Source organism: Serratia sp. 506_PEND (assembly GCF_001076875.1).
GTDB classification, from domain to species: domain Bacteria; phylum Pseudomonadota; class Gammaproteobacteria; order Enterobacterales; family Enterobacteriaceae; genus Serratia; species Serratia marcescens.
Genome location: NZ_JVEL01000456.1, coordinates 1 through 52,694, shown reverse-complemented (window position 1 = coordinate 52,694; position 52,694 = coordinate 1). Strand labels below are relative to the sequence as shown.

Below are 52,694 nucleotides of genomic sequence, written 5' to 3'. Positions count from 1 at the left end.
GACGAGCTACCAGGCTGCTCCACCCCGCGTCCGAAAACGTGGCAAATACTACGCCGATAATCGCAAAATTGCAAGTTATCTCTGGGATTTGGTACCGAGGATGGGACTCGAACCCACAAGCCCGTTAGGGCACTACCACCTCAAGGTAGCGTGTCTACCAATTCCACCACCTCGGTACTGATTCTTACTGCTAACGGCCGTTGTTCTTTCGAGTTCACAACCACCGTTTACAAACTTTTACGGCTTACTGCGGGATGTCGCTGCTCGGCTTGGCAGGTGCTGCCGGCGCGGTTGTCTGCTCAGTTTTCACCGGCTGACCCAGATTTTCCCACTCGCTGCCTTTCTTGCTTTGGTTGCTGCTGAGGTTGCCCAAAATCAGGCTGATGACGAAGAACAGCGTCGCCAATACAGCAGTCATGCGGGTCATAAAGTTACCGGAACCACTCGAACCGAACAACGTGCCTGATGCACCTGCTCCGAAAGAGGCTCCCATATCAGCGCCTTTACCTTGCTGCAACATAATCAGAGCAACCAGCCCGATTGAAATCAGCAGGAAAATTACCAGAAGAGCTTCGTACATAGTAGTACCCGTATCCTTGCGGCCTCACCGCATGCCAAATGCTTCACACTCATCAAGCAGGCGTGTTTATAAACTGCCTACTGAAGCGGGTGTGAATACTAACCAAAGCCGCCAACCCGCGCAAGGGCAATTTGCAGCCGCCGGCGCGTTTGCGGAAAAAAACGCCAACAATCGTCTATTCGGGCTCAGCGATGCCAAGCCCGGTGGCTAACTGTCTGTTTTAACCTGCGGATTTCACCGCGTCGGCGATGCGATGCGCCAGCGCGGTCACCTGCTGCTCGTCCTCGCCCTCCACCATCACGCGGATCAGCGGCTCGGTGCCCGATTTACGCAGCAGCACCCGGCCGCGGCCGGCCAGCTCGGCTTCCACCTGTTCGGTGACCTTGCGCACCGCTTCAGATTCCAGCGGATTGTGATCGCCGGCGAAACGCACGTTGACCAGGATCTGCGGCAACAGCTTCATGCCGCTGCACAGGTCATGCAGGCTCATGTGGTTGCGCACCATGGCGGTCAGCACCTGCAACCCGGCCACGATGCCATCGCCGGTGGTGGTTTTGTCCAGCAGGATCACATGGCCGGAGTTTTCCGCACCGATGCGCCAGCCCAACTCCTGCAGCTTCTCCAGCACGTAACGGTCGCCCACTTTGGCGCGAGCGAACGGAATGCCCAGCTGTTTCAGCGCCAGTTCCAGCCCCATATTGCTCATCAGGGTGCCGACCGCGCCGCCGCGCAGCTGACCCTGACGCAGGCCTTCGCGGGCGATGATGTACAGGATCTGATCGCCGTCCACCTTGTTGCCCAGGTGATCCACCATCATCACGCGGTCGCCGTCGCCGTCGAACGCCAGGCCAACGTGCGCTTTTTCCTGCAGCACGCGCTCCTGCAGCTGACGCACATCGGTAGCGCCGCATTTCTCGTTGATGTTCATGCCGTCCGGCTCAACGCCGATGGCGATCACCGTGGCGCCCAGCTCGCGCAGCACGCTCGGCGCGATGTGGTAAGTCGCGCCGTTGGCGCAGTCGACCACGATTTTCAGCCCTTTCAGGCTCAGCTCGCTCGGAAAGGTGCCTTTGCAGAATTCGATATAGCGGCCGGCGGCGTCGATGATGCGGCTGGCTTTACCCAGCTCCGAGGACTCCACGCAGGTCAGCGGCTTTTCCATCTCGGCCTCGATCGCTTCTTCGACATTGTCCGGCAGCTTGGCGCCGTCGATCGAGAAAAACTTGATGCCGTTGTCATAGAACGGGTTATGCGAAGCGGAAATGACAATGCCCGCTTCAGCACGGAAGGTACGCGTCAAATAAGCCACCGCCGGCGTGGGCATCGGCCCGGTGAAGGAGGCGGACAATCCGGCGGCCGCCAGACCGGCTTCCAGCGCGGACTCCAGCATATAGCCGGAGATGCGCGTATCCTTACCGATGATGATCTTGCGGGAACCGTGACGCGCCAGCACCTTGCCGGCCGCCCAGCCCAGCTTCAGCACGAAGTCCGGCGTGATGGGGCTGTCCCCGACCTTGCCACGAATGCCGTCGGTGCCAAAATATTTGCGCTCGCTCATGTCTCTACTGTCCCTTAGCTGAAAGTGTTGCCTCGACGACACGCATCGCCTCGACGGTTTCTTTAACGTCATGCACTCTGACAATCTGCGCACCCTGCATCGCCGCGATCACCGCGCAGGCCACGCTGCCGATAACCCGTTGATCCGGCGGCACGTTCAGCAGTTGTCCAATCATCGATTTGCGCGACATGCCGACCAACAGCGGCAAACCAAAACGATGAAACTCCGACAACCGGGCCAGAAGCTGATAGTTGTGCGACAAATTTTTACCGAAACCGAAGCCTGGGTCGAGCAGCAATTTCTGATTTGTTATCCCTGCCTCGTTACAGCGCTGGATATGGTGTTCGAAAAACGCCTGAACGTCGGCGATCAGATCGTCGTAGTGCGGTGCCTGTTGCATGGTGCGCGGCTGCCCCTGCATGTGCATCAGGCAGACCGGCAGGCCGCTTTCCGCCGCCGCCGCCAGGGCACCCGGCTCCTGCAGCGAACGAATGTCGTTGATCAGATGCGCGCCGGCGTGCGCCGATTCGCGGATCACAGCCGCTTTCGAGGTATCGACCGAGATGAAGACTTCGAAACGCTGCGCCAGCGCTTCCACCACCGGCACGACCCGTTCCAATTCTTCCTCTTCACTCACCTCCGCCGCCCCCGGCCTTGTCGACTCGCCGCCGATATCAATCATCGTAGCGCCGGCCGAAATCAGCGCATGCGCGTGCACCAGCGCCTGGTTCAGGGTGTTGTGGCGGCCGCCGTCGGAAAACGAATCCGGCGTCACGTTGAGGATGCCCATCACCTGTGGATGGGAGAGATTGAGCGTCATGTCGCGCACGGTTAACTGCATGGTTGGTCCACCTTACTGTTGCCTGGTTCACTGCCCGCCGGGCAAAAAAAAACCCCGGCGTACCGGGGTTTGATGTTATTACACAGCCGTTCTTACTTGTCGAGCTGTTCGGACATGGTGTTGCCCGGCGTTGGGGTGCGCGGCTCATCTACCGGCGTCGGGGCTTTCGGGGTGCCGCCGTTGTCGGAGCTGTTGCCTTTGTTCGCATCGTCCCAGCCCGCCGGCGGACGCACGTCTTTGCGGTTCATCAGATCGTCGATCTGCGGCGCATCGATGGTTTCATACTTCATCAGCGCATCCTTCATCGAGTGCAGGATGTCCATGTTTTCCATCAGCAGCGAGCGAGCACGCGTGTAGTTACGTTCGATCAGCGACTTCACTTCCTGGTCGATGATACGCGCGGTTTCATCCGACATGTGCTTCGCCTTGGCCACGGAGCGGCCCAGGAACACTTCACCTTCTTCTTCCGCATACAGCAGCGGCCCCAGCTTCTCGGAGAAGCCCCATTGGGTCACCATGTTACGGGCGATGGAGGTCGCCACTTTGATGTCGTTCGACGCACCGGTAGAGACTTTTTCCGGCCCGTAGATGATCTCTTCCGCCAGACGACCGCCGTACAGGGTGGAGATTTGGCTCTCCAGCTTCTGACGGCTGGCGCTGATCGCATCCCCTTCCGGCAGGAAGAAGGTCACGCCAAGCGCACGGCCACGAGGAATGATCGTCACTTTGTGTACCGGATCGTGTTCAGGAACCAGGCGGCCGATGATGGCGTGGCCCGCTTCGTGATACGCGGTCGACTCTTTCTGCGCTTCAGTCATCACCATGGAGCGACGTTCCGCACCCATCATGATCTTGTCTTTGGCTTTCTCGAACTCCACCATCGACACCACGCGCTTGTTGCCGCGGGCGGCGAACAGCGCCGCTTCGTTGACCAGGTTGGCCAGGTCGGCACCGGAGAAGCCCGGCGTACCGCGCGCAATGACGGAGGCGTCGATGTCGGCAGCCAACGGCACGCGGCGCATGTGCACCTTCAGGATCTGCTCACGGCCACGCACATCCGGCAGCCCGACCACGACCTGACGGTCGAAACGGCCCGGGCGCAGCAGCGCGGGGTCAAGCACGTCCGGACGGTTGGTGGCCGCGATGACGATGATGCCCTCGTTGCCTTCGAAACCGTCCATCTCAACCAGCATCTGGTTCAGGGTCTGCTCGCGCTCATCGTGACCGCCACCCAGGCCGGCGCCACGCTGGCGGCCGACTGCGTCGATTTCATCGATGAAGATGATGCACGGCGCGGCTTTCTTCGCTTGTTCAAACATGTCACGCACGCGGGATGCCCCCACGCCGACGAACATTTCAACGAAGTCGGAACCGGAAATGGTGAAGAACGGCACCTTCGCTTCGCCGGCGATCGCTTTCGCCAACAGCGTTTTACCGGTCCCCGGCGGGCCGACCATCAGCACGCCTTTCGGGATCTTGCCGCCCAATTTCTGGAAACGGCTCGGCTCGCGCAGGTATTCCACCAGTTCGCTCACCTCTTCTTTCGCTTCGTCACAACCGGCGACATCGGCGAAAGTGGTCTTGATCTGGTCTTCCGTCAGCATGCGGGCCTTGCTCTTGCCGAAGGACATCGCGCCCTTGCCGCCGCCGCCCTGCATTTGCCGCATAAAGAAGATCCAGACCCCGATCAGCAACAGCATCGGGAACCAGGAGATAAAGATAGAAGCCAGCAGGCTCGGCTCTTCAGGCGGCTCGCCGACAACTTTCACATTCTTCGTTAACAACGTATCCAGCAACTTGGGATCGTTGACAGGGATGTAGGTCGTGTATTTGTTACTGTCTTTCTTGGTAACGTTAATTTCACGTCCGTTGATTCGCGCTTCGCGAACCTGGTCCTGGGTCAGTTCGGACATGAAGGTAGAGTAATCCACCCTACGGCCATTCGACTCGCTGGGCCCAAAGCTCTGGAATACAGACATCAACACTACCGCGATGACTAACCAGAGAATTAGGTTTTTCGCCATGTCACTCAAGGGATTAACCTCATCTTACAACTGTGTTAACAAACAGCGTTAGGGTACTACAGTTTGCGCCCTGTCGCTACAATGTACACTTCGCGCGAACGGGCGCGGGAAGCGTCTGGCTTACGAATCTTAACCTTCGTAAACAGGGAGCGAATTTCCCGTAGGTACTCGTCAAAGCCATCTCCCTGGAACACCTTCACCAGGAAACTTCCGCCTGGTGCGAGGACATCACGACACATATCCAGCGCCAACTCCACCAGATACATCGACCTTGGAATGTCGACCGCCGGGGTGCCACTCATATTCGGGGCCATATCGGACATGACCACCTGAACCTTACTCTCGCCTACTCGTTCCAACAGCGCCTTCAGCACCAGTTCATCACGAAAATCGCCCTGAAGGAAATCGACGCCAACGATAGGATCCATTGGCAAAATATCACAGGCGATGATGCGCCCGGTACCGCCGATTTGGGTGACCACATACTGCGACCAGCCGCCCGGTGCGGCGCCCAGGTCAACCACGGTCATGCCCGGTTTGAACAGTTTGTCGCTCTGCTGTATTTCATCAAGTTTAAACCAGGCACGGGAACGCAGTCCCTTTTTCTGCGCCTGCTGTACATATTTATCGCTAAAGTGTTCTTGTAACCAGCGACTGGAGCTAGCCGAACGCTTTTTATTAGCCATCTCGTTTTCCAACTATCATAAAAAGAGTCTTATGTCAGGGTCGCTGCTCACGTAGACTCACACCGGTGAAGACCGATTTGGTGATATACATGAGATGGCGGTAGAATGTACCGTTTTCAATCCCAACTTAAGCAAAAAAGACAATGAATCTGAATAATAAACAAAAACAGCACCTGAAAGGCCTGGCGCATCCGTTAAAACCGGTGGTGATGCTGGGCAATAACGGTCTTACCGAAGGGGTGCTGGCTGAAATTGAACAGGCTCTGGAGCATCATGAGCTGATCAAGGTAAAAATCGCCGCTGAAGATCGCGAAACCAAGACCCTGATCGCCGACGCTATCGTGCGTGAAACGGGCGCCTGCAATGTGCAAGTTATCGGCAGTACGCTTATTCTTTACCGCCCGTCGAAAGAGCGCAAGATCAGTCTACCGCGTTAATAACCATCAGGTTAACGAAAAGGTGCCATGCGCCTGACCAAGATAAAAGGCCGCTTGCGGCCTTTTTCCTATCTTTACAAAACGTTGGCGCATTAATGACCAACGGTCCCGATCAGAGATACTCGACCTTCAGGATCTCGTATTCCACGTCGCCGCCAGGGGTTTTGATCACCACCACATCGTCTTGCTCTTTGCCGATCAGGCCGCGCGCCATCGGCGAGTTTACCGAAATCAGATTTTTCTTGAAATCGGCCTCATCGTCGCCAACGATGCGGTAAGTCACTTCTTCTTCGCTGTCCAGATTCATCACCGATACGGTGGCGCCGAAGATCACCCGACCGGTGTTCGGCATCTTGGTGATATCGATCACCTGCGCATTGGACAGCTTGGCTTCGATCTCCTGAATGCGGCCTTCGCAGAAACCCTGCTGTTCGCGGGCGGCATGGTACTCGGCATTTTCTTTCAAGTCGCCGTGTTCACGCGCTTCAGCGATATCCGCAATGATTTTCGGGCGGCGCACGCTTTTCAGATATTCGAGCTCTTCGCGCAGTTTTTCAGCGCCAAACAAGGTCATCGGAATTTGGTTCATCGTATAAATACCTCTAAATCTTTCCTGTTCAAATAACCGTCATCCTGACGTATTCGTATGAAAACACGGTTGGCATTCCGCCCCCCGCCTCCAGGCGACAAACAAAAGAAACCTGACTCGGAACGGGGCCCAAGCCAAGATCGGTTTTGCATTTTGATACGCATTTTAGCCTAGAGTTCCTTGAGGGTCATCGTTTACTTTTTCCCTGATTGCACCGTAGTATGACGGCACGTTATCCAGCTGTTATCCCGAGATTATGCGTTTTTCACGAATTGTCAGTGCATTGGCTTGCGCATTTGTTCTGAATGCGAATGCGGCCCCGGTTGAAGAGTACACACAATATCTGCCTGATGGGGCCAACCTTGCCCTGGTCGTTCAGAAGATCGGTGCCGGTGCGCCGACGATCGATTATCACTCTCAGCAGATGGCGCTGCCGGCCAGTACCCAAAAAGTGCTGACGGCGCTGGCGGCATTGCTGCAACTCGGGCCCGATTACCGTTTCACCACCACGCTGGAGATCCAGGGCGATATCCGCGACGGCGTGCTGCGCGGCAACCTGATCGCCCGCTTCAGCGGCGATCCGACCTTCAAACGTCAGAGCCTGCGCAATATGGTGGCCGTCCTGAAGAAGCAGGGCGTGCGCCAAATCAGCGGCGACGTGCTGGTCGATACCTCGGTCTTCGCCAGCCATGACAAGGCGCCCGGTTGGCCGTGGAACGATCTGACGCAGTGCTTCAGCGCGCCGCCGGCCGCCGCCATCGTCGATCGCAACTGTTTCTCGGTCTCGCTGTACAGCGCGCCGAACCCGGGCGACATGGCGTTTATCCGCGTCGCCTCCTATTATCCGGTCAATATGTTTAGCCAGGTGCGCACCCTGGCGCGCGGATCCGCAGACGCGCAATACTGCGAACTGGACGTGGTGCCGGGCGAGCTGAACCGCTTTACCCTGACCGGCTGCCTGACGCAGCGCAGCGAACCGCTGCCGTTGGCCTTCGCCATCCAGGACGGTGCCAGCTATGCGGGCGCCATACTGAAAGACGAGCTGACGCAGGCCGATATCCAGATCGACGGGCATTTGAAACGCCAAACGCGCCCCGGCATCACCGGCACGGTGATCGCGCAAACCCAGTCGGCGCCGCTGCACGATCTGTTGAAAATCATGCTGAAGAAATCGGACAACATGATCGCCGATACCGTCTTCCGCACGATCGGCCACGAGCGCTTCGGCGTGCCGGGCACCTGGCGAGCAGGTTCCGATGCGGTACGCCAGGTGCTGCGCCAGAAGGCCGGCATCGATCTGGGCAACACCATCATCGCCGACGGTTCCGGCCTGTCGCGCCACAACCTGCTGGCCCCGGCGACCATGATGCAGGCGCTGCAGTACATCGCGCAGCACGACAACGAGCTGAACTTTATCTCGATGCTGCCGCTGTCCGGTTATGACGGCACCCTGCGCTACCGCGGCGGCCTGCATGAGGCCGGCGTAGACGGCAAGGTGTCGGCCAAGACCGGCGCGCTGCAGGGCGTCTACAACCTGGCGGGCTTCATCACTACCGCCAGCGGCCAGCGCATGGCCTTCGTGCAGTATCTCTCCGGCTACGCCGTGCCGCCGGAAGATCAGAAACAGCGCCGCGCGCCGCTGGTGCGTTTCGAAAGTCGCCTGTATCGGGATATTTACCAAAACAACTGAGGATCGCCATGAAGCTGCTGGTCGTTGAAGATGATGAACTGCTGCAACAAGGGTTGGCGCTGGCGCTGACCGGCGAAGGCTACGTGTGCGACTGCGCCGCCACAGCGGCGGAAGCCAGCAGCCTGCTCATCACCAGCCAATACAGCATGGTGATCCTGGATCTCGGTCTGCCGGACATGGACGGCGCCGCGCTGCTGCGGCAGTGGCGCCGCCAACAGATCGATCTGCCGGTGCTGATCCTGACCGCCCGCGACGCCCTGGAAGACCGCGTCGATGGGCTGGACGCCGGCGCCGACGACTACCTGGTCAAACCCTTCGCGCTGGTTGAGCTGCAGGCGCGCGTGCGCGCCCTCCTGCGGCGCTACCAGGGTCACAGCGACAATCTGATGCAGGTGGATGACCTGCAGTTGAATCTCTCCAGCCAGCAGGTCTATCTGCAACAGCAGCCGGTGGAGGTCACGCCGAAAGAGTTCGCCATTCTGGCGCGCCTGATCATGCGTGCCGGGCAGACGGTCAACCGCGAACTCTTGCAGCAGGATCTCTACACCTGGCAAGACGATTTAGGGTCCAACACCCTGGAAGTGCATATCCACAACCTGCGCCGCAAACTGGGCAAGGATCGCATCCGCACCGTGCGCGGCATCGGCTACCGCCTGGAACCCTCGTCATGATCAGCATGCGCCGCCGCCTGCTGCTGATGCTGGCGCTGATCCTGCTGGTCACGCAACTCATCAGCGCCTTCTGGCTGTGGCACGAAAGCCAGGAGCAGATCAGCTTCCTGGTGGACGAAACCCTGTCCGCCAAAGTGCGTACCGAACGCGTCGATACCGAGATTGCCGAGGCCATCGCGTCGCTGTTGGCGCCTTCGCTGATCATGATGATCGTCACGCTGTTGGCGTCGTTTTGGGCCATCAGTTGGATCATCCGCCCGCTCAACCAATTGCAGCAACGGCTGGAAAAACGCTCTGCCGATAACCTGACGCCGCTGCCGATCACCAGCGACAGTCAGGAAATGGTGGCGGTCACCAATGCGCTCAATCAGCTGTTTTCACGGCTGGATAACACCATTCAACAGGAACGCCTGTTCACTGCCGACGCCGCCCACGAGCTACGCACGCCGCTGGCCGGCATCCGCCTGCACCTGGAACTGATGGAAAAGCAGGGCGTCAAGGGCAGCCAGGCGCTGATCGCCCGCATCGATCAGCTGATGCACACCGTCGAGCAGTTGCTGATGCTGTCGCGCGCCGGGCAAGACTTCGCCAGCGGCCATTATCAGCATTTCGATTGGGTGGCCGATGTGATCCAGCCGCTGCGTGAAGAGCTCGACGAAATGGCCGCCCAACGCGGGCAGACGCTGGGCTGGCAATTGCCGGCTGCTGCCACCGTGAACGGCGATCCGGTGCTGCTGCGGCTGCTGCTGCGCAACCTGGTCGAAAACGCCCACCGTTACGGCCCGGAAGGCGGCGCGATACAGGTGCGGTTAACGCCGCAAGACAACGGCTATCTGCTGCAGGTCATCGACGATGGCCCGGGAATCAAGGAAGAGATGGTCGGGGAACTGACGCAGGCGTTTCGCCGCATGGATCAACGCTACGGCGGCAGCGGACTGGGCCTGAATATCGTGATCCGCATCGCGCAACTGCACCAGGGGCGTTTGACGCTGGAAAACCGCCGCGATGCGCGCGGCCTGAATGCCCAGTGCTGGCTGCCGGAAAAGGCGCTCAAATAACAAGGGCCCAGCGTTGCTGAGCCCTTTATCACCGAATTACTTCTGGTAAATGATTTCGACGCCTTCGTCGTCGTCTTCGTCCCAGTCGTCATCCCAGTCATCTTCCGCTTCGGCTTCCACTTCCGCGATTTGCTCGCGGTGGTAGTCATCCCACATGAATTCGACTTTTTCCGGTGCGCTTTCTTCGATCGCCATCGCTTTCGGCTGGGTGTTGATGAAGTTCATCACGTCCCAGCACAGCGCATTGACGCCTTCGCGGTTGGCGGCGGAGATCATGTAGTACTTCCCTTCCCAGCCCATGCCTTCCACAATCGCCTTGGCGCGTTCGGCGGCTTCTTCCTCACCAATCACATCAATTTTGTTGAACACCAGCCAGCGCGGCTTCTGCGCCAGATTTTCGCTGTATTGGTTCAACTCGTTGATAATGACTTTGGCGTTTTCCACCGGATCGGATTCGTCGATCGGCGCGATGTCCACCAGGTGCAGCAGCACGCGGCAACGCTCCAGGTGTTTCAGGAAACGAATACCCAGGCCGGCGCCTTCGGAGGCGCCTTCGATCAGCCCCGGAATGTCGGCGACCACAAAGCTCTGCTCGTGGTCCATGCGCACCACGCCCAGGCTCGGCACCAGCGTGGTGAACGGATAATCGGCCACCTTCGGCTTGGCGGCAGACACCGCGCGGATGAAGGTCGATTTGCCGGCGTTCGGCAGCCCCAGCATGCCCACATCGGCCAGCAGCAACAGCTCCAGCAACAGGTCACGCGCTTCGCCGGCGGTACCCAGCGTCTTCTGACGCGGCGCGCGGTTGACCGAAGATTTGAAACGGGTGTTGCCCAGACCGTGCCAGCCGCCTTTGGCGACCATCAGCTTCTGCTCGTGGCGGGTCATGTCGCCGAGGATCTCGCCGGTGCCCTGATCCTTCACGCGCGTGCCGACCGGCACCTTGATGATGACGTCTTTACCGCGTTTGCCGGTACAATCGCGGCTCTGGCCATTCTGGCCGCGCTCGGCGCGGAAAGACTTCTCAAAGCGGTAGTCGATCAGGGTGTTAAGGTTCTCGTCCGCCAGCAGGTAGACGTCGCCGCCGTCGCCGCCGTCGCCGCCGTCAGGCCCACCGTTCGGGATATATTTTTCGCGGCGGAAGCTGACGCACCCGTTGCCGCCGTCGCCTGCAACGACCAGAATCGCTGCTTCATCTACAAACTTCATTTACCGTCTCCGTAAATCATTCACCGGGCTGCTTCAAAGGAGCAACCAGGGGGGGGTCTGCCCGTCGCGGCCACCACCGGTGACCAATTGCGGAAAACATGGCGCCCGCCACAACCACAAACGCACCGACATAGCCGACGATGTTCAGCGTCGGCATGGCGAATGCCTGGGGCCAAGCCAGCGCCAATAAATCTGAAAACAGCAGGGTAAACAGCGGGGTCAACGTAACCAACGCGCTCACCTGCGCCGCCTGCCAGCGCGCCATCGCTTCTGCCAGCGCGCCATAGCCGATCAGCGTGTTGGCGCCGCAAAACAGCAGGCACGCCAATTGCCAGCCGCTAAGCTGGAAAATCACCTCGGGTTTGGCCAGAGGGAACAACGCAATCGCACATAAAGTGTACAACATAACCAGGATCTGCGGCGAAGCCAGCCGGCGCAGCAACACCTTCTGCGCCACGCCATAGCTCACCCAGACCATCGCCGCGCACACGCCCAGCATCACGCCCAGCGTGTAGTCCGTCAGCCGGGTGAAGATCTCTATCAGACTGACGTTGAAAAACAGCATCAGCCCGCAAATCAGCATCAGGGCGCCAATGACCTGGGTGATGCGCATGCGTTCTTTTAAAATCAGCACGCTGGCGAACATCATGCCGACTGGCGACAGCTGGCCAATCACCTGCGACGCCGTCGGGCTCAGGTATTGCAGCGAGGAACTGAAGAACACAAAGTTGCCCAGCAGCCCCGCCGTCGCGATCGCCAACAGCAGCAGCCAACGCGGCTGGCGGAACATCGTCAGCGGCGGCAGCTTGCCGCGCACCGCAAGGATCACGCCCAAACCGATGGCGGCCATGGTAAAGCGATACCAGACAACGGTAAACGGCTCCATCACCACCAACACTTCTTTCATCGCGATCGGCAACGCGCCCCAACAAACCGCCGTGGTTAACGCCAGAGAAATGCCAACGCCGACCTGCTGCTTCGTATCCATATCACCTTCGCCAACGCTGACGGGCCTGCCCTCAGGCAACCCATAAATGTAAAAAGCCCCGCAACGAATTGCGGGGCTTACATCTATTTCGTAAGGCTCGAAAAATTATTCAGCTTCGATGCTGATGAATTTACGATTGCTCGGGCCTTTAACTTCGAATTTGACTTTACCGTCTTTCAAAGCAAACAGAGTGTGGTCTTTGCCGCAACCCACGTTGGTACCAGCGTGGAATTTGGTGCCGCGCTGACGAACGATGATGCTGCCTGCCAGTACTGCTTCGCCGCCAAAGCGTTTTACGCCCAGACGTTTAGCTTCTGAATCGCGACCGTTACGAGTCGAGCCGCCAGCCTTTTTGTGTGCCATTAATCCGCTCTCCTAACTTAAGCGCTGATGCCGGTGATTTTAACGTCAGTGAACCACTGACGGTGGCCCTGCTGCTTACGGTGGTGTTTACGACGACGAAACTTAACGATTTTAATTTTCTCGCCACGACCGTGAGCAACGACTTCAGCTTTGATCTTGCCGCCATCGACGAAAGGAACGCCGATTTTGATATCTTCGCCATTAGCGATCATCAGAATCTGGTCAAACTCAACCGCTTCACCAGTTGCGATGTCCAGCTTTTCCAAGCGAACGGTCTGACCTTCGCTTACTCGGTGTTGTTTACCACCACTTTGGAAAACCGCGTACATATAAAACTCCGCTTTCCGCGTGCCCGACTGTGTTAGTTCAGAGCGCGCTATAAATATTCACAATAGGGCGCGAATTCTACGCAAAAAAGCAGCGCATGACAAGAGCAGAATAAGATCAGAACAAGAAAAAAGAAGAAAAAAAGCGCAGTTTCTTTCGTGGCGTTTATCTGAACCGTTTTTCAAGTACAATCATAGGGACAGTTACCGCCATGTACCGATGTGAGCAGCGATCTCAACGCGGTGAAGAGAAACACAGCTGAAAAAAACACAATGAACCTAGAGCAAATTACCGAGTTAACCGCGCAAGATATGGCGGCCGTGAACGCAACAATTCTCGAACAGCTGAATTCCGATGTCACGCTCATCAATCAGCTTGGCTATTACATTATCAGCGGTGGCGGTAAGCGCATCCGGCCGATGATCGCCGTCCTGGCGGCGCGGGCGTTGGGCTACGAAGGCAACAAGCACGTCACCGTCGCCGCCCTGATCGAATTCATTCATACCGCCACGCTGCTGCATGACGACGTCGTCGACGAATCGGACATGCGCCGCGGCAAAGCCACCGCCAACGCGGCGTTCGGCAACGCCGCCAGCGTGCTGGTCGGCGACTTTATCTATACCCGCGCCTTCCAGATGATGACCAGCCTGGAATCCCTGCGCGTGCTGGCGCTGATGTCGGAGGCGGTCAACGTCATCGCCGAAGGTGAAGTGCTGCAGTTGATGAACGTGCACGATCCCGACATCAGCGAAGAAAGTTATATGCGGGTGATCTACAGCAAAACCGCCCGTCTGTTTGAAGCGGCGGCGCAATCGTCGGCGATCCTGTCCGGCGCCAGCGCTGAGCAAGAACAGGCGCTGCAAGATTATGGCCGCTACCTCGGCACCGCTTTCCAGCTGATCGACGATCTGCTCGACTACAGCGCCGACGGCAGCACCCTGGGCAAAAACACCGGCGACGATCTGAACGAAGGGAAACCGACCCTGCCGCTGCTGCACGCGATGCACAACGGCGACGACGCCCAGCGTGACATGATCCGCGGCGCGATTGAGCAAGGCAACGGCCGTCACCTGTTGGAGCCGGTGCTGCAGGCGATGCAGCAATGCGGTTCGCTGGAATACACCCGCAAACGCGCCGAGGAAGAAGCCGACAAGGCGATCGCCGCGCTGCAGGTATTGCCGGCATCAGAGCACCGAACAGCGCTGGAGGGCCTGGCCCATTTGGCGGTACAACGCGATTTTTAAGAAATCGTGTTTCTAAATGTGTTCATCAGGCCCGCCCACGCGGGCCTGCTTAGGTATTACTCTCTTCGTCGATACGCGCCAGCAGGCCGCCGATCCCTTCCCGCATCAGGAAAGCCACCATTCTCTCGCGCTCGCTCTCCGTCAAATGGTAGTAATACTCGATCCAGACCGCCAACGGATCCTGGCGTTCTACGTCATATGCCGCCCCGTCCTCCTTCAGCGCCAGCAGGTTACGCACGCCTGGAGGCAGGCTGTCGATATGGTACTCCAACGCTTTTCCCTGCACGCCTTTACGCCTGCGGCTGATCCAGCCTTCGCGTCGGGCCATCAGATTGATTCCCTGTGGTGAGGAGGGTAATCCTGCGATGCCTGTCAGTTCCTTGGCGGCAAACCACTCGTTTTTCATAGCCATCATCTCTGGGCAATAGTGGGCAATGTCGTTTTTTGGAAATTACCTGGGTATTTTTTAGGAAATTTAATGGTATTCTTATTTCCGAATAAGCGTTTCACGTTGTTCAAACGCTTAACCATGACCCGTTAGTTATACCACTAACGCAACTTTGGCTAATCAGAAAAGGAATGTAAACATGAATTCAAGGAACCCAGATTGGCATCCGGCAGATATCATCGCGGCGCTACGCAAGCAGGGCACCACGCTGGCGGCAGTGTCGCGCAAGGCCGGATTAAGCTCATCGACGCTGGCCAATGCGCTGTCGCGCCCGTGGCCGAAGGGGGAATGGCTGATCGCCGAAGCGATAGGCATCCACCCTTCGGAGATCTGGCCAAGCCGCTATTACGATCCGCACAGCGATTGCCTGCTGGATCGCAAAGCACGTATCAAATCGTGAACGCGGAGCAAAAAAAAACCGCCGGAACAGCGTCCGGCGGCGTTTATCGGCTGACTATCGGTGTCGATCAGTTATTGATGAACTTCTCGCCCAGTTCGATATCTTTATGCAGCACGTCCAGCATCTCGTTCAGCGCTTTCTGCTCGAAGGCGCTCAGGGTGCCGATATCTTTGCGTTCTTCAACGCCGTTTTTGCCCAGCACCAGCGGCTGCGCGAAGAAGCGAGCGTATTTGCCGTCGCCTTCAACGTAAGCGCATTCCACAACGCCTTTCTCGCCCTGCAGCGCACGCACCAGAGACAGACCGAAACGGGCGGCCGCCTGACCCATGGACAGCGTTGCAGATCCGCCGCCGGCTTTGGCTTCTACCACTTCGGTACCGGCATTCTGAATGCGTTTGGTCAGATCCGCCACTTCCTGCTCGGTGAAGCTCACGCTAGGGATCTGCGACAGCAGAGGCAGGATGGTCACGCCAGAGTGGCCGCCGATCACCGGTACGTTCAACTCTTCCGGCTGCTTGCCTTTCAGCTCGGCCACGAAGGTGTTGGAACGGATGATATCCAGCGAAGTCACGCCGAACAGTTTGTTCTTGTCGTAAACGCCGGCTTTTTTCAGCACTTCCGCCGCGATGGCAACCGTGGTGTTAACCGGGTTGGTGATGATGCCGATGCAGGCTTTCGGGCAAGTTTTCGCCACTTGCTCAATCAGATTACGCACGATGCCGGCGTTAACGTTGAACAGGTCAGAGCGATCCATGCCAGGCTTACGGGCCACGCCGGCGGAAATCAGCACCACATCCGCGCCGTGCAGAGCCGGAGTCGCGTCTTCGCCGCTGAAGCCTTTGATTTTAACTGCGGTTGGGATGTGGCTTAAGTCGACGGCAACGCCTGGGGTAACGGGGGCAATGTCGTAGAGAGAGAGTTCAGAACCTGAAGGAAGCTGGGTTTTGAGTAGAAGGGCGAGGGCCTGGCCGATACCGCCAGCAGCACCGAGAACTGCAACTTTCATCCTATACTCCTTTATTATCTTAAATATATAAAGCGCCGTGAATGTGTTGGTTACGGACCTTAAGTTATTACACCTTTCAAAACAATAAATTAGCCAATTCTTGCCTGCAGGTGTAATAAAACGGCCGCTGTCGCGCCCATTTTAGATTAAATCGCTTACGCATGAAGGGCATAGCGCACACTAATCAAAAATAGTGCGAGGTTATTCACGAGCAAGTTAACCGGCCGTTACATTACACCCTTACGCAACATCAGAACAACATCATTTTAATAACATTTTATTTACCACCGCAGGCCGATTTTCCGTCGTCAAAAGGGCATATTCATCGCGGCCGGATTTTGTTAAAATGCCGCCCTTTCCTCGCCGTCCGGTCATTTTTATTTTCTTTGGGGCGGCCTTTGTTGCATAAAAATTCATCTATATGCATAATCATGACTTCCACTATCAACATTCCACGGTGCAAAATGCGTAATCCCGCAAAACAGGAAGATCTGATCAAGACGTTCAAAGCGTTATTGAAAGAAGAAAAATTCAGTTCTCAAGGCGAGATCGTTTTGGCGCTGCAAGAAGAAGGCTTCGAAAACATTAACCAATCCAAAGTATCGCGCATGCTGACCAAGTTCGGCGCGGTACGTACGCGCAATGCCAAAATGGAAATGGTGTATTGCCTTCCTGCCGAACTCGGCGTGCCGACCACCACCAGCCCATTGAAGAATCTGGTGCTCGACGTCGACCATAACGATGCCGTCGTGGTGATCCACACCAGCCCGGGCGCCGCACAGCTGATCGCCCGCCTGCTCGACTCACTGGGTAAATCCCAGGGTATCCTCGGCACAATTGCCGGCGACGACACGATTTTCGTCACCCCGTCCAACGGCTTTACCGCTCAGAAGCTGCATGAAGCGATCTTGAGCGTGTTCGAGCAAGAGCTGTGAAACCTGGCGCTAACAAAGTGCGGCTGTAAACCGCATTTTGTTAGCGCTTCTTTAACCCTCGCGTTACCTTTCCAGCCTTCAACCGCGTTTAACACTGCTTTTTTATCCCGCAACAACACATTTCCATGACATCTCCATGTAACCAGCAGTACCCACTGTGATCTTCCGCACTTTTGGTCAAAATCACTTACCTTATTGAAATTACATAAATTTAACATCAAAAGATCGTTTTATGAGCGTTTTTTATTCCTTACGGTTATAAAAAATAAGGATCATGAGGTTAAAGTTTCACTAGCAACTGTTAGCGAACTATTAATTTTTCGCGTTACTAGCTGTATACTCATTTTCGTGAACTGAATCACAGTTCGTTGGAACTGATAAAAGAATACGATGAGGTGAGATGATGAAAATTAAAGCTACCGTTGCAACCCTGAGCGTTCTGTCCATGCTTTCCTTTGGTGCATTCGCAGCACAATCTGTTGATGCTACCCAGGCCGCAAAACTGCAGCCCGCCGGTGTGATCACCGTGAGCGGCGTCGCCGCTGCGCCTTCCGACATTCGCCAGGCGCTGTCCGACAAAGCTGACGCCAAAGGGGCGACCGCTTACCGCGTAATCGAAGCGCGCAACGACGGCAACTTCCACGCGACCGCTGAAATCTACAAATAAGTAACGGCATTACCCGGCAACGGGCAATACCTCTCTGGAATCAAACGCTGTCATAACGGCCTTCAAGAATAAAAATCGCTGCCAAGCCCTTCCAGGCTGTTATGAACAAGGATCGCTATCATGAACATGAAAACTACTCTTGCTGCACTCGGTTTGCTGTCCGTCATCTCCTTCGGCGCATCTGCCGCCCAGTTGGTGACTAACGATCAGACCGCCAATCTGCAATCTATCGGCACCATTACCGTCAGCGGTATCGACGGCGCGCCGACCGATATTCGCCAGGCGTTGTCGGAGAAAGCCGACGCGAAAGGCGCGACCGCCTACCGCGTGATCGAAGCCCGTAACGAAGGCAACTACCACGCCACCGCCGAGATTTACAAATAACAACTCTGGGAACGGCTTTGCAGAGCTGATTACCCTCGTCACTGCCACTGCCGAGTTCTGACGCAAACGCCGATTTCCCAGAGACCCTCTCGTCGTCCTATCCGACGAACCCCGTTGCCCTCGCTCGCGAGGGCTTTTTTATGGGCGTAAAAAAGGCCGCGAATGCGGCCCTTACATTGGCTTATGCGGCTGAACGATCAGTAGGTCACCTTCGGTTCCTGCTTTTTCGCCAACGCGTCCAGCAAGCGATCGTGAATGCCGCCGAAACCGCCGTTGCTCATCACCAGAATGTGGTCGCCCGGCTGCGCGGTTTTCACCACCATCTCCACCAGCGTATCGAGATCCGCGCTCCAATGCGCCGGCTGCACGCAGGCATCCGCCACTTCCGCGACCTGCCACGGAATGTGGTGCGGCTGGAACAGGAACACTTCGTCGGCGCGGCCGAGCGAAGGCGCCAGATCGTTTTTGCTGATGCCCATTTTCATGGTGTTGGATCGCGGCTCCAGCACCGCCAGAATGCGCGCCGTGCCGCCGACCTTGCCGCGCAGCGCGGCCAGAGTGGCCAGGATCGCCGTCGGGTGGTGCGCGAAATCGTCGTAAACCGTGACGCCGTTGGCTTCGCCACGCAGCTCCAGGCGGCGGCGGGCGTTGATGAAATCGCCCAACGCGCGGCAGGCGTCCGCTGGCTGCACGCCGACGTGACGGGTCGCGGCGATGGCCATCAGGCCGTTATGCATGTTGTGCTCGCCCACCAGCGCCCAGTTCACTTCGCCGACCTGCTCGCCGTCGAGGAACACCGCGTAGTGGCTGGCGTCCGGCGTCAGCTTCTGCGCGCGCCAGGCGCCCTCTTCGCCCACCAGCTCCTGTTCGCTCCAGCAGCCCATCGCCATCACCTGCTTCAGGTGGCTGTCGTTGTCCGGCAGGATGATCTTGCCTTTGCCCGGCACCAAACGCACCAGGTGGTGGAACTGTTTCTGGATGGCTTTCAGATCGTCGAAGATATCGGCGTGGTCGAACTCCAGGTTGTTCATGATCAGCGTGCGCGGGCTGTAGTGCACGAACTTGGAGCGTTTGTCGAAGAACGCGCAGTCATACTCGTCGGCCTCGATCACGAAGAACGGGCTGCCGCCGAGGCGGGCCGAGACGTCGAAGTTGCCCGGCACGCCGCCGATGACGAAGCCGGGCTGGTAGCCGCAGGCTTCGAGGATCCAGGTCGCCATGCCGGCGGTGGTGGTTTTGCCGTGGGTGCCGGCGACCGCCAGTACCCAGCGATCGCGCAACACGGCATCGTGCAGCCACTGCGGGCCGGAAACGTAAGGGATACCGCGCTCCAGCACCGCCTCCACGCACGGGTTGCCGCGCGTCATGGCGTTGCCGATGATCACCAGATCCGGCGCCGGATCCAGCTGGGCGGGATCATAACCCTGAATCAGATCGATCCCCTGGTTCTCCAGCAGCGTGCTCATCGGCGGATAGACGTTGGCGTCCGAACCGGTGACGTCATGCCCCAGTGAGCGCGCCAGCATCGCCAGCCCGCCCATAAAGGTGCCACAGATCCCAAGAATGTGAATGCGCATAGGTTTCTCATGTGAGTGCATCGAATGTCGGCATATTCTAACGCTCAGAATCGTCCAGAAGAAATGGATTTGCCTATGAATGGCGCGCATCTTTGGGCTACACTGCTCGCGAAAACGTTGGCGGTTTGTTAACAGGCCGCTATCCATCCGTAGATTCAGGGATTGTGTCATGAAAACGTTAGGCGAATTTATCGTCGAGAAACAGCACGACTTCTCGCACGCCACCGGCGAGCTGACCGCGTTACTTTCTGCCATTAAACTGGGCGCCAAAATCATCCACCGCGACATCAACAAGGCCGGCCTGGTTGATATTCTGGGGACCAGCGGGGTGTCCAACGTACAGGGCGAAGTTCAGATGAAACTGGACCTGTACGCGAACGAAAAACTGAAAGCGGCGTTGAAAGCGCGTGGTGAAGTTGCGGGTATCGCTTCCGAAGAAGAAGATGAAATCGTGATATTCGACGGCGAGCGAGCTGAAAATGCCAAGTATGTCGTATTGATGGATCCGTTGGACGGTTCGTCCAACATCGATGTCAACGTCTCGGTCGGTACGATTTTCTCTATCTATCGTCGCATCACGCCGGTCGGCACGCCAGTGACCGAAGAAGACTTCCTGCAGCCGGGCAGCGCCCAGGTCGCAGCGGGTTACGTGGTTTACGGCTCGTCCACCATGCTGGTGTACACCACCGGTTACGGCGTCCACGCCTTCACGTACGATCCGTCTCTGGGCGTGTTCTGTCTCTCTCACGAGAAAGTGCGCTTCCCGGCGAGCGGCAACATGTATTCCATCAACGAAGGCAACTACATCAAGTTCCCTCTCGGCGTGAAGAAATACATCAAGTACTGCCAGGAGCAGGATGAAGCGACGCAGCGCCCTTACACCTCGCGCTACATCGGTTCTCTGGTGGCGGACTTCCACCGCAACCTGCTGAAAGGCGGCATCTACATCTACCCAAGCACCGCCAGCCACCCGCAAGGCAAGCTGCGCCTGCTGTACGAATGCAACCCGATGGCGTTCCTGGCCGAACAGGCCGGCGGCAAGGCCAGCGACGGCAAAAATCGCATTCTGGACATCACGCCGGTGAAACTGCACCAGCGCGCGCCATTCTTCGTCGGCACCAAGTCGATGGTGGAAGACGCAGAACGCTTCATCGCCGAAAACCCGGACGAGTAACGCGTTTCTGGCAAGGGTTCGGCGCCACGCCGAACCCTTATCGCCTTACAGCTTGAACGCCGCCATGCTCTGCGCCAGCAGCTGAGCCTGATCTTCCAGCGAGCGCGTCGCCGCCGCCGACTCTTCCACCAGCGCCGCATTCTGCTGCGCCACCTGATCCATCTGCGCCACCGCCAGGTTCACCTGTTCGATACCGCTGCTTTGTTCCCGCGTCGCCGCCGAGATCTCACGCATCAACGCCGTCACCCGGCCCACTTCACCGGTGATACCGCTCATGGTCTGCGCCGCCGACTCCACCATCTGCTCGCCTTCCTGCACCCGGTTCTGCGACGCTTCGATCAACCCTTTGATCTCTTTCGCCGACTGGGCGCTGCGCTGCGCCAGATTGCGCACTTCGCCGGCCACCACCGCGAAACCGCGGCCCTGTTCGCCGGCGCGCGCCGCTTCCACCGCTGCGTTCAACGCCAGGATATTGGTCTGGAAGGCGATGCCGTCCATCACGCTGATGATGTCGGCGATGCGGCGCGAGCTGTCGGTGATCGCCTGCATCTTGCTCATGACCTGACTGACCACGTCGCTGCCCTGGTTGGCGATATCGGACACGCTCAGCGCCAGCTGATTGGCCTGCTCGCAGTTCTCGGCGTTCATTTTCACCGTCGAAGTCAGCTGTTCCATGCTGGCGGCGGTCTCTTCCAGCGACGCGGCCGACTCTTCGGTACGCTGCGCCAGATGCAGGTTGCCGGCCGCCAGTTCGCGCGAACCGGTGTCGATCTGGCTGCTGGCGTCACGCACTTTGCTGACCGAACTGGCCAACGCCTGCTGCATGCGCTGCATCGCCCGCACCAGGCGGCCCATCTCGGTATCGCCCTCACCACGGATCTCATGGGTCAGATCGCCGCCGGCGATGTGTTCCAACTGCGCGATGGACTCGTCCAACGGGCGCAAAATGATCACGCGCAGCGCGAACCAGGCCAGCACCGCCAGCAGCACGCTGAGCAGGCCCGCCACCACGATCAGCGAGATCTTGGTGCTGGCGTTGTTTTCCGCGTCATACACCTGCTTTTCGCCGAGCTTCATGGCGAAGCTGCGGAAATCGCTGAGATCCTTTTCAAACGCGATGCTCAACGCAGAGATGCGGGTCTCCTGAATATGGTAATACTCATCGATTTTACCGGCCTTGATGGCGGCGGCCATCGGCTTCACGCCCTGCTCGAGGTAGGCGCGATAGCTGTTTTGCAGACGATTGGAGAGTTCGCGGCCGCGCTCGGTCACGGTGCCGACGCCGACAAAGCGCGCCATTTCCTTGTTCGACTGCTCGAGGTAGCCGTAAATGCGGCCCACGGTGGCGTCAGCGACATCGATCTGGCCGATCTCCCGTTGGCGCACCGCCAGCGAGGCGGCGGTGCGGGCGCGCAGCGTCAGGTTGGAGCTGTTGGCCAGCGAGCCCAGCTCTTCGCCGAGGATCTGGTTTAAGGTATGGATCGAGCGCGATCCTTCGTTAATCGCATTGACGCCAATAACGCTGACCATGATCAGCAGCATGGTCATCAGGCTCAGCAGGGCGATCAGCCCAGCCTTCACCGTAATCTTTTTTAGCATGAGTTCTTCCCGGCTTCAGAATAGTGAGATCAGACGTAGTAGGGGTGGCAAAACGCGGAGCCAGCTTTGCTGGCTCATTATTGTTTGTTGAAGTTATCGGCAGGCGGAGACAAAACTTCATGCCGCGGCGGGATTAATCTGGAAATTATCCCTGCGCCGGCACGCGGGGTTTTCGACGATGAAAAGGGCAGGAAATCGCAAAAGAGTCCGCTATAATAGCCGCCACTCCATTTCTGGTTTGATGATTAAAGGAAACCGACATGAGCTTGAATCTGGTCCCTGCTGGCAAAGACCTGCCGGAAGACATCTACGTAGTAATCGAAATCCCGGCCAACGCCGATCCAATCAAATACGAAATCGACAAAGAAACCGGCGCGCTGTTCGTTGACCGTTTCATGTCCACCGCGATGTTCTACCCGTGCAACTACGGCTACATCAACCACACTCTGTCTCTGGACGGTGATCCGGTTGACGTGCTGGTCCCAACCCCATACCCGCTGCAGCCGGGCTCCGTGATCCGCTGCCGTCCGGTTGGCGTGCTGAAGATGACCGACGAAGCCGGTGAAGACGCCAAGCTGGTTGCGGTACCGCACAGCAAGCTGACCAAAGAGTACGATCACGTGAAAGACGTGAACGACCTGCCGGAACTGCTGAAAGCCCAGATCGCTCACTTCTTCGAGCACTACAAAGATCTGGAAAAAGGCAAATGGGTGAAAGTGGAAGGCTGGGCAGACGCTGCCGCGGCTAAAGCGGAAATCATCGCCTCCTTCGAACGCGCTGCCAAGAAGTAATTTTCGCCGCCGTCCGATGAAAAAACACCGCTCATTGAGCGGTGTTTTTTTATTACTGATCTTCGAGGCGTTTCAGCCAGTCACCGCTGGTAATTCGCGGGTAACCGTCCACGCTGTGTTTATACAGGTAGATCCACGCACTCCCATAAGGCGTCTGAATCAGCTCGCGCTTATAGTCCTTGGTGTTGCTTTTCAGTTCGTCCAGCTCTGCCAGAATCGATGAGTTAATACGATACACTTCGCAATGTATCGTGCCCTCTCCAGGGATCGCCGCCGGGTAGTGGCCCAGATTATAAATCTGATAGCCTTCGAGCTCGTGCTCGCCGAGCCATTGGGCGTTGGTCATCCAATGGCTGTTTCCCTGTTTGCGCCGTAAACTGCCGTAGACAATTATTCGCATCGCTAAAACTCAAACTGATAGAGCAAATCTAATGCCTGGTCGAGACCAGACACCGCTTCAAGATACAACTTAGGCATCAGGCGATAACGCAACGTCAGCGTGGCCAGCGAGTCGAAAATGCCCACCCCATATTTTACTTGTAAGCCTGGGAGGACATAGCCGCTCACGACAACCTGGGAATTGTCGCCAACCCCTTGGGTGTCCAGAGCCAAATTACTCACGCCGAATGCCTCGCCGATTTTACCCACAAGTTGACCACTTTGTGCAACCCCCATGCCGATTAACATCGACGTCATGGCGTTGCCGTCGGCGCCGGAGCTGTTCAAACCCTGGCCGCGCAGCAGATAAGACAGAGCTTCCTGTTGCGATTTGGCCGGATCGGAGAACACTTCCAGCTTCGGCGCATCCGCCAGGCCGGTCACGCGCACGCCGGCGGTCACGTCGTCCTCGGTGGATTCCGGGTTGCGGATCGCTTCGATATTGAGCAGCGGCTGATCCGGCGGGCCGGAGAACATCAGCTGCCCTTTACGCACGATCAAATCCTGACCATAAGCATGGAAGCGACCGGAAGGGATGTCAATCTGGCCGTTGAGGCCCAGCCCTTTCTTGTCCTGCACCACTTTCAAATCGCCCTTCAAGCGGGCTTTCAGGCCAAAGGCGTCCAGCCGCACGTCGTTGCCGACGTGGATCATCAGGTTGCTGTTGATCGGGATCGAGGCGGTCTTCGGTTGAATCGGCTTCAGCTGATCGTCCAGCATGACTTCGTCGGAAGAGACGCCCACCGCGCTTTCCGGCAGCTCCTGCACCGTGATGCGCGCCCAGGGAATGTCGACCTTGCCATTGAGCGAGAACAGCTGCGGCGTGGCTTCGAACACCAGATCCGGCGATACGTCGATGCGGATCATCGGCGGCACCGTCACCCGCAGCTTGTCACCCTTGGCGGCAATGCGCGCGCGCCAGGCGTTGATGTCACGCCAGTCGGCATCGCCCGCCAGATTCAGCTGGCCGCGCGTGGTGCTGAGCAGCCCTTCCAGCGTCGAGGTCATGCCGTTGAAATTCACCGCCAGCCGCGCGTCGGTCATATCGAACGGCATCCAGTGCCCCTGCACCTTCGCCCGATCCAACGCCAGACGCCCGAACACCAGCGGCTTCTGCGCGCTGCCGCCCAGACGCAGGTTGGCGTTCAGCATGCCCGCCGCGCTTTCACCCTTCATCAGCGCCGGGTTGATCAGCGCCAGCGAGATGTTGGTGATATTGACGTTGCCGCTGATGGTGCGCCGCACCTGCGGATCCGCCACCTGGATATTGCCGTCGAACTGGCCGTTGTTGGTCAGTTTGATCCGCCAGTCGGCCTGCGCGCGGCCGTTGTTCAGGCCGGCGTTGAGGGTCAGCGCATCGAAGGCGATCGGCAACGCGTTGCCCTGCACCTGCTGCACCACCTTGACGCCGTTGCCGGCGAGCGTGACTTTCGCCTCCGGCAGCGCGCCGCCCGGCTTCCAGCTGACGTCGGCCCGGCCGGTGAACACGCCGCTCAGGGCGGTTTCCGGGCCAAGGAACGGCTTGATCATCGCCAGATCGAACCGGTTGAGCACCACGCTGGCCTGGCCGCTCTGGCCGGCTTCAATGGTCTTTGGCACGCACAGCTCGGCGTTCGGGTTCTGCCAACAGTGCGGCCCGACGCTGATTTTCTGCTCGGCGTTCAGGTAGTCCAGCGCGATGGCGCGCGTCAGGCGCCACTCCCCTACCGGCGTATCGAAGCGGGTATTGTTCAAATTGCCGCGCCAGCGCTGCTGCTGACGATCGAAGCTGCCCTGCAGCGCTAGCTGGCCGGAGACCGGTTTGCCGTCGATCTTCAACTGCAGTTGGTGCTGCTTCTCGCTGCCCTTGGCGTCGAGGGTCAGCAGGCTGACCTCCAGCGCGTCCTGCTTCAGCTGCTCGACACGTACCGCCAACTGCCCCTGAATCTGATCCGTGGAGCGCACGTCGCCGTCGATCTTCACGCGGTTGATGCGCAGCGCCTGCCACTGCAAGCCGGAAGCGGTCAAATCCGCCAGCAGCTGCGGCGCCTGAAGATTGCCGCGCAGTTTCAACAGCCCTTTGGCGGTGCCGCCGAGGCCCGGCAGCGCGCCGTCCAGACGCGGCGCGTCGATGTTGGCGTCCAGGTTCCAGCTCTTCTCGTCCAGCTGCCCTTTGACGTTCAACTGGTTGCGCCCCAGCGTCAGATCGATGCCGGGGATTTTCCACTGCCCGGCGGCGTTACCGCTCAGCGTGCCGCGCGCCGTGACCTTATTCTGCTTCACGTTGCCGTCCAGCTGCAGCACCGGCACCTGCAGCTGCCAGCTGCCGCCGTGCAGGCTGCCGCGCGTGGTGATCTTGCCATCCAGCTTCGCCGGCCATTCCGGCCACTGCTTGGCGGTATTGATGCCGCTCAGCGTCAATTGCGAGGTCCAACTGATGGCCTTGCTCCAGTCCACTAGCGCGGTGAGGTCGGTATTGCCCTGCAGCGCCGCCAGCCGCAGGCGCTCCAGCTTGAACTGCTCGACGTTGCCTTTGCCGTCCAGCGTCAGCACCGCCGGAGGCAGATCCTGGCCTTTCAGATTGGCGCGCGTCGACAGCGCGTAATCGGTCGCCTTGCCGTTAAAGCGCAGGCGGAAATCGTTGACCTGGTACTGCGCCTCGCCGCTCAGCGGCCATTTCAGCTGTTTGCTCTGCAGCGTCAGCGCCAGCGGCAGGCCGGCTTCGGCCAGCCGGGTTTGCACATCGAGCTGGGCGCCGACCGGGCCGGACAGGTTCAGCGCGACCTTCAGCTCGTCGCGCAACCCGCCGCCGATGTTCAGCTTCACCTTCTCGCCCTTCAGCGGGTCAATGTTCAACGCGCTGTTGGCGGTCAGCGCCACCGGCCAGTCGCCGGTCAGGGTCGCCTGCCCCTGCACCGACAGCGTGCCCTGCGGCGACTTCACGTCGAAATTGTCCAGCTGGATATGCTGATCCTGCGTACTGGCCTGCAGCAACAGGCTCGTGATCAGCACGTCGGTATCGCCGGTCAAGCGCAGCTGTTCGCCGCTGATCTCTTTCACGGTGATATCCAGCGGCAGGCGGATGTCCGGCAGATCCGGCAACAGCGGTTTGGCGAACAGTTCTTTCAGCGTTTCGCCGAGCGGCTTCTCTTCCGGCTGCGGCGCCGGTTTCGCCGCGTCGGTGACCTGCTCGCCGACCTTTTTCGCCACCTCGACCGCCGGTTGCACCGCTTCCGGCAACGGATTTTGCGGCGTTTTCGGCAAGGCGATCAGCAACGAGCCGAGCTTGGTCGGCATCAGCGTCAGCGCGCGCTCTTGCCACTGCGCGCCGGTGCGGAACTCGGCCAGAGAGATGGCGGTATCGTCGACGGTGACCTTGACGTTATTCAGCGCCAACAGGCGCAGGGTGATCGGATAAGGGGTGCTGAGATTGGTGGTCGGCTCACTGCTCTCCTCCACCGGCGCGGAGGGCGCCATCTCTTTGGTGTTCACCGCCACGTCCACGTCCTGAGCGGTCAAGGCGTTAACGCACAGCGAGCTGCGTTTAAAGCAGGAGAGATCGAGGGACAGATGGAACTGCCCGGCGTTGACCGTCACGCCCGGCATCTGATACTTCACGCCCTTCAGCGTCAGATCGCGCCAGCCGCCGCTGACGCCGGCGATCTCCAGCCCCGGCACCCAGCGCGCCGCGCCGTTGATGACCATATGCAAACCGGTGGTGGTCCCCACCAGGAAGGCCAGGCCGCCGATCAGCAACAGCAGGACGACCAGAAATCCGAGACAAATCTTTTTAACCAGGCTCATAGTTCAGGCCCCAAACCGATGTAGAACTGCATCCCGTGAGTGTCCTTGTCCCCCACGGGCGCGGCGATATCCAGCTTCACCGGCCCCACCGGCGACTGCCAGCGCACGCCTACGCCGGCGCCGGTCTTGAAGTTGCTCTGCTTGATATCGTTCACCGCTTCACCGGAATCGACGAACATCGCCCCCCACCATTTGCCGGTCACGTTGTATTGGTACTCCAGCGAGCCGGTCAGCATCTTGGAGGCGCCGGTCAGCTTGCCGTCGTCGCCGCGCGGCGAAATGTCTTTGTACTTGTAGCCGCGAATGCTGCGGTCACCGCCGGCGAAGAAACGCAGATCCGGCGGCACCTTGTCGAAGTCGTTGGTTTCGATCCAGCCCACCTGCCCGCGCGCCACGAAACGGTGCTTGTCGGCCAGGGTGCGGATCCAGACGTTCTGCGCCTGCATCAGCGCGAAGTCCACGCCGGAGCCCCAGGAGGTGTCGGATACGTCGATGGAATAGCGCTGGCTGTCGCCCCAGGTCGGCATCAGCCCGCCGCGCGAACGGGTGCGGTTGAAGCTGACGCCGGGGTACAGCAGCATGGTGGTATTGCTGACGTTGCCCTGGGTAAAGTTATCCCAGCGCCAGGTCAGGTTGATCGCCCGCTGCCAGCCGCTGGAGAGATCCCAGTTGCGCGAGGCCACCACTTTGGAGGTCACGGATTTGGTGTCGTTAAGATCGACGTTCTTGAGCCCACCCTGCAGCAGGTAATACTGCTCCAGCGGATTCTTCAGCAACGGGATCTTATAGGTCAGATCCAGCTGCTGCTCCGGCGCCGACACGCTGGCGCTGGTTTCCAGGCTATGCCCGCGATCGTTGAGCCAGGGCTTTTTCCAGGTGCCTTTCACCCGCGGGCCGACGTCGGTGGAATAACCGATACCGGTTTCGACGGTGTTGCGCGTGCGCGGCGTCACCAGCGCGTCCAACGGCAAAATCTTGTTCTCTTTGGCATCGTTGAAATCAGGGGACACCACCACCGAGTTAAACCAGTTGGTGGCGGACAAACGGCGATTCAGCTCGGCCAAATCCTCCGAACTGTAGTAATCCCCCTGATGAAAGGGCACCAGATTTTGCAGATAGTCTTCGCGAATTTGCGAACCGGTGAATTTCACCTTGCCGAAGCGGTAACGTTCGCCGCTGTTGAAATCGATATCCCAAAACGCCTTGTGCAGATCTTCGGCCACGCCGAGCTGGCTTTTGGTCATATCGGCGTCGAAGTAGCCTTTGCGCAGCGCCAGGCCGGTCAGCGAGCCTTTGAAACTGTCATACTTGCCGTGGTTGAGGATCTCGCCGATGGTCGGCCGCCCCTTCTTTACCAGCGTCAGGTAGTCCTCATCGGTCTTTGCGCCGCCCTCCAGCACGATGTTGGCGCCGGCGATGCGCACCGGCTCGCCCGGATTGACCTTGGCGTGCAACACCGGGCGCGACATCCCCGGCCGATCGTCCAGCGTAAACTCGATGGTCGGCTGGTAATAGCCGAGCGCGCGCAGCCCCTGGCGCACCGCCTCATCCACCCGCGCGCGGAAGCGGCCGTCGGTGCCAACCTCTTCAGGCGTGATCGACGACAGCCGCACCCGGACGTTTTTTTCCAACTCTCCGCTTAACCCCTCCACCTGCAGCCGCACGTTGGCCGCATAGGCTGCAGGTGCCGCAAGCAACACAGATATCAAGCACATGACCGGGTACTTTGGCACGTGTTCTCCTTATTGATTTTACTGTCCTGTTATGGTGTTCGCTCCGGGGCCAGGGCAGACTCCGCGCTATCATGACGGCAGCCCTCTTCAACCTTATTCCGGACGCCGCCCGCCGCGCTTTGCCACCGCCGCGCAACAGGCGAATTCTTCACTTTTGGCGCTCAAAATACTGCGTTAAGCTTATACAAAATCCAACTTGCCGCTTATTGTGGGCAAAGACGCGGTGAGATACAACCGAACCACCGCCATGTAGGGTCAATTCTTACTGTGACAACAGGAGTCAACCGTGGTGCCATTTTTTGATAAATCACAAACCGTCGATAAGGCAAGCGCGCTGCCTGGCCGCACCACGCCAATGCCTGTCGCAACGCTCAACGTGGTCACCGAGCACTCGATGACCCAGGTGCCGGCAGGCATGGACGTGGCGATCTTCGCCATGGGCTGTTTCTGGGGCGTTGAGCGTCTGTTCTGGCAACAGCCGGGCGTCTACAGCACCGCCGCCGGCTACAGCGGCGGCTATACGCCGAACCCGACCTACCGCGAAGTGTGCAGCGGCCAGACCGGCCACGCCGAAGTGGTGCGCGTGGTGTTCGATCCGCAGATCGTCAGCTACAAACAGCTGCTGCAGCTGTTCTGGGAAAATCACGATCCGGCGCAAGGCATGCGCCAGGGCGGCGACATCGGCACGCAGTACCGCTCGGCGATTTATACGCTGAGCCCAGAGCAGCAGGCCGAGGCGGAAAGCAGCCTGCAACGCTTCCAGCAGGCGATGGACGCGGCGGGCGACAAGCGCGTCATCACCACCGAGATCGCGCCGGCGCTGCCGTTCTATTACGCGGAAGACGATCACCAACAGTACTTGTACAAGAACCCGGAAGGGTACTGCGGTCTGGGCGGCATCGGCGTTTGCCTGCCGCCGCAGGGCTGATTTGATGCCGGCCGGCGGCACTTTTTTAACCGCTGGCGGCCCCTGTGGGGCAACTGCTATACTATGCGGGCCGCTTCTGCGGCCCGATAGCTTCCCTTCTGGTTGTTATCGCTGCTTTTTTTACTATGTACTACCCTTCCTCAAGAGCGCCGTCATCCCGTCGGCACGTATGGATAGATTATGTTAAACAGTATTTTACTGATTCTTTTTCTGATCGCGGTGAGTGCGTTCTTCTCACTGTCGGAAATCTCTCTGGCCGCCTCGCGCAAGATCAAACTGAAGCTGATGGCTGACGAAGGTAACGTCAACGCCGCCAGAGTGCTCAAGCTGCAAGAAACCCCTGGCATCTTCTTCACCGTGGTGCAGATCGGCCTGAACGCCGTAGCCATCCTCGGCGGTATCGTGGGCGACGCGGCTTTCTCTCCCACCTTCAAGGTGTTGTTCGATCGTTTCCTGTCGCCCGAATTGGCGGAACAGGTCAGCTTCATCTGCTCTTTCGTGCTGGTGACCAGCTTGTTTATCCTGTTCGCCGATTTGACGCCGAAGCGCATCGGTATGATTGCACCAGAGACGGTCGCCGTCCGGATCATCAACCCGATGCGTTTCTCCATCATGATCTTCCGCCCGCTGGTGTGGTTCTTCAACGGCATGGCCAACCTGATCTTCCGCATGTTCAAGCTGCCGATGGTGCGTAAGGACGACATCACCTCCGATGACATCTACGCGGTGGTGGAAGCCGGCGCCCTGGCGGGCGTGCTGCGCAAGCAGGAGCATGAGCTGATTGAAAACGTGTTCGAACTGGAATCGCGCACCGTGCCGTCTTCGATGACCTCGCGCGAAAGCGTGGTGTACTTCGATCTGCGCGAAAGCGAAGAGAGCATCAAGGAGAAGGTCTCGACCCATCCGCATTCCAAGTTCCTGGTGTGCGACGGCCATATCGATCAGGTGGTGGGTTACGTCGATTCCAAAGACCTGCTGAACCGCGTGCTGGGCAACCAGAGCCTGGTGCTGAGCAGCGGCGTGCAGATCCGCTCGGCGCTGATCGTGCCGGATACGCTGACGCTGTCCGAAGCGCTGGAAAGCTTCAAAACCGCCGGCGAAGACTTCGCGGTAATCCTCAATGAATATGCGTTGGTGGTGGGCATCATCACGCTTAACGACGTGATGACCACGCTGATGGGCGATCTGGTCGGCCAGGGCCAGGAAGAGCAGATCGTGGCGCGCGACGAAAGCTCATGGCTGATTGAAGGCGGCACGCCGATCGACGACGTGATGCGCGTGCTGGACATCGATGAGTTCCCTCAGGCGGGCAACTACGAGACCATCGGCGGCTTTATGATGTATATGCTGCGCAAGATCCCGAAACGCACCGACTTCGTCAAATACGCCGGCTACAAGTTCGAAGTGGTGGATATCGACAGCTACAAGATAGACCAGCTGCTGGTCACCCGACTGAGCGACAAACCGGCGGCGGTGCTGCCGAAAGCGCCGGACGACGCACCTGCGGCCTGACGGCGGTAAGACAAAAACATCAGCGGCCCCATCGGGGCCGCATTTTTTTACCGCTGTCAGCGAGGTGTTCACCCCATCTCGGTCTGCAACAGCAGCACCTGACGGTTCACTTCAGACATCACGCTGAAATGGCGCTTGTCGCGAATCTTCGGCGGCAGGATTTTCCCCTCGTCGAATTCAAATGCGCCCACGTCCTTGATATACAGCCTTCCGCGAAACAGGGTCTTAACGTACTTTGCCACTTTCAAAGGGTTATAACGCTGGAAGATTCTCATTCTTTTACGCTCCTCCCGTTGATCCATGCGCTCAGCGAGCCGCCAAAGGTGGCAGCCTCGAAATTCAGAACGCAACTTGATTGCATGTAGTAGACCCAGTAAAGACCAGAACGTTCACTTCTGCCCGGATTTCTACGCTGGATTTACACTTTTTGACAGAATTGTATATGATAATTTATAACGTTTTCAGGATATCCCTTCAAAATCTGATGATTAGCGAACCAAGGGAAAATCTGCGATCCGGTTAACAGGACAGACCTCTTATCACATCCTATGCTTTAGGCTGTCGAAGTGCTGTCGCACAAATTCCCCCCATTACAAGGAGAAAGCATGAAAACAAGTCGCATGCTGATGGTATCCCTGCTGCTCGCCCCGCTTTTCGCTTCCGCGCACAACTTCCAGCTCCAGCAGCGCGTGGCGCCGGTCGGCGTCAGCGACAAAGGAGAGCTCAATTACGCTGACGGTAATTTTAGCTACCAAAACTGGAACAGCGCGCAGCTCAGTGGAAAAGTGCGAGTGATACAACATATTGCCGGCCGCAGCTCCGCCAAAGACATGAACGACCCACTGATTGAAGCGATCAAGAAAGCGAAGCTACCACACGATCGTTACCAAACGACGACAATCGTCAACACCGACGATGCCCTGATGGGCACGGCGATGTTCGTGCGCAGCAGCATTGAAGACAGCAAGAAGGAGTTTCCATGGTCGCAGTTTATCGTCGACAGCGACGGCAACGTGCGCAAAGCCTGGGATCTGCAGCCGAAAGGCTCCGCCATCGTGGTGCTGGATAAGCAAGGGCGCATCCAGTTCGCCAAAGACGGCGCGCTGACGCCGGAAGAGGTGCAGCAGGTAATGTCCAAACTGCACCAGTTGTTGGCGAACTAACTCAGAACAGCGACACCCGAAAGCCGGGGTTGAGGAAAGATTCACGCGGGGTATAGAGCAATGGCTTACCCTGCCAATCGTGAATTTGCGCCCCGGCGGCCACCGCCACCGCATGCCCTGCGGCGGTATCCCAAATGTTGGTCGGCCCGAAGCGCGGATAGAGCTGCGCCTTGCCTTCCGCCACCAGACAGAACTTCAGCGAGGAACCGACTGACACGGTCTGGTGCTCGCCCAGCTGCTGCAAATAATCTTTCAGTTCGTCGTCGATATGCGAGCGGCTCACCACCACCAGCGGCGGATGCGCGTTGCTGACGCCGATCGCCTGCCGCACGCCCTTCTCTTCTTTCCAGGCCTTGCCGCGCTCCGCCAGATACAACACGTCGATCGCCGGGGCGTACACCACCCCCATCACCGCCTGCCCGTCTTCAATCAGGGCGATATTGACCGTGAACTCGCCGTTGCGGTGCAAAAACTCTTTGGTGCCATCCAGCGGATCGACCAGCCAGTAACGCGTCCAGCTGCGGCGCTCTTCCCACGCCGGCGGATCCTCTTCCGACAGCAGCGGCACCTCGGGCGTCAGCGCCGCCAGGCCGCGCTTGATGATGTGATGCGCCGCCAGATCGGCCGCCGTCACCGGTGAATCATCTTTTTTCTGTGCGACATCAAGCGGTTGTTCACCGTCGTACACCGCCATGATCGCCGCCCCCGCCTCGCGGGACAGTTGGCAAATTCGCTCTAACATCATGCACCTCAACTCCGCATCTCCGTGGGAAATTTCCCCCTGTCTCTGCTAGCAGACTAGTTTTTTTTACGCCGAATATCCATCTCAACCGCCTAAGCCCCGGGAATTCCTCAGTTCTTGTTGGGCACAACTGTGAACTTCCCCGCGTTACCCGCCGCCGTTTTCTGCCACACTTCACAGTTTGCTGTGGCAAGCAATGTTAATTACATTTCCCTCTGCGATAACACTCGAATAATGGAATGGAGAGCCCCCCAAATGATGAAGCATCCACTGACGCTGTCCGCGCTTGCGCTGCTGGTGTGCGCCTCCGCGCAAGCGGCCACCGTCGATCTGCGCGTGCTGGAAACCACCGATCTGCACAGCAATATGATGGACTTCGATTACTACAAGGACACGCCGACCGACAAGTTCGGCCTGGTGCGCACCGCCAGCCTGATCCAACAGGCGCGCCAGCAGGCCGCCAACGCGGTGTTGGTGGACAACGGCGACATCATTCAGGGCAGCCCGCTCGGCGACTACATGGCGGCCAAGGGGCTGAAACCGGGCGACGTGCACCCGGTCTATAAGGCGATGAACACGCTGGACTACGTCGTCGGCAACATCGGCAACCATGAGTTCAACTATGGGCTGGACTACCTGAAGAACGCCATCGCCGGCGCCAAATTCCCGTATATCAACGCCAACGTCATCGACGCCAAAACGCAAAAACCGCTGTTCACGCCGTACATCATCGTCGATACGCCGGTGAAAGACCGCGACGGCAAGGCGCATACGCTGCGCATCGGCTACATCGGCTTCGTGCCGCCGCAGATCCTGGTGTGGGACAAGGCCAACCTGCAGGGCAAAGTGACGGTGGACGACATCACCGCCACCGCCAAGCGCTACGTGCCGCAGATGCGTAAAGAGGGCGCCGATCTGGTGGTGGCGATCCCGCATTCCGGGCTGTCCAGCGAGCCTTACAAGGCGATGGCGGAAAACTCGGTCTATTACCTCAGCCAGGTACCGGGCATCGACGCCATCATGTTCGGCCACGCTCATGCGGTGTTCCCGAGCAAGGACTTTGCCAACATCAAAGGCGCGGATATCGACAAAGGTCTGCTGAACGGCGTGCCGGCGGTGATGCCGGGACAATGGGGCGATCATCTCGGCGTGGTCGACCTGCAGCTCAACAACGATGGCGGCAGCTGGAAAGTGACCGCCGCCAACGCGGAAGCGCGGCCGATCTACGACAAAGAGAACAAGAAATCGCTGGCGGCGGAAGATGCCGCGCTGGTGAAGGTATTGGCGGACGATCACAAAGGCACGCGCGAGTTCGTCAGCCAGCCGATCGGTAAATCCGACGGCAACATGTACAGCTACCTGGCGCTGGTGCAGGACGACCCAACGGTGCAAATCGTCAACAATGCGCAGAAAGCCTACGTCGAACATTACATCCAGGGCGATCCGGATCTGGCCGGTCTGCCGGTGCTGTCGGCGGCGGCGCCGTTCAAGGTCGGCGGCCGCAAGAACGATCCCGCCAGCTTCGTCGAAGTGGAAAAAGGCCAGCTCACCTTCCGCAACGCCGCCGATCTCTATCTCTACCCCAATACGTTGGTGGTGGTGAAGGCGAGCGGCAAAGAGGTGAAAGAGTGGCTGGAGTGCTCCGCCGGCCAGTTCAACCAGATCGACGTCAACAGCGCCAAGCCGCAGGGCTTGATCAACTGGGACGGCTTCCGCACCTATAACTTCGACGTGATCGACGGCGTCAACTACCAGATCGACGTCAGTCAGCCGGCGCGCTACGACGGCGAATGCCAACTGATCAACGACAAGGCGGAGCGTATCAAGCAGCTGACCTTCAACGGCAAGCCGATCGATCTGAACGCCACCTTCCTGGTCGCCACCAACAACTACCGCGCCTACGGCGGCAAGTTTGCCGGCACCGGCGACAAACATATCGCCTTCGCTTCGCCGGATGAAAACCGCTCGGTGCTGGCGGCCTACATCAGCGCCGAAACTCAGCGGCATGGCGCGGTGCGCCCGCAGGCGGACAACAACTGGCGTTTGGCGAACTTCAGCAGCCAGCAACCGCTGGATATCCGCTTCGAGACCTCGCCTTCGGACAAAGCGACAAGGTTTGTCAAAGCGCACGCCCAATATCCGATGAGCGCCGCAGGCAGCGACAGCATCGGCTTCGCGGTTTATCGCATCGATTTAAGCGGTAAGTGACGCGGTTTTTGGCCGGCGCGCCCGGCCATTCATCGCTCGCCTGCGCGGCGCATAAAATAAGGGCGCCACGAAGGCGCCCAGAACAATCCTCGGTGGGATTACAGGATTTCCAGCAGCTCGACGTCGAACACCAGCGCGCTGAACGGCGGAATGGACGCGCCTGCGCCACGCTCGCCGTAGGCCAGGTTGTGCGGGATATACAGCTGCCATTTGGAACCGACCGGCATCAGGGTCAGCGCTTCGATCCAGCCTGGGATCACGCCGCTGACCGGGAATTCCGCCGGCTGGCCGCGCTCAACCGAGCTGTCGAACACGTCGCCGTTGATCAGACGACCGGTGTAGTGCACACGCACGCGGTCCTGACGGGACGGGATTGGGCCGTTGCCCTGCTCCAGCACGGAGAACTGCAGGCCAGACTCGGTCAGCGTCACGTCGTCGCGCTTGGCGTTGTCGTCCAGGAATTTCTGGCCTTCAACCGCCATCGCCTGCTGGCGCTCGCGGCGTACCGCGTCAGCACGCTCGTGGATTTCACGCAGCGCACGGTGCACCACGTCTACCGGAACCGCCGGGGCATTCCCTTCCAGCGCGTCACGCAAACCCGCCAGCAAAGCTTCCGGTTGCAAACCTTCCAGCCCGGACTCTTGCAGCTGCTGGCCTACCTGTAAACCAATCCCGTAACTTGCTTGCGCTTCAACGCTGTCAAAAGAAGGGGTTGTCATGGGGTTTTCCTTAAGTCTGTAAAAAGTCGAAAGCGCAGCATAACAGCGCGTCAATGCCGGGTAAAATCTTGTGTGGAGAATGATGACTTTTGTCGTAGAAAAAGAAACAATAACCTTCTGTTAACGCCCGCAGCCGCAAACCCCGGCCCTGCCGCTCAGCCGCCTTTCACTTCAATCAGTTAGCGGACTATACTGAAAGCAGGATATCGGGCAGGCGACGCGCTTGCCGCGCCGCACTGATTATTACGCCGTCGAAGAGAGGTCACCATGGGCAGAATCGCGCCCAGGAGAAGGAAAACCACCCGCATCTACCAGCCGCTGCTGCGCACCTGGCTGAACATCAGCCAGCGCCTGAAACCCGGCGCCGCACCCACGCAGGAAGACGCGGAACCGCCATCGGAGCCGCCATCGGCCAACGACAAAATGCAGCGGGTCAAAGCGCTGCTGATTAAAGTCTGGCATCTGCCGGACGGTTTCCATTGGATGGAACCGCTGCCCTACTTTCACCGCCGCTGGGTGCTGATCTTCGGCATCATCCTGCTGCTGGCGTTGCTGTGGCCCTACTCGCCCGAAAGACAGCCGTTCCCGGTCTCTCAGCAGGAAACCAGCGTGCCGCTGCAGGCCGAGCTGCAAAACGGCGGAAGCGCCGCCACGCCCGCCAACGAGCCGACGCCGGCGGGCAACTGGCAGCGTTATCAGATCCAGCCCGGCCAGACCCTGGCCCAACTGTTTCGCGACAACAATCTGCCGGTGAATGAAGTGTTCGCCATGGCGCAGGTGGAAGGCGGCGACAAGCCGCTGAGCAACATGAAAGCCGGCCAGGAAGTGCGCATTGAACGCGACGCCAACGGCGTGATTAGCGCGCTGTCGGTCACCACGGCAGACAATAGCCAGGCGCTGTTCCGCCGCCAGGCCGACGGCAGCTACCGCCGGGAACGCTAATCTCTACAGCTGCGCCAGCAGAAACTCGCGCAGCACCACGCCCTGGTTGTGCTCGGTATCTTTACTGCCATACAGCAGCGTCAGCGCTTGCCCCTGCCGTAACAGCGCCACCAGCGGCTGCCAGGCGTCGTTGGCCGCCAGCTGTTGGCGGTATCGCGTCTCAAAGGCTTCCCACTGGTCGGTATGCTGATGGAACCACTTGCGCAGCTCGTCATCCGGCGCCACCTGTTTCAACCACTGCACGCCCGTCAACCGCTCTTTGCTGATGCCGCGCGGCCATAGCCGGTCTATCAGATAACAATGTTCCGGCGCCGGCGCGCTGAAATCGTAAACCCGCTGTAGCGTAATCGTTGCCATCGCACGCTCTCCTTTTCATCCCGTCTTCAAGCGTAGCGCGTTTTGCCGGGCGCAGAAAAGCAAAACGCCAGCGCGAGGCTGGCGTTTTAACCGGGTTAACAGCAGCGTAAATTACGCTTCTGCAACCACAACTACATTCAGCTGTGCGAACACGTCGCTGTGTACCTGGAAGTGCACTTCGTGCTCGCCAGTGGTACGCAGAACGCCGTTCGGCAGACGAACTTCGCTCTTGGCAACTTCAACGCCTGCCGCAGTCACTGCGTCAGCGATGTCGCGGGTGCCGATAGAGCCGAACAGTTTACCTTCGTCGCCAGATTTGGAAGCGATGGTGACTGAACCCAGTTCGTTGATCTTGGTTGCGCGAGCTTCAGCAGCAGCCAGAACGTCAGCCAGTTTGGCTTCCAGTTCAGCACGGCGTGCTTCGAAGAACTCAACGTTTTTCTTGGTAGCAGGAACAGCTTTGCCCTGTGGTACCAGGAAGTTACGAGCGTAGCCCGCTTTAACGTTAACTTGATCACCCAGGCTGCCCAGGTTTGCTACTTTATCAAGCAGAATAACTTGCATTACCTTATCCTCTCAAAGTCGTTAATGGACAGTGGCCGATTACTGATGACGATCAGTGTACGGCAACAAAGACAGGTAGCGCGCGCGCTTGATAGCACGGGCCAGCTGGCGCTGATATTTTGCACGAGTACCGGTGATACGGCTCGGTACAATTTTACCACTTTCGGTGATGTAGTTTTTCAGCGTAGCGATGTCTTTATAGTCAATCTCTTGAACGCCTTCCGCGGTGAAACGGCAGAACTTGCGACGACGGAAATAACGTGCCATTTGGCTAGTCTCCAGAATCTATCAATTCAATCTGCTCGGCATGCAGAACCAATTTGCTCAGCCCGTTGCGCCCTTGATGGCAGCTTACAAAGCCTTGCACGGTAATCTGACTGCCGACCGTTAATCTTTGAGTTAGTGCTTGTGACTGTTGTCCGCTGACAACCACGGGCATTCGGCACCATGCTTGTCTGCTGAATCCGGCTTCCATCTGCTGCGAACGGTGCTCTAGCACAAATTGGCAGTGCGGTATCCCGGAAGGACTCACTTTTCGAACCGGCGCCTTGCACACAGTGCCCGACAAAACCAGACGATTAGCCGTCACGGCGGCAATTACTCTTCAGAATCCCCAGCATCTGCATCATCTGCGGTTTCGTTAGCGAAGTCTTCGCGGCGATCGCCACGACGTTCGTCTTTCGCTTTAACCATCGGAGATGCTTCAGTTACCGCGTGCTTAACGCGCATAACCATGCTGCGGATAACGGCGTCGTTGAAGCGGAAGTTAGTTTCCAGCTCATCGATCGCTTCCTGCGGCGCTTCAACGTTCAGCAGAACGTAGTGAGCTTTGTGCAGTTTGTTGATCGGATAAGCCAGCTGACGGCGGCCCCAGTCTTCCAGACGGTGAATCTGACCTTGCGCGTTAGTGATGGTAGCACTGTAACGCTCGATCATGCCCGGAACCTGTTCGCTTTGGTCAGGATGGACCATAAAAACGATTTCGTAATGACGCATCGAATTGCTCCTTACGGATTATTCAGCCTCCTGTCAGGGTCAACCGCGGCCCATGGAAGCAAGGAACGTGTTTAGTGTGCGGCTGAAAAATGACGTGTAATCATACTGACGCAGGGCGGGAAACTCAAGGACTGCGTGGGTTTTATTCGCGTTAATGCGAGGCGCTATGGGAAATAGCACGATTTGCTCGTGAGTGAACCTATGTACGCCGATCCATCAGTTTCAAAAATCTTTCAATGAAATCAGCGCTGAGTCACAAATCTATTTCATTTTTTTTGAAAGATGCCTTCAAAACACCCCGCTTTTTAATCGCCAGCAACGGACTAAAATTAACCATATCCGCCGCAGACAGCGCGACGAAAAAGATCCCAGGTTATTCAATGCAGATAAATGACTTTTTGCCGCAGCGACACTCGCTGTCAGGCCGTAACGGCAAAAAGTAAGAGAGGCACTATGAAACGCATCATTCTCGCGACGGCGCTTGCCGCCCTGTTCTCCGCCAACGTGATGGCCGCGACAGAGATCACCTCGCACCAGGCCGATCAACGCCAGAGCGTTGGCTTCGTCACCCTGAACCAGAACGTGGTCTCGCCGGATGACGCCAGCAGCCAGGTCAGTAAAATCGCCGATCAACGCGGCGCAAGCTCTTATCGCATCATCGCCCTGCACGAACCGGGCGACAACAGCACGATGCACGTTAGCGCCGAGCTGTACCGTTAAAAAGACGCGCCACGCCAGGGAAATCCCCAGGGCTTCATCAGAAAGCCCGTTCAGTTCGCACCGGAGCGCCGCCTGTCGGGCGCTCCACTTCCTCACCCATCACAGTTTGAGCAACGTCGGCGCACTGAACGCCTTGCCCGGATTGTGCAATTGCAGCGCCATCCGCAGATAGTTTGTCCGTGCCTGCAGCAGTTCGGCGCTTTCCTCCAGCGTCGCCCGCTGCTCGAAGGAGAGCGAGCCGGCCTTCGCGGTTTGCGTGGCCGCCGCTTTCGGCGCGGAGGCGAACAGCGCCGTCATGTTTTGCACCGTCTGCGCGGTGATGCGCGACAGCGGATGCGCCTTGTTTTGCCGCGCCTTGCCGTCGGCTGCCCCCAGCATCTCGCTGAAGGCCGCTGAGTTAAGCTCGGCGCGCGCTTTCATCGTTCCCGCCAGCCCGCGCGCTGTCTCGGCCGTACTGCTGATACCCTTTATCATGCTCTCCGCTCCTTGCTGCCCCTGAAAGAACTCACGCTGACATTCTCCTCCGACATGCATGAAACAATGCCCGAAACAGCCCGCACAGAGCGGCGCAATTCCATGCATCGTGCCCGTCGGCGCATCACAGTTCGCGGCGGAAAAAGTCGGCCGTGGCGGACAGCGCCAGCGGCGTGATGCGGTGCTTCACCCCCGATTCGATGAGCGATGTCAAACGACCGTCCGCGCCTTGCCGCCGCAGTTCAGCCGCCAAACGCTGGCTGTCAGCCGCCGGCACCACGTCGTCCGTCTCGCCGTGCCACAGCAGCAGCGGCCGCCCGGCAATCGTCTCCAAACGCCCTTCCAGCTCATACTCCGCCAACACGGCGGTGCGCGCCGCAAACGCCGCCGGCGAGAGCGCCTCGCCCTCTTCGTCCAACGGCGGATACAGCGTTTGCGCCAGCGAACGGTAATAACCTGAGCCCATCAGGCTGGCGGCCGCCCGGATCCACGGGAAGCGCGCGAAGGCGCCGAGCGCGGTCATGCCGCCCATTGAGGCGCCGGCGACGCCGATGCGTCCGTCGGCTATCAGGCCAAGCCGCTCAAAATGCGCCTTGATCTGCGGCAGTTCGTCGATATTGCTGCGCAGGATCTCCCAGAACGACGCCAGGCGCCGCGTCTCATCGCCGTCGAACCGCTCGCCGTGCCGATCGGCATCCGGCAGCACCGCCCGAAAACCGGCGCGCGCCAGCGCATAGGCGAAGTAGGCGTACACCTCTTTCGACGAGGTATAACCATGGCAGAAGAACACCGTCGGCAGCGGCCGATGATACTGCCCCGCCGGTACCGCATGGATCACCGCAATATCGCCCACCCGCTCGTCATGAATTTCAATCATCCGCTCATCCTCAACTCACCTGTTGGCATTCATCATGACAAACTTGCGCCAGCCAGCGTTAGCTCAATCTGTTCCAGCTTATATTGCGTTACACTGAAGCCATCGCACCGGCTCTTTCGAGGTTCCCATGACGTTTGTCCGCACACTCATCGCCCTGACGCTGGCCGCACAGCTTTCCGCCTGCGGCATCATGACCACCACGCCGAAACCGCCGCCGCCGCCCACCGCACAGGCGCAGGAGATCGTCCGCGCGCAGACCGCCAAACTGGTGAAAATCGGCACCGTCACCGCCGTGGTGCGCGGCAGCCCGATGGACGTGGAAGCGGAGATCCAGCGCAAAGCCACCGCCGCCGGCGCCCGTTATTACGTGATCATCATGAACAGCGAAACCGTCGTGCCGGGCCAATGGTATTCCCAGGCGCTCCTGTATCGTTAAGGCGGGGATTGTTTAAGCAGATTTACACTGGCTTTGCACTGGCTGAAGAAGGGTGTTGCACACTGAGGGACAGCATGCCGCATGTTGCGGGTGTCGATTCAGGATCTGACGAAGGGGAACGCCATGAAACGCTCCACCGCACTCACCTCCCTCCTGCTTTCCATGGGATTGCTCAGCACCGGCGCACAGTCCGCCGAGCTGGCGCCCGCCGATCGCGTGACGCCGCTCAGTGAAATCGCCGAGATCACCTTCAGCGATCTGCCCGGCTCGCCGCAGGAAGCGGAACTGGCCATCGCCCGCACCGCCGGCCAACACGGCGCCAGCTATTACCGCATCCTGCGGATGGAAGAGCAGGCGCACCCGCTTGGCTGGCGCGCCTCCGCCATCTTATACCTTTAGTAGCTCATGCAAGCCGCATTCAACACGCCGCCGCTAACGGAGACGCCCCCCAGGAAAATCCCGGCGGCCAGGTGATTCGCTTCGATCTTTTCGCTGATGCGCGGCATGTAGATCTTCACGGCCGCGAACAGCAGCAGTTGCACCACCAGCGCCACTACGCCCCACAGCAGGTAATCCAGCAGGCTGATCGAGTTGATCGCCGCGCTGGCCAGCGGGATCACATACCCCAGGCAGGCGCCGATAAAAGCAAAGGCGGCGGATTGATTATCGGCCTTGATCAACGCCCATTCGTCGTGCGGGGTGATGCGGGTATAGACGAACAGAAACACCAAAATCATGGCGAAACCGCTGAAGAAGTAAGAGGCGAACGCCGCCAACGCGCTGAGAATATCCATGTGCATTTTCCTGTCAGAGTGAGGCTGAATTAAAAAGGTTTTCGCCGCCGCGCGCCACCCTTTTCCCTAACCGCCGATGGCGCGGTTCAGCAGCAGTTCGCACACCTCGGCCGACAGCAGGCTCTCGCCGCGATGATCCAGCGTCAGATGACACCAGGCATCGGCGATCTGCGGGCTGGCGTGCTGCAGCAGCTGTGCGGCGCAGCACAGGTCGAACAGCTGTTGAGTGAGCAGCCGCCCCATCTCCTCACTCGGTTGCCGGGCGCGCTGCTGCCACTGCCGCCAGGCGCGATCGAACAACCGATTCTGGCCGCGCACCGGCTGCAGCTCGAACTGCAGCATTTCAAGCGCGCCCGGCAATTTGTGCAGGCTGCGCAACACGTCCAGGCACATGATGTTGCCGGAACCTTCCCAGATGCTGTTCACCGGCATCTCGCGATACAGGCGCGGCAGTTCGCTCTCCTCACAGTAACCGATGCCGCCCAGCACCTCCATCGCCTCGGCGATGAACGGCATGCCCTGGCGGCAGATGCTGTATTTGGCCGCCGGGGTCAGCAGGCGGCTGTAGATCAGCTCGCCCTCATTGCTGCGGCTTTCCCAGGCGCGGGCCAGCCGGAACAGCAGCGCGGTATGCCCTTCCAGCCGCAGCGCCATGCGCGCCAGAACCTGACGCATCAGCGGTTGTTCGATCAAGAGCTTACCGAATGCCTGCCGCTGCAGCGCATGATACAGCGCCACCGACAGCCCGCGGCGCATCAGACCGTGGCTGCCCAGCGAACAGTCGAAACGGGTCAGGCCGCCCATCTTCAGGATATGCCGCACGCCGTCGCCCTCATCGCCCAGCAGCCAGGCCGTGGCGTCCTGAAACTCCACCTCGCTGCTGGCGTTGGAGCGGTTGCCCAGTTTGTCTTTCAGCCGCTCCAGGCGAATGGCGTTGCGGCTGCCATCCGGCAAAATGCGCGGCAGGAAGAAGCAGGACAGCCCGCCTTCGGCCTGCGCCAGCACCAGGTGCGCATCGCTCTGCGGCACCGAGAAGAACCACTTGTGCCCCACCAGCCGGTAGGCTTCGCCCGGCCCACGCGCGCCGAGCGGCGCGGCGGTGGTGGTATTGCTCAAGACATCGGAGCCGCCCTGCTTCTCTGTCATACCCATGCCGATCAGCAGACCGCGCTTTTGCCCGCCAGGCAGCAGGTGAGCGTCATAACGATCCGACAGCAACGGGGTCAGCCAGGAACGGAATTCCGCCGGTAACGCCTGCAGCAACAGCGGCGTGGCGCCGAAGGTCATGGTCACCGGGCACAGAGTGCCGGCCTCGACCTGCGCATGCAGCATAAAGCGCGCGGCGCGCGCCACGAAGGAACCGATGCGCGCATCCTCCTGCCAGGGCAGGTTGTGCACCCGATTGGCGATCAGCCCCTGCATCAGAATATGCCAGGCGGGGTGAAAGCGAACGTCGTCCAACCGCTGGCCGGTGGCGTCATAGCGCAGCAGCTCCGGCGGGTTGGCGTTGGCCAGGCGCCCCAGCTCCAGCGACTCTTGCGTGCCGAGCTGCTGGCCCAGCGAAGCCAATACCTCGGCGTCCCAACCGCCTTGCTCGCGCTGCAACGCTTCGCGCAGCGGCGTATCGGAGAGAAACAGGTTGCTGTTGCCCAGCGGCTTGGGTTGGTTAAAAACGGTGTGCGTAGTCCAGACCATGAGAGTGCTCCCTGAAAAAAGCGTCAGGGATAAGTATGGTCGGCGCAGAGATTTCTGCCGCAGGCGGGATCACAAGAGAGGGAATTAACGGGGGCAGAGCGCCCCCGTCAGGAGAATCAGCCGCGCTGACGCACCGCTTCGAACAGGCAGATGCCGGTGGCGACCGACACGTTCAGCGAAGAGACGGTGCCGGCCATCGGGATGCTGATCAGCTCGTCGCAGTGTTCGCGGGTCAGGCGACGCATGCCTTCGCCTTCCGCGCCCATCACCAGCGCCATCGGGCCGGTCATTTTGCTTTGATACAGCGTATGGTCGGCTTCGCCGGCGGTGCCCACCACCCAGACGTTCATCTCTTGCAGCAGACGCAGCGTGCGCGCCAGGTTGGTCACGCGGATCAACGGCACGTTTTCGGCGGCGCCGCAGGCCACTTTCTTGGCGGTGGCATTCAACTGGGCGGAACGGTCACGGGGCACGATCACCGCGTGCACGCCGGCCGCGTCGGCGCTGCGCAGGCAGGCGCCGAGGTTGTGTGGGTCGGTCACGCCGTCCAGCACCAGCAGGAACGGCGTCTCCACGCTTTCCAGCAGGCCCGGCAGATCGTTCTCCTGATACTGGCGCCCTTCGCGCACCCGGGCGATGATCCCCTGATGCACCGCGCCTTCAACCTTGTCATCCAGCCATTGACGGTTCGCCACCTGGATCACGATGCCGGTCGCTTCCAGCTCGGCGATCAGCGGTTGCAGACGGCGATCTTCGCGGCCTTTCAGAATAAACACTTCCAGGAAGCGTTGCGGGTCGCGCTCTAACAGGGCTTTGACGGCGTGGATGCCGTAAATAATTTCGCTCATGATGCTCTTTTAAATTCGTGCGGCCGGCGATAACCGGCCGATGATAACGATGTGCGGCAGGTTAGGCCTGCTCGGCACCTTTCTTCTTGGCTGCGCGCTTGGCTTTGGTCGCCGCCGCGATTTTCCGCGTTTTGTCGGACGCTTTCTTGGCTTTCTTCTTCGCCTTCTTCACGTTGTCCGCGGGCTTGGCGTCATCCTGCTTGCGGAAGGCGCTGTCCGGCTCGAAGTTGGCCGGCGGTTTGCCACCGCGGCGCTTGCCGCGCCCCGCGCTACCGTTGTCGCGCAGCGTGCGCTGGCCGCCCTTCTTGGCGCGATCGCGCTCGGTTTTGCCTTCACCGCGCGCTTTGCGGGTGCTGGATACCAGTGCGAAATCGATCTTGCGCTCGTCCATGTGCACCGCGTCCACGCGGATCTCCACCGTATCCCCCAGGCGATAGACCGTGCCGGAAGATTCGCCGATCAGGCGCTGGCCGATATTATCGTAGCGATAGTAATCATTATCCAGCGTTGATACGTGCACCAGCCCGTCGATGAACAGATCGTTCAGGCGCACGAAGAAGCCGAAGCCGGTCACGCTGGAGATGATGCCGCTGAACACTTCACCGACGTGATCCTGCATGAAGTCGCACTTCAGCCAGTCGGCGACGTTGCGCGTCGCTTCGTCCGCGCGGCGCTCGGTCATCGAGCAGTGTTCGCCCAGCTGCAGCATCTCTTCGAACTCGCTGTGCCAGCCGCCGGTCGGCGTCCAGCGCTCTTTCTGCTCGCCGTGTTCTTTGGCCAACTGATATTTGATCGCGCGGTGCAGCGCCAGATCCGGATAACGGCGGATCGGCGAGGTGAAGTGGCCATAAGACGCCAGCGCCAGGCCGAAGTGGCCGCGGTTTTCCGGATCGTAAATCGCCTGCTTCATCGAACGCAGCAACATGGTTTGCAGCATTTCGTGGTCAGGGCGCTCGGACACTTCATCCATCAGCACCGCATAGTCCTTCGGCTGCGGCTTGTTGCCGCCGCCCAACGTCAGCCCCAGCTCGCTCAGCACGCTGCGCAGCGCGGAGATGTGGTCGTCGCTCGGACGATCGTGCACGCGGTAAAGCGCCGGCTCGTTGCGTTTCTCGACGAAGCGCGCGGCCGCCACGTTGGCCATGATCATGCACTCTTCGATCAGCTTGTGGGCGTCGTTGCGCACCGTCGGCTCCACGCGCTCGATGCGGCGTTCGGCGTTGAAGATGAATTTGGCTTCTTCGGTTTCAAACGCGATGCCGCCGCGCTCGGCGCGCGCCTTATCCAGCACCTTATACATGGCGTGAAGCTCTTCCAGGTGCTTGACCAGCGGATGGTAATGCTCGCGCAGCTCCTGATCGCCCTGCAGAATGTGCCACACCTTGTTGTAGGTCAGGCGGGCGTGAGAGCTCATCACCGCCTCGTAGAACTTGGCCGTCGACAGGCGCCCCTGGGCGGAGATGGTCATTTCGCACACCATGCACAGACGATCGACCTGCGGGTTCAGGGAGCACAGCCCGTTGGACAGCACTTCCGGCAGCATCGGGATCACCTGCGACGGGAAATACACCGAGTTGCCGCGGCTGCGCGCTTCATCGTCCAGCGCGGTGCGCGGGCGCACGTAGTAACTGACGTCGGCGATCGCCACCCACAGGCGCCAGCCGCCGCCGCGTTTTTTCTCGCAGTACACCGCATCATCAAAGTCGCGCGCGTCTTCACCGTCGATGGTGACCAACGGCAGCTTGCGCAGATCGACGCGGCCCTTCTTGGCCGCTTCCGGCACCTGTTCGCTGAGATCGGCTACCTGTTTTTCCACCTGCGGCGGCCAGGTATGCGGGATCTCATGGGTGCGCAGCGCGATGTCCACCGCCATGCTGGTGCCCATCTTGTCGCCGAGGATCTCGACGATCTTGCCGACCGCCTTGGTGCGGCGGGTCGGGCGCTGAGTCAGCTCCACCACCACCATAAAGCCCATGCGCGCGCCGCTGACGCTGTCCGCCGGGATCAGAATATCGAAGCTCAGACGGCTGTCGTCCGGCACCACGAAGCCGGTACCGGCATCCATGAAGAAGCGGCCGACAATCTGGCTGGTTTTCGGCACCAGCACGCGCACGATGCGCGCTTCGCGGCGCCCTTTGCGATCCGCGCCCAAGGCCTGCGCCAGCACCACGTCACCGTGGATCGCCATTTTCATCTGTTCGGCAGACAGGTACAGGTCGTCTTTGCTGCCTTCAACGCGCAGGAAGCCGTAGCCGTCGCGGTGGCCGATCACCGTGCCGCGCAGCAGATCCAAACGTTCCGGCAGCGCGTAGCACTGGCGGCGGGTAAACACTAACTGGCCATCGCGCTCCATGGCGCGCAGGCGGCGGCGCAGCGCTTCCAGCTGTTCTTCGCCGCTGAGGCCCAATTCGTTGCCCAGTTCTTCGCGGCTGGCCGGCGTTTCTCTTTTCGCCAAATGGGCCAGGATATATTCACGGCTGGGGATAGGGGATTCGTATTTTTCTGCTTCTCGTTCCAGGAATGGATCTTGTGACATTGCGGTTCCTCCGTTGTCATCAGCAGGATGACGTTGAGCCTTGTCTTCTCAACGTCGTTTTATTCGACAAGCAATAGCTTGTAGAGCGGCGGATTGTCTTCGACCATGTCGGCCAACGTATGCTTATCCAGCTCTTCAAGGAAATTCTGTACGCCCTGGTGGAGCACCTGCTTCAATCGGCAGGCAGGGGTAATGTGGCAAAACTCACTGCTGCAGTTAACCAGCGCGAGCGGCTCCAGCGCCCGCACCACGTCACCGAGGCGAATGCTCTCGGCCGGTTTGCCCAAACGTATGCCGCCATGCTTGCCGCGCACCGCCGTGACAAAACCTACCCGGCTCAACTGATTGATGATCTTCACCATATGGTTGCGAGACACGCCATAAACCTCAGTCACTTCCGAGATGCTGGTCATCTTGTCCTGCGGCAACGATGCCATGTAGATCAACGCCCGCAGGCCATAATCAGTAAAACTTGTTAACTGCACATCTTACCTCTGGGTATCACTTTACCCGTCTGATACGCCGCTTTTCGGCGCTATTCAAAAGATTACTCATTGGATAATAAACCAGCCGGAGAGTTCGTCGCTAATTATTTAGCGAATCCCGCGCCCTAAGGCGGGTTTATGAAAGGATTTTTTGACGTGAAACCGCAATCGGAGGGAGTCAGGATAAAAACAAACCGGGACGCGCCCGGTTTGTTTAATGCCGCAAAGCCTGATTATGCGTCGAACGGGTCGCGCAGGATCATGGTTTCGCTGCGATCCGGGCCGGTAGAGATGATGTCTACCGGTACGCCGGTCACTTCTTCGATGCGCTTGATGTAGTTCAGCGCAGCCTGAGGCAGCTTGCTGTGCTCTTTCACGCCAAAGGTGGTTTCGCTCCAGCCCGGCATGGTTTCGTAGATAGGCTCAATGCCTTCCCAGCCTTCAGCCGCCAGCGGAGTGGTGTCCACTTCGCGGCCGTCCGGCATGCGGTAACCCACGCAGATCTTCACTTCTTTCAGGCCGTCCAGGACGTCCAGTTTGGTCAGGCAGAAGCCGGACAGGGAGTTGATCTGCACGGCGCGGCGCACCGCTACCGCGTCCAGCCAACCGGTACGACGACGACGGCCGGTGGTGGCGCCGAACTCGTTACCCTGCTTGCACAGGTATTCGCCGGTTTCATCGAACAGTTCAGTTGGGAACGGACCTGCACCCACGCGAGTGGAGTAGGCTTTCACGATGCCCAGCACGTAATCCACATAACGCGGGCCGATGCCGGAACCGGTAGCCACGCCGCCGGCGGTGGTGTTGGAAGAGGTCACGTACGGATAAGTACCGTGGTCGATATCCAGCAGGGTGCCCTGAGCGCCCTCGAACATGATCAGGTCGCCACGCTTGCGCGCGCCGTCCAGCAGTTCGGAAACGTCAACCACCATGGCGGTCAGGATGTCGGCGATAGACAGCACGTAGTCCAGCGTCGCCTGATAATCGACGGCGTCAACTTTGTAGTAGTTGACCAGCTGGAAGTTGTGGTAATCGACGATCTCTTTCAGCTTAACGGCGAAGGTTTCTTTGTTGAACAGGTCGCCGACGCGCAGGCCGCGACGAGCCACTTTATCTTCGTAAGCCGGGCCGATGCCGCGACCGGTGGTGCCGATCGCTTTCGCGCCGCGCGCTTTCTCACGCGCGTTATCCAACGCAACGTGGTAAGGCAGGATCAACGGGCAAGCTTCAGAGAGTAACAGACGTTCGCGTACCGGGATGCCACGCGCTTCGAGTTCACCCATTTCTTTCATCAACGCGTCCGGCGCCAGAACAACACCGTTGCCGATGATGCTGGTGACGTTTTCACGCAGAATACCTGAAGGAATTAAATGAAGGACGGTTTTTTCACCGTTGATTACCAGAGTGTGGCCAGCGTTATGGCCACCTTGGTAGCGCACAACATATTGAGCCCGTTCAGTCAGCAGGTCTACAACCTTGCCTTTACCTTCGTCACCCCATTGGGTGCCCAGTACGACGACGTTCTTACCCATTTTTCAAAATCACCGATTGCTTAAAAATGGATTCTACCACCGTAATTTTCGATTTTCAGCACTTTTAGCATACGATTGCATAAATTTTGGGCTAGACTTTAAAGACCCGTGCGGCCGCTCAACATGTAGTAGATCACGCAGCCCGCAACCACTATTCCACCGCCAAATCGCCGCAGCATCGCGTCCGGCAGCTGCGACATCGCCACAATCATTTTGCGCCAGGCCTGCGGAAACAGCATCGGCCCCAATCCTTCCAGCACCAGAACCAGCCCGAGCGCCAGCCAAATCGTTGAGTTCATGCATCCCCCAAAAACGAGAAAGGGCCCGCGTAAACGGGCCCTCGATCAGATTGCCTGCCGCGCTTATTTGCGCAGGGTATCAGGCGACTTCATGTAGCGGAAGAAATCGCTGTCCGGGCTCAGTACCAGCACGTCCTGGTTGTCCTTGAAGCTGGCTTCATAGGCGCGCAGGCTGCGGATAAAGGCATAGAAATCCGGATCCTGGCTGAACGCGTTGGCGAACAGCTTGGCCGCTTCGGCATCGCCTTCACCGCGGGTGATACGCGCCTGACGCTCGGCTTCCGCCAGGGTACGGGTCACTTCGTAATCCGCGCTGGCGCGCAGCTTCTCGGCTTCTTCCTGGCCCTGCGAGCGCAGACGACGGGCTACCGCTTCACGCTCGGCGCGCATACGCTGGTAGATGGCGTCGGACACTTCGGCCGGCAGGTTAATCTGCTTGATACGCACGTCGATCACTTCGATGCCCAACGCCGCCATGCTGTTCGGGTTCACCTGCGGCTGTTTGCCGGTGGTTTCCCGCTCAACGCGCGCCGCCGCAGAGGCGATAGCGTCATCGGCTTCGGTGGTCGCCACCTCTTCGCCGTCACCCACGGTGCCGGTGTTCAGCGCGTCACGCACGTCAGACATCAGCTTGCCGCGCGAGTCGGTCACGATGTCTTTCACGTCCAGACGGCCAATTTCGGAACGCAGACGGTCGCTGAACTTGCGTTTCAGCAGCACTTCGGCCTGGGAGACGTCGCCGCCCCCGGTCGCCAGGTAGTAACGGCTGAAGTCGCTGATGCGCCACTTCAGATAGGAGTCGACGATCAGGTCTTTCTTCTCGCTGGTCACGAAGCGATCGGCCTGGTTGTCCATGGTCTGGATGCGCGCATCCAGGTTCTTCACGGTCTCAATGAACGGGATCTTGAGGTGCAGACCCGGCGCATACACCAGCGGCTTGTTTTCGCCGTCGCGCAGAACCTTGCCGAAGCGCAGCACGATGCCGCGCTGGCCTTCCTGCACCACGAACAGCGAAGCGTACAGCACCACCAGCACCGCGAGGACAATAACTACAAAAGACTTACGCATTGATTACTCTCTCCCTACGCGAGTGGTGTCGTCACGCTGCGCATTCGCCCGGCGCTGATCCATAACCGATCCGCCGCTGGTGCGCGGAGTGCTGCTGTTGGCAGCCGGCGCAGGATTCGGATTGAGGCGAATCAGGCTGGTATCCTTGTTGCCGCTCTCCGCCGCCGCGCCTTGGCCGCGCAGCATCTGATCCAGCGGCAGCACCATCAGGTTGTTGCCTTTGTCGCTCACCAACACCTTACGGGTATGGCCCAGCACTTTTTCCATGGTTTCGATATACAGACGCTCGCGAGTGATCTGCGGTGCGGACTTGTATTCCGGCAACAGCTTGGCAAAGCGCGCCACCTCACCCTGAGCTTCCAGGACGGTGCGGTCCTTATAAGCCTTGGAGTCTTCCAGCAGACGCTGCGCCTGGCCGTTCGCACGCGGCTGAACTTCGTTGGCGTAAGCTTCCGCTTCACGGATGTATTGCTGCTCATTCTCACGCGCGGCGATCGCATCGTCGAACGACGCCTTCACCTCTTCCGGCGGACGCGCCGCCTGGAAGTTGACGTCCAGCAGCGTGATGCCCATGTTGTAAGGACGGATGGTCTCTTCCAGCATGCGCTGCGTATCGTTACGCACCACGGTACGGCCTTCGGTCAGGATGCGATCCATCGAGTACTTGCCGATTACGCCGCGCAGGGCGCTGTCGGTCGCCTGGCTCAGGCTGTCGTCGGCATTGACGACGCTGAACAGGTACGCTTCCGGGTTGGTCACGCGGTACTGCACGTTCATTTCCACGCGCACCACGTTTTCATCGGAGGTCAGCATCACGCCGGACGCCGCCAATTCGCGCACGGATTCCACGTTCACCGGACGCACGTCGTCGATGAAGGTCGGCTTCCAGTTCAGGCCCGGTTGCACCAGATGGCTGAACTTGCCGAAACGCGTCACGACGCCGCGCTCGGCTTCCTTGATGGTGTAGAAGCCGCTGGCGGCCCAGATCACCACCACGGCGACCGCCGCGATACCGATAATACGGCCGCTGAAGCCCGGGCCAGAGGTGCCGGTGCCGCCGCTATTGCTGTTGGAGCCTTTGCCCCCGCCGAAACCGCTCAATTTCTTGCTCAGTTTGCGGAAGATATCGTCCAAATCAGGTGGCCCTTGATCACGACCGCCTTTGTTGTTACCGCCAGAGTTGCCGCCATTATTATTGCTGCTCCCCCACGGGTCGCGGTCCTGTCCGTTATTACCGGGCTGATTCCACGCCATGTTTTAGCTCCATATTCTGTGATTGGGTACTTCAGGCTTTCGCGAAGCATAAATGTAACAGGATATGATCATACGATAAAGTCAATCAGGTCCTGTTCTTGCTTGCAGAGACGACGCCATTCGACGATCGGCATTCGCACCACCACGCCAATGCTGCCGTCTTCTTCGTTCCACTCTTTTTCAATCGCCTGAAGCTGGTAAAAACGGCTGCGAAGACGGCCTGCCCGTGGCGGTAAGCGCAATTCGTAATGCGCGATCTCCCCCGATAAGCGCTCCGTCAACGCCTGATACAGCAACGGAATACCCTCTCCGCTGGCGGCGGACAGCCACACCCGGATCGGCAGG

56 protein-coding genes, 1 tRNA gene and 1 pseudogene are annotated in these 52,694 nt (G+C 59.1%); 20 read left to right on the top strand and 38 right to left on the bottom strand.

What is annotated here, in order from left to right; genetic code table 11:
• Positions 1-89: 89 nt before the first annotated feature.
• The 6 genes from ADK28_RS17950 to rlmE form a co-directional block, all read right to left on the bottom strand.
• Positions 90-176, bottom strand: a tRNA-Leu gene (locus tag ADK28_RS17950).
• Positions 177-244: 68 nt separating this feature from the next.
• Positions 245-580 (bottom strand): preprotein translocase subunit SecG, encoded by a 336-nt coding sequence (gene secG, locus ADK28_RS17945; protein ID WP_004933519.1) that lies wholly within the window; start codon positions 578-580, stop codon positions 245-247.
• A gap of 220 nt (positions 581-800) precedes the next feature.
• Complete coding sequence (gene glmM / locus ADK28_RS17940; protein WP_004933522.1) at positions 801-2,138, bottom strand: phosphoglucosamine mutase; 1,338 nt, start codon at positions 2,136-2,138, stop codon at positions 801-803.
• 4 nt (positions 2,139-2,142) lie between these two features.
• Positions 2,143-2,979: a dihydropteroate synthase gene (gene folP, locus ADK28_RS17935; RefSeq protein ID WP_048796302.1), complete on the bottom strand. Its 837-nt coding sequence runs from the start codon at positions 2,977-2,979 to the stop codon at positions 2,143-2,145.
• Between the two features lie 92 nt (positions 2,980-3,071).
• On the bottom strand, positions 3,072-5,003 hold the full coding sequence (gene ftsH / locus ADK28_RS17930) for an ATP-dependent zinc metalloprotease FtsH (RefSeq protein WP_004933529.1): 1,932 nt from the start codon (positions 5,001-5,003) through the stop codon (positions 3,072-3,074).
• A 56-nt stretch (positions 5,004-5,059) separates the two neighbouring features.
• On the bottom strand, positions 5,060-5,689 hold the full coding sequence (gene rlmE / locus ADK28_RS17925) for a 23S rRNA (uridine(2552)-2'-O)-methyltransferase RlmE (RefSeq protein ID WP_004933533.1): 630 nt from the start codon (positions 5,687-5,689) through the stop codon (positions 5,060-5,062).
• A gap of 143 nt (positions 5,690-5,832) precedes the next feature.
• Here rlmE and yhbY point away from each other — a divergent pair, with 143 nt between their 5' ends.
• Positions 5,833-6,126 carry a ribosome assembly RNA-binding protein YhbY gene (gene yhbY, locus ADK28_RS17920; protein WP_004933536.1) on the top strand — a complete coding sequence of 98 codons (294 nt, stop codon included), beginning with the start codon at positions 5,833-5,835 and terminating at the stop codon, positions 6,124-6,126.
• 112 nt (positions 6,127-6,238) lie between these two features.
• Here the strand turns inward: yhbY and greA are convergent, their stop codons facing one another.
• Positions 6,239-6,715 carry a transcription elongation factor GreA gene (greA, locus tag ADK28_RS17915; RefSeq protein WP_004933539.1) on the bottom strand — a complete coding sequence of 159 codons (477 nt, stop codon included), beginning with the start codon at positions 6,713-6,715 and terminating at the stop codon, positions 6,239-6,241.
• A 256-nt stretch (positions 6,716-6,971) separates the two neighbouring features.
• Between greA and dacB the strand changes: the two genes are divergently transcribed.
• The 3 genes from dacB to pmrB are packed head-to-tail and all read left to right on the top strand — an operon-like array spanning position 6,972 to position 10,134.
• Positions 6,972-8,405, top strand: a complete 1,434-nt coding sequence (dacB, locus tag ADK28_RS17910; protein ID WP_048796301.1) for a serine-type D-Ala-D-Ala carboxypeptidase — start codon at positions 6,972-6,974, stop codon at positions 8,403-8,405.
• A gap of 8 nt (positions 8,406-8,413) precedes the next feature.
• Positions 8,414-9,076 carry a two-component system response regulator PmrA gene (gene pmrA / locus ADK28_RS17905; RefSeq protein WP_004933545.1) on the top strand — a complete coding sequence of 221 codons (663 nt, stop codon included), beginning with the start codon at positions 8,414-8,416 and terminating at the stop codon, positions 9,074-9,076.
• Positions 9,073-10,134, top strand: coding sequence for a two-component system sensor histidine kinase PmrB (pmrB, locus tag ADK28_RS17900; protein WP_021504259.1), 1,062 nt, complete (start codon positions 9,073-9,075; stop codon positions 10,132-10,134). The genes pmrA and pmrB overlap by 4 nt, the downstream gene beginning before the upstream one ends.
• A 36-nt stretch (positions 10,135-10,170) precedes the next feature.
• Here the strand turns inward: pmrB and cgtA are convergent, their stop codons facing one another.
• From cgtA to rplU, 4 genes are all read right to left on the bottom strand, one after another.
• A complete protein-coding gene (cgtA, locus tag ADK28_RS17895; protein WP_004933553.1) occupies positions 10,171-11,343 on the bottom strand; it encodes an Obg family GTPase CgtA in 1,173 nt (390 codons plus the stop codon).
• Between the two features lie 16 nt (positions 11,344-11,359).
• Positions 11,360-12,331, bottom strand: a complete 972-nt coding sequence (locus tag ADK28_RS17890) for a DMT family transporter (RefSeq protein WP_021504260.1) — start codon at positions 12,329-12,331, stop codon at positions 11,360-11,362.
• Positions 12,332-12,436: 105 nt separating this feature from the next.
• Complete coding sequence (rpmA, locus tag ADK28_RS17885) at positions 12,437-12,694, bottom strand: 50S ribosomal protein L27 (protein WP_004933559.1); 258 nt, start codon at positions 12,692-12,694, stop codon at positions 12,437-12,439.
• A gap of 17 nt (positions 12,695-12,711) precedes the next feature.
• A complete protein-coding gene (rplU, locus tag ADK28_RS17880; RefSeq protein WP_004933561.1) occupies positions 12,712-13,023 on the bottom strand; it encodes a 50S ribosomal protein L21 in 312 nt (103 codons plus the stop codon).
• A 270-nt stretch (positions 13,024-13,293) separates the two neighbouring features.
• On the opposite strand from rplU, the gene ispB reads away from it, so the two are divergent.
• A complete protein-coding gene (gene ispB / locus ADK28_RS17875; protein ID WP_016929331.1) occupies positions 13,294-14,265 on the top strand; it encodes an octaprenyl diphosphate synthase in 972 nt (323 codons plus the stop codon).
• Between the two features lie 49 nt (positions 14,266-14,314).
• Here the strand turns inward: ispB and ADK28_RS17870 are convergent, their stop codons facing one another.
• Entirely contained in the window at positions 14,315-14,671 is a 357-nt protein-coding gene (locus ADK28_RS17870) for a DNA-binding protein (RefSeq protein ID WP_028127572.1), read from the bottom strand.
• Between the two features lie 181 nt (positions 14,672-14,852).
• Between ADK28_RS17870 and ADK28_RS17865 the strand changes: the two genes are divergently transcribed.
• Complete coding sequence (locus ADK28_RS17865) at positions 14,853-15,113, top strand: helix-turn-helix domain-containing protein (protein ID WP_004933567.1); 261 nt, start codon at positions 14,853-14,855, stop codon at positions 15,111-15,113.
• A 67-nt stretch (positions 15,114-15,180) separates the two neighbouring features.
• Here ADK28_RS17865 and mdh read toward each other — a convergent pair whose 3' ends face one another.
• A complete protein-coding gene (mdh, locus tag ADK28_RS17860; protein WP_048796300.1) occupies positions 15,181-16,119 on the bottom strand; it encodes a malate dehydrogenase in 939 nt (312 codons plus the stop codon).
• A 464-nt stretch (positions 16,120-16,583) separates the two neighbouring features.
• Between mdh and argR the strand changes: the two genes are divergently transcribed.
• From argR to yhcN (ADK28_RS17845), 3 genes are all read left to right on the top strand, one after another.
• The gene (gene argR, locus ADK28_RS17855) at positions 16,584-17,054 is read left to right on the top strand and encodes a transcriptional regulator ArgR (protein WP_048796299.1); all 471 of its coding nucleotides are present in this window, start codon (positions 16,584-16,586) and stop codon (positions 17,052-17,054) included.
• A gap of 403 nt (positions 17,055-17,457) precedes the next feature.
• Positions 17,458-17,721 carry a peroxide/acid stress response protein YhcN gene (gene yhcN, locus ADK28_RS17850; RefSeq protein ID WP_004933574.1) on the top strand — a complete coding sequence of 88 codons (264 nt, stop codon included), beginning with the start codon at positions 17,458-17,460 and terminating at the stop codon, positions 17,719-17,721.
• 120 nt (positions 17,722-17,841) lie between these two features.
• Positions 17,842-18,105, top strand: a complete 264-nt coding sequence (gene yhcN / locus ADK28_RS17845; protein ID WP_025305042.1) for a peroxide/acid stress response protein YhcN — start codon at positions 17,842-17,844, stop codon at positions 18,103-18,105.
• A 197-nt stretch (positions 18,106-18,302) separates the two neighbouring features.
• Here yhcN (ADK28_RS17845) and mpl read toward each other — a convergent pair whose 3' ends face one another.
• Entirely contained in the window at positions 18,303-19,682 is a 1,380-nt protein-coding gene (gene mpl / locus ADK28_RS17840) for a UDP-N-acetylmuramate:L-alanyl-gamma-D-glutamyl-meso-diaminopimelate ligase (RefSeq protein WP_016929338.1), read from the bottom strand.
• 169 nt (positions 19,683-19,851) lie between these two features.
• On the opposite strand from mpl, the gene fbp reads away from it, so the two are divergent.
• Entirely contained in the window at positions 19,852-20,856 is a 1,005-nt protein-coding gene (gene fbp, locus ADK28_RS17835) for a class 1 fructose-bisphosphatase (protein ID WP_004933587.1), read from the top strand.
• 45 nt (positions 20,857-20,901) lie between these two features.
• Here fbp and ADK28_RS17830 read toward each other — a convergent pair whose 3' ends face one another.
• Positions 20,902-22,455: a methyl-accepting chemotaxis protein gene (locus ADK28_RS17830; RefSeq protein WP_016929339.1), complete on the bottom strand. Its 1,554-nt coding sequence runs from the start codon at positions 22,453-22,455 to the stop codon at positions 20,902-20,904.
• 260 nt (positions 22,456-22,715) lie between these two features.
• On the opposite strand from ADK28_RS17830, the gene ppa reads away from it, so the two are divergent.
• The gene (gene ppa, locus ADK28_RS17825; RefSeq protein WP_004933594.1) at positions 22,716-23,246 is read left to right on the top strand and encodes an inorganic diphosphatase; all 531 of its coding nucleotides are present in this window, start codon (positions 22,716-22,718) and stop codon (positions 23,244-23,246) included.
• Between the two features lie 52 nt (positions 23,247-23,298).
• On the opposite strand, the gene ADK28_RS17820 is transcribed toward ppa, so the two are convergent.
• The 3 genes from ADK28_RS17820 to tamA are packed head-to-tail and all read right to left on the bottom strand — an operon-like array spanning position 23,299 to position 29,182.
• Positions 23,299-23,646 (bottom strand): gamma-glutamylcyclotransferase family protein, encoded by a 348-nt coding sequence (locus ADK28_RS17820; protein ID WP_004933596.1) that lies wholly within the window; start codon positions 23,644-23,646, stop codon positions 23,299-23,301.
• Between the two features lie 2 nt (positions 23,647-23,648).
• Positions 23,649-27,467 (bottom strand): autotransporter assembly complex protein TamB, encoded by a 3,819-nt coding sequence (gene tamB / locus ADK28_RS17815; protein WP_048796298.1) that lies wholly within the window; start codon positions 27,465-27,467, stop codon positions 23,649-23,651.
• The gene (gene tamA / locus ADK28_RS17810; RefSeq protein ID WP_249339672.1) at positions 27,464-29,182 is read right to left on the bottom strand and encodes an autotransporter assembly complex protein TamA; all 1,719 of its coding nucleotides are present in this window, start codon (positions 29,180-29,182) and stop codon (positions 27,464-27,466) included. The genes tamB and tamA overlap by 4 nt, the downstream gene beginning before the upstream one ends.
• Positions 29,183-29,489: 307 nt before the next feature.
• On the opposite strand from tamA, the gene msrA reads away from it, so the two are divergent.
• Together msrA and ADK28_RS17800 are read left to right on the top strand one after the other, a co-directional pair.
• Positions 29,490-30,128, top strand: a complete 639-nt coding sequence (msrA, locus tag ADK28_RS17805) for a peptide-methionine (S)-S-oxide reductase MsrA (protein ID WP_103086418.1) — start codon at positions 29,490-29,492, stop codon at positions 30,126-30,128.
• A 180-nt stretch (positions 30,129-30,308) separates the two neighbouring features.
• Positions 30,309-31,640 carry a hemolysin family protein gene (locus ADK28_RS17800; RefSeq protein ID WP_016929344.1) on the top strand — a complete coding sequence of 444 codons (1,332 nt, stop codon included), beginning with the start codon at positions 30,309-30,311 and terminating at the stop codon, positions 31,638-31,640.
• A gap of 68 nt (positions 31,641-31,708) precedes the next feature.
• Here the strand turns inward: ADK28_RS17800 and ADK28_RS17795 are convergent, their stop codons facing one another.
• Positions 31,709-31,915, bottom strand: a complete 207-nt coding sequence (locus ADK28_RS17795; protein ID WP_004933604.1) for a DUF1107 domain-containing protein — start codon at positions 31,913-31,915, stop codon at positions 31,709-31,711.
• A gap of 330 nt (positions 31,916-32,245) precedes the next feature.
• Between ADK28_RS17795 and ADK28_RS17790 the strand changes: the two genes are divergently transcribed.
• Positions 32,246-32,803: a YtfJ family protein gene (locus ADK28_RS17790; RefSeq protein WP_025159587.1), complete on the top strand. Its 558-nt coding sequence runs from the start codon at positions 32,246-32,248 to the stop codon at positions 32,801-32,803.
• Position 32,804: 1 nt separating this feature from the next.
• Here the strand turns inward: ADK28_RS17790 and cysQ are convergent, their stop codons facing one another.
• Positions 32,805-33,545, bottom strand: a complete 741-nt coding sequence (gene cysQ / locus ADK28_RS17785) for a 3'(2'),5'-bisphosphate nucleotidase CysQ (RefSeq protein WP_004933611.1) — start codon at positions 33,543-33,545, stop codon at positions 32,805-32,807.
• 255 nt (positions 33,546-33,800) lie between these two features.
• On the opposite strand from cysQ, the gene ADK28_RS17780 reads away from it, so the two are divergent.
• Positions 33,801-35,753, top strand: coding sequence for a bifunctional 2',3'-cyclic-nucleotide 2'-phosphodiesterase/3'-nucleotidase (locus tag ADK28_RS17780; protein WP_048796297.1), 1,953 nt, complete (start codon positions 33,801-33,803; stop codon positions 35,751-35,753).
• A gap of 98 nt (positions 35,754-35,851) precedes the next feature.
• On the opposite strand, the gene fklB is transcribed toward ADK28_RS17780, so the two are convergent.
• Complete coding sequence (gene fklB, locus ADK28_RS17775; RefSeq protein ID WP_004933618.1) at positions 35,852-36,472, bottom strand: FKBP-type peptidyl-prolyl cis-trans isomerase; 621 nt, start codon at positions 36,470-36,472, stop codon at positions 35,852-35,854.
• Between the two features lie 267 nt (positions 36,473-36,739).
• On the opposite strand from fklB, the gene ADK28_RS17770 reads away from it, so the two are divergent.
• The gene (locus ADK28_RS17770) at positions 36,740-37,414 is read left to right on the top strand and encodes an OapA family protein (protein ID WP_033638911.1); all 675 of its coding nucleotides are present in this window, start codon (positions 36,740-36,742) and stop codon (positions 37,412-37,414) included.
• A 3-nt stretch (positions 37,415-37,417) separates the two neighbouring features.
• Here the strand turns inward: ADK28_RS17770 and ADK28_RS17765 are convergent, their stop codons facing one another.
• The 5 genes from ADK28_RS17765 to rpsF all read right to left on the bottom strand — a co-directional run bounded on the left by ADK28_RS17765 (position 37,418) and on the right by rpsF (position 39,331).
• Positions 37,418-37,771 (bottom strand): DUF488 domain-containing protein, encoded by a 354-nt coding sequence (locus tag ADK28_RS17765; protein WP_016929349.1) that lies wholly within the window; start codon positions 37,769-37,771, stop codon positions 37,418-37,420.
• Between the two features lie 111 nt (positions 37,772-37,882).
• A complete protein-coding gene (gene rplI / locus ADK28_RS17760) occupies positions 37,883-38,335 on the bottom strand; it encodes a 50S ribosomal protein L9 (RefSeq protein WP_004933629.1) in 453 nt (150 codons plus the stop codon).
• A gap of 39 nt (positions 38,336-38,374) precedes the next feature.
• Complete coding sequence (rpsR, locus tag ADK28_RS17755; protein WP_000135199.1) at positions 38,375-38,602, bottom strand: 30S ribosomal protein S18; 228 nt, start codon at positions 38,600-38,602, stop codon at positions 38,375-38,377.
• A 4-nt stretch (positions 38,603-38,606) separates the two neighbouring features.
• A complete protein-coding gene (gene priB / locus ADK28_RS30280; RefSeq protein WP_049233092.1) occupies positions 38,607-38,924 on the bottom strand; it encodes a primosomal replication protein N in 318 nt (105 codons plus the stop codon).
• 8 nt (positions 38,925-38,932) lie between these two features.
• Positions 38,933-39,331 (bottom strand): 30S ribosomal protein S6, encoded by a 399-nt coding sequence (gene rpsF / locus ADK28_RS17750; RefSeq protein ID WP_004933634.1) that lies wholly within the window; start codon positions 39,329-39,331, stop codon positions 38,933-38,935.
• A gap of 236 nt (positions 39,332-39,567) precedes the next feature.
• Here rpsF and ADK28_RS31675 point away from each other — a divergent pair, with 236 nt between their 5' ends.
• Positions 39,568-39,774 carry a hypothetical protein gene (locus tag ADK28_RS31675; RefSeq protein ID WP_147881899.1) on the top strand — a complete coding sequence of 69 codons (207 nt, stop codon included), beginning with the start codon at positions 39,568-39,570 and terminating at the stop codon, positions 39,772-39,774.
• Positions 39,775-39,784: 10 nt separating this feature from the next.
• Positions 39,785-40,051, top strand: a complete 267-nt coding sequence (locus tag ADK28_RS17745; RefSeq protein WP_004933636.1) for a DUF1471 domain-containing protein — start codon at positions 39,785-39,787, stop codon at positions 40,049-40,051.
• Positions 40,052-40,150: 99 nt separating this feature from the next.
• Here ADK28_RS17745 and ADK28_RS17740 read toward each other — a convergent pair whose 3' ends face one another.
• Complete coding sequence (locus tag ADK28_RS17740) at positions 40,151-40,525, bottom strand: hypothetical protein (protein ID WP_048796296.1); 375 nt, start codon at positions 40,523-40,525, stop codon at positions 40,151-40,153.
• Positions 40,526-40,649: 124 nt separating this feature from the next.
• Positions 40,650-41,402, bottom strand: a complete 753-nt coding sequence (gene yjfP, locus ADK28_RS17735; protein ID WP_033638915.1) for an esterase — start codon at positions 41,400-41,402, stop codon at positions 40,650-40,652.
• Between the two features lie 127 nt (positions 41,403-41,529).
• Between yjfP and bsmA the strand changes: the two genes are divergently transcribed.
• Both bsmA and ADK28_RS17725 read left to right on the top strand, forming a co-directional pair.
• Positions 41,530-41,838 carry a biofilm peroxide resistance protein BsmA gene (gene bsmA / locus ADK28_RS17730; RefSeq protein WP_016929352.1) on the top strand — a complete coding sequence of 103 codons (309 nt, stop codon included), beginning with the start codon at positions 41,530-41,532 and terminating at the stop codon, positions 41,836-41,838.
• Positions 41,839-41,961: 123 nt separating this feature from the next.
• On the top strand, positions 41,962-42,237 hold the full coding sequence (locus ADK28_RS17725; RefSeq protein WP_033633541.1) for a DUF1471 domain-containing protein: 276 nt from the start codon (positions 41,962-41,964) through the stop codon (positions 42,235-42,237).
• Here ADK28_RS17725 and ADK28_RS17720 read toward each other — a convergent pair.
• The 10 genes and pseudogenes from ADK28_RS17720 to ADK28_RS17675 all read right to left on the bottom strand — a co-directional run.
• Positions 42,234-42,632, bottom strand: a complete 399-nt coding sequence (locus tag ADK28_RS17720; RefSeq protein WP_016929354.1) for a DUF350 domain-containing protein — start codon at positions 42,630-42,632, stop codon at positions 42,234-42,236. The two genes, ADK28_RS17725 and ADK28_RS17720, sit on opposite strands and share 4 nt — an antisense overlap.
• Before the next feature lie 66 nt (positions 42,633-42,698).
• Positions 42,699-44,327 (bottom strand): isovaleryl-CoA dehydrogenase, encoded by a 1,629-nt coding sequence (locus ADK28_RS17715; RefSeq protein WP_048796295.1) that lies wholly within the window; start codon positions 44,325-44,327, stop codon positions 42,699-42,701.
• 116 nt (positions 44,328-44,443) lie between these two features.
• A complete protein-coding gene (rlmB, locus tag ADK28_RS17710) occupies positions 44,444-45,175 on the bottom strand; it encodes a 23S rRNA (guanosine(2251)-2'-O)-methyltransferase RlmB (protein WP_004933653.1) in 732 nt (243 codons plus the stop codon).
• A 61-nt stretch (positions 45,176-45,236) separates the two neighbouring features.
• Positions 45,237-47,711, bottom strand: coding sequence for a ribonuclease R (rnr, locus tag ADK28_RS17705; RefSeq protein WP_033638918.1), 2,475 nt, complete (start codon positions 47,709-47,711; stop codon positions 45,237-45,239).
• A gap of 59 nt (positions 47,712-47,770) precedes the next feature.
• A complete protein-coding gene (gene nsrR / locus ADK28_RS17700) occupies positions 47,771-48,196 on the bottom strand; it encodes a nitric oxide-sensing transcriptional repressor NsrR (protein ID WP_004933660.1) in 426 nt (141 codons plus the stop codon).
• 233 nt (positions 48,197-48,429) lie between these two features.
• Positions 48,430-49,728 carry an adenylosuccinate synthase gene (locus tag ADK28_RS17695; RefSeq protein ID WP_004933663.1) on the bottom strand — a complete coding sequence of 433 codons (1,299 nt, stop codon included), beginning with the start codon at positions 49,726-49,728 and terminating at the stop codon, positions 48,430-48,432.
• Positions 49,729-49,826: 98 nt separating this feature from the next.
• Positions 49,827-50,027: a DUF2065 domain-containing protein gene (locus ADK28_RS17690; protein ID WP_048796294.1), complete on the bottom strand. Its 201-nt coding sequence runs from the start codon at positions 50,025-50,027 to the stop codon at positions 49,827-49,829.
• Positions 50,028-50,090: 63 nt separating this feature from the next.
• Entirely contained in the window at positions 50,091-51,095 is a 1,005-nt protein-coding gene (hflC, locus tag ADK28_RS17685; RefSeq protein ID WP_004933669.1) for a protease modulator HflC, read from the bottom strand.
• A 3-nt stretch (positions 51,096-51,098) separates the two neighbouring features.
• A complete protein-coding gene (gene hflK, locus ADK28_RS17680; RefSeq protein ID WP_004933672.1) occupies positions 51,099-52,349 on the bottom strand; it encodes an FtsH protease activity modulator HflK in 1,251 nt (416 codons plus the stop codon).
• Positions 52,350-52,417: 68 nt separating this feature from the next.
• A pseudogene (locus ADK28_RS17675) lies at positions 52,418-52,694 on the bottom strand (GTPase HflX); the annotation flags it as partial.

Excerpts from the sequence above, each read along its gene's own strand:
- secG (WP_004933519.1), bottom strand. The coding sequence starts at position 580 with ATGTACGAAGCTCTTCTGGTAATTTTCCTGCTGATTTCAATCGGGCTG.
- glmM (WP_004933522.1), bottom strand. The coding sequence starts at position 2,138 with ATGAGCGAGCGCAAATATTTTGGCACCGACGGCATTCGTGGCAAGGTC.
- folP (WP_048796302.1), bottom strand. The coding sequence starts at position 2,979 with ATGCAGTTAACCGTGCGCGACATGACGCTCAATCTCTCCCATCCACAG.
- ftsH (WP_004933529.1), bottom strand. The coding sequence starts at position 5,003 with ATGGCGAAAAACCTAATTCTCTGGTTAGTCATCGCGGTAGTGTTGATG.
- rlmE (WP_004933533.1), bottom strand. The coding sequence starts at position 5,689 with ATGGCTAATAAAAAGCGTTCGGCTAGCTCCAGTCGCTGGTTACAAGAA.
- yhbY (WP_004933536.1), top strand. The coding sequence starts at position 5,833 with ATGAATCTGAATAATAAACAAAAACAGCACCTGAAAGGCCTGGCGCAT.
- greA (WP_004933539.1), bottom strand. The coding sequence starts at position 6,715 with ATGAACCAAATTCCGATGACCTTGTTTGGCGCTGAAAAACTGCGCGAA.
- dacB (WP_048796301.1), top strand. The coding sequence starts at position 6,972 with ATGCGTTTTTCACGAATTGTCAGTGCATTGGCTTGCGCATTTGTTCTG.
- pmrA (WP_004933545.1), top strand. The coding sequence starts at position 8,414 with ATGAAGCTGCTGGTCGTTGAAGATGATGAACTGCTGCAACAAGGGTTG.
- pmrB (WP_021504259.1), top strand. The coding sequence starts at position 9,073 with ATGATCAGCATGCGCCGCCGCCTGCTGCTGATGCTGGCGCTGATCCTG.
- cgtA (WP_004933553.1), bottom strand. The coding sequence starts at position 11,343 with ATGAAGTTTGTAGATGAAGCAGCGATTCTGGTCGTTGCAGGCGACGGC.
- ADK28_RS17890 (WP_021504260.1), bottom strand. The coding sequence starts at position 12,331 with ATGGATACGAAGCAGCAGGTCGGCGTTGGCATTTCTCTGGCGTTAACC.
- rpmA (WP_004933559.1), bottom strand. The coding sequence starts at position 12,694 with ATGGCACACAAAAAGGCTGGCGGCTCGACTCGTAACGGTCGCGATTCA.
- rplU (WP_004933561.1), bottom strand. The coding sequence starts at position 13,023 with ATGTACGCGGTTTTCCAAAGTGGTGGTAAACAACACCGAGTAAGCGAA.
- ispB (WP_016929331.1), top strand. The coding sequence starts at position 13,294 with ATGAACCTAGAGCAAATTACCGAGTTAACCGCGCAAGATATGGCGGCC.
- ADK28_RS17870 (WP_028127572.1), bottom strand. The coding sequence starts at position 14,671 with ATGAAAAACGAGTGGTTTGCCGCCAAGGAACTGACAGGCATCGCAGGA.
- ADK28_RS17865 (WP_004933567.1), top strand. The coding sequence starts at position 14,853 with ATGAATTCAAGGAACCCAGATTGGCATCCGGCAGATATCATCGCGGCG.
- mdh (WP_048796300.1), bottom strand. The coding sequence starts at position 16,119 with ATGAAAGTTGCAGTTCTCGGTGCTGCTGGCGGTATCGGCCAGGCCCTC.
- argR (WP_048796299.1), top strand. The coding sequence starts at position 16,584 with ATGCGTAATCCCGCAAAACAGGAAGATCTGATCAAGACGTTCAAAGCG.
- yhcN (WP_004933574.1), top strand. The coding sequence starts at position 17,458 with ATGAAAATTAAAGCTACCGTTGCAACCCTGAGCGTTCTGTCCATGCTT.
- yhcN (WP_025305042.1), top strand. The coding sequence starts at position 17,842 with ATGAACATGAAAACTACTCTTGCTGCACTCGGTTTGCTGTCCGTCATC.
- mpl (WP_016929338.1), bottom strand. The coding sequence starts at position 19,682 with ATGCGCATTCACATTCTTGGGATCTGTGGCACCTTTATGGGCGGGCTG.
- fbp (WP_004933587.1), top strand. The coding sequence starts at position 19,852 with ATGAAAACGTTAGGCGAATTTATCGTCGAGAAACAGCACGACTTCTCG.
- ADK28_RS17830 (WP_016929339.1), bottom strand. The coding sequence starts at position 22,455 with ATGCTAAAAAAGATTACGGTGAAGGCTGGGCTGATCGCCCTGCTGAGC.
- ppa (WP_004933594.1), top strand. The coding sequence starts at position 22,716 with ATGAGCTTGAATCTGGTCCCTGCTGGCAAAGACCTGCCGGAAGACATC.
- ADK28_RS17820 (WP_004933596.1), bottom strand. The coding sequence starts at position 23,646 with ATGCGAATAATTGTCTACGGCAGTTTACGGCGCAAACAGGGAAACAGC.
- tamB (WP_048796298.1), bottom strand. The coding sequence starts at position 27,467 with ATGAGCCTGGTTAAAAAGATTTGTCTCGGATTTCTGGTCGTCCTGCTG.
- tamA (WP_249339672.1), bottom strand. The coding sequence starts at position 29,182 with ATGTGCTTGATATCTGTGTTGCTTGCGGCACCTGCAGCCTATGCGGCC.
- ADK28_RS17800 (WP_016929344.1), top strand. The coding sequence starts at position 30,309 with ATGTTAAACAGTATTTTACTGATTCTTTTTCTGATCGCGGTGAGTGCG.
- ADK28_RS17795 (WP_004933604.1), bottom strand. The coding sequence starts at position 31,915 with ATGAGAATCTTCCAGCGTTATAACCCTTTGAAAGTGGCAAAGTACGTT.
- ADK28_RS17790 (WP_025159587.1), top strand. The coding sequence starts at position 32,246 with ATGAAAACAAGTCGCATGCTGATGGTATCCCTGCTGCTCGCCCCGCTT.
- cysQ (WP_004933611.1), bottom strand. The coding sequence starts at position 33,545 with ATGTTAGAGCGAATTTGCCAACTGTCCCGCGAGGCGGGGGCGGCGATC.
- ADK28_RS17780 (WP_048796297.1), top strand. The coding sequence starts at position 33,801 with ATGATGAAGCATCCACTGACGCTGTCCGCGCTTGCGCTGCTGGTGTGC.
- fklB (WP_004933618.1), bottom strand. The coding sequence starts at position 36,472 with ATGACAACCCCTTCTTTTGACAGCGTTGAAGCGCAAGCAAGTTACGGG.
- ADK28_RS17770 (WP_033638911.1), top strand. The coding sequence starts at position 36,740 with ATGGGCAGAATCGCGCCCAGGAGAAGGAAAACCACCCGCATCTACCAG.
- ADK28_RS17765 (WP_016929349.1), bottom strand. The coding sequence starts at position 37,771 with ATGGCAACGATTACGCTACAGCGGGTTTACGATTTCAGCGCGCCGGCG.
- rplI (WP_004933629.1), bottom strand. The coding sequence starts at position 38,335 with ATGCAAGTTATTCTGCTTGATAAAGTAGCAAACCTGGGCAGCCTGGGT.
- rpsR (WP_000135199.1), bottom strand. The coding sequence starts at position 38,602 with ATGGCACGTTATTTCCGTCGTCGCAAGTTCTGCCGTTTCACCGCGGAA.
- rpsF (WP_004933634.1), bottom strand. The coding sequence starts at position 39,331 with ATGCGTCATTACGAAATCGTTTTTATGGTCCATCCTGACCAAAGCGAA.
- ADK28_RS31675 (WP_147881899.1), top strand. The coding sequence starts at position 39,568 with ATGAAATCAGCGCTGAGTCACAAATCTATTTCATTTTTTTTGAAAGAT.
- ADK28_RS17745 (WP_004933636.1), top strand. The coding sequence starts at position 39,785 with ATGAAACGCATCATTCTCGCGACGGCGCTTGCCGCCCTGTTCTCCGCC.
- ADK28_RS17740 (WP_048796296.1), bottom strand. The coding sequence starts at position 40,525 with ATGATAAAGGGTATCAGCAGTACGGCCGAGACAGCGCGCGGGCTGGCG.
- yjfP (WP_033638915.1), bottom strand. The coding sequence starts at position 41,402 with ATGATTGAAATTCATGACGAGCGGGTGGGCGATATTGCGGTGATCCAT.
- bsmA (WP_016929352.1), top strand. The coding sequence starts at position 41,530 with ATGACGTTTGTCCGCACACTCATCGCCCTGACGCTGGCCGCACAGCTT.
- ADK28_RS17725 (WP_033633541.1), top strand. The coding sequence starts at position 41,962 with ATGAAACGCTCCACCGCACTCACCTCCCTCCTGCTTTCCATGGGATTG.
- ADK28_RS17720 (WP_016929354.1), bottom strand. The coding sequence starts at position 42,632 with ATGGATATTCTCAGCGCGTTGGCGGCGTTCGCCTCTTACTTCTTCAGC.
- ADK28_RS17715 (WP_048796295.1), bottom strand. The coding sequence starts at position 44,327 with ATGGTCTGGACTACGCACACCGTTTTTAACCAACCCAAGCCGCTGGGC.
- rlmB (WP_004933653.1), bottom strand. The coding sequence starts at position 45,175 with ATGAGCGAAATTATTTACGGCATCCACGCCGTCAAAGCCCTGTTAGAG.
- rnr (WP_033638918.1), bottom strand. The coding sequence starts at position 47,711 with ATGTCACAAGATCCATTCCTGGAACGAGAAGCAGAAAAATACGAATCC.
- ADK28_RS17695 (WP_004933663.1), bottom strand. The coding sequence starts at position 49,728 with ATGGGTAAGAACGTCGTCGTACTGGGCACCCAATGGGGTGACGAAGGT.
- ADK28_RS17690 (WP_048796294.1), bottom strand. The coding sequence starts at position 50,027 with ATGAACTCAACGATTTGGCTGGCGCTCGGGCTGGTTCTGGTGCTGGAA.
- hflC (WP_004933669.1), bottom strand. The coding sequence starts at position 51,095 with ATGCGTAAGTCTTTTGTAGTTATTGTCCTCGCGGTGCTGGTGGTGCTG.
- hflK (WP_004933672.1), bottom strand. The coding sequence starts at position 52,349 with ATGGCGTGGAATCAGCCCGGTAATAACGGACAGGACCGCGACCCGTGG.